This window comes from Enterobacter sp. SENG-6 (genome assembly GCF_001605945.1).
Lineage (GTDB): Bacteria > Pseudomonadota > Gammaproteobacteria > Enterobacterales > Enterobacteriaceae > Enterobacter > Enterobacter cloacae.
In genome coordinates, this window is the sequence record NZ_LOMM01000009.1 from 1 (window position 1) to 57,309 (window position 57,309).

The following is a 57,309-nucleotide window of genomic DNA, read 5'->3' on the forward strand; positions in this document are numbered from 1 at the left end:
CTTCTTCATGGGGATGTCCTCATGTGGCTTATGAAGACATTACTAACATCGGGGTGTACTAATCAACGGGGAGCAGGTCACAACGCCTGCGGTGTCGGCCTGAACCCCTGCGTCAGAGAGCGTGGCCGGAACCTCAAACAGGCCAAAGACGTTAATCGGCTTGCCGTCTGCAGTGGAAATGAGATACCCGCTAATCAGAATGGCGAACAGCAGGATATAGAGCGTAACGTGCGCGGCAACCGCGCTGACACGCGTTAATTTACTGTGGGTTTTGGGCGCGGCGGGCGGCGGGGAAATGTGACGCCAGATCACGCGAATAACCAACGTCATCATCAGCAGGATGCCGATGCTTTTATGCAGTTCTGGTGCCTGGTGATACCAGCCGTCGTAATAACTGAGCGTCACCATCCACAGACCCAGTCCGAACATTGCATAAACGGTAAGAGCAACTATCCAGTGTAAACACATGGATATTATTCCGTAGCGCTGAGAGGAGTTACGCAATTGCATCAGAATGACCATTCGAAGAAAAACAGAATAGTAAAAATGAACGGGAATAAATGATATTGCAACTGAAATAATTGAATATAGATTTTTATTTTATTTATTTCAGCGGTTTTGAAAATGATCCGCAAATGTAATTCAATCGCTTCGTCCAAGGCGGAATAAGCAGCAAGCAAAAGATTAAGCTAACCTAAAGTAATGTCAGTAATTGTCAGCTTCACTTTTCAGTAAAATACAATGTAAATAATATCGATGAGTGCCAGCAGCACCCATAATAAAATATAGAGCATAAAATGCTCACGAATGTTATTGATAAGAAAGCCAACGATCCTGCGCATAATGTCCCGTTTTCTGTCTGGAAAACGGGTTCCGGACGTCCGAAACCCGCGGTGGATTATCTGCTAAAACGCGAAAGTGAGAAGGGAGTGAGATCAAACTGCGGTGCGATCCCCTGGGCAAACTGCGCAGCAATCTCGCCCAGCACGGAGGCGAACTTGAAGCCATGACCGCTGAGGCCGGTGATGAGTAGCGTGTTGTCATGCCCCGGCAGGGTGTCAATGATGAAGTCTTCGTCCGGCGTGTTGTCGTAGGTGCAGGCAGCACCATACAGTAAACCGCCTACGCCCGGCAGGATATTGCGCAGGAAGGTAAACGCTTCGGATCCATCCTGTGGGTATGCACCGAACGGTTTACGCTCTTCAGGGGAGGAGATCGCCTGCCCGCCATTGTGTTTTCCGATTTTGAGCGCGTCTTTCTCAGACGGGAAGCCGTAAAACTGATCACCGTTCGGTAACTCCCCGGTAAATGCCGGGAATTTATTCTGTGCACTGTAACGGCCATCCGACTGGAACCAGGAGAAGACCTTGCGCACCGGCTGAACAGGCAGATCGGGCAGCAGACGGGTGACCCAGGTGCCTGCGCTAATCAGCAGACGGGACGCTGAATATTCTCCGTCCGCAGTGGTGACCGTAACGCCGTCAGCGTGATGAGTGAGGGATTCCACCGGACAGTTGAAGAGCTGAGCGCAGCCCGCTTTTTCCGCAAGATCGATCCAGGTTTTGATGGCCGTTTCACTGTGTAAGACCCCGGAGTTGGCTTCAAACAGGCCGATATAATCGTCCGGGACGGCAATCTCTGGCCAACGGGCCATGATGCCTGCCGCGTCCAGCTTCTCCACATCAAGATTAAACGCTTTCGCACTCTGCTCAACGTTGGCCAGAAAATCAGAGCGGGCAGGGCCCAGGTTGATGATGCCCGTGCGTTCGAAAATGCGTTCTTCCGTCAGCTTCGCCAGTTCATCCCATAGCGTCTGGGCGCGAAGCACCAGCGGAACATAGCGCTCGCCTTCACCATAGGCGTGGCGAATAAGCCGGGTGTCGCCATGATGGCTGCCCTCTGCATGGGGAGGACGATGGGCATCGATCATCAGGACCTTCAGACCCGCTTGCGTTGCGTAATAACCGGCGGCAGACCCCACGGATCCGCTACCAATAATGATTAAGTCGTATCTCATATCCATCTCTCGAACTCACGCTTTGTTAGCAGAGTAATTAACTATGCGGGCTGACACAAGGGAGAAATAAATAAGGCACCCGGAGGGTGCCTGTTGAGCGAAGAATAGGTATAAACCTAGTGCCGTTTATACTCATTTTCCTGATAGTCGCCAGATTCTATTTTGGCAATACCTGCCTCTAAAATAGAAATAAACTGACGGGCGACGTCTGTTGTAAGCCACAGCGTCTGTCCAACTTCCGCTTCTTCACGGTTGAGTTGATTCGGGGTCTGGTAGTGCAAACGCAGCATCAGCGCATCGTAGCTATCTACGGTACTGATATCCCAGCCAACAAGCGGATGGGTCTGGATGACTTCGCTATTCTTTTCCATTATAACCCCCTTAATGCGTGTTAGAAGACAACGGCTCCGAGGTTCAATGCATGTTTTTCTGAAAGCATCTTCAGTATACAAGTAATAAGGGTTCGCAAGGGAAAAATAAACAGTTGGCAACACATTTTTCTGCTTTTTAGGATTGTTCGAACAATAAAACACCACCTTGTTCACGATTTTTAAATTTGTTGCCGAATTAATTTGAACGAACCGGATTTCAGACGAAAAAAAGCCGGGGCGACCCGGCAAAAAAGAACAATGAGGGAGCAAGATTAATCTGTAATGAACCAGTCGTCGGCGCTTTCCCAGGTTTCCTGCAGGATTTCGCTGATACGGTCTTTATCTTCTTTCGCGCCGCCAATGACGGAGAGGTTGTTTGCCGCCGCATAACGAACCGTTACGGCACCAGCGTTGTCAGGGAAAGTACTGTTAATACGGCGGGATAATTCACCGGCCAGCGCATCAAGCGCGCCAGCAGGCAGAACGGTTGTTTTGGCTATGGTGACTTCAATACGCATAAATGCCCCCTGTGTAATATACTGTTTATTTATACAGTTATATTATGGGTTTGACAACAAGGGGCACTGTTTTTTTAGCGTTTTACCGTCCAGTTGACGGTTTCACCGGCAAGGAATGGGATGAGCGTGTCATCCGTCAGCGGAATGGCCTCGTCCACGCGGCTCTCTTTACGCTCCAGTTCAATGAACGTTTCGTTGACCGGCAGCCCGTAGAAGCGTGGTCCATTGAGCGAGCAGAACGCTTCGAAATGCTGCAGGGCATTCATCTCTTCAAACACGGTGGCGTAGCTGGCGAGTGCGGTAGGGGCATTAAAGCAGCCTGCGCAACCGCAGCTGGCCTCTTTGCGGTGGCGTGCATGAGGCGCGGAGTCCGTGCCGAGGAAGGCGCGGGAGAAACCGCTGGCAACGAGTTCACGCAGCGCCTGCTGATGAACGTTACGCTTCAGAATCGGCAGGCAATAGAGATGCGGACGAACACCGCCAACCAGCATGTGGTTGCGGTTAAACATCAGGTGCTGTGGCGTGATGGTGGCGGCAATCAGCTCATTGCCATCGCGGACATACTCTGCGGCATCTTTGGTGGTGATGTGTTCAAACACCACTTTAAGCGCAGGAAGACGCTGGCGTAGCGGCTCCATTACGGTTTCGATAAAGCGGGCTTCACGGTCGAAGATATCAATGTCGGCGTGGGTCACTTCACCGTGTACCAGCAGCGGCATGCCCAGTTTTTGCATGCGTTCCAGAACCGGCATGATGGCGTCAATACTGGTGACACCGTGGCTGGAGTTGGTGGTAGCGTTAGCCGGGTAGAGTTTCGCCGCGGTGAACACGCCTTCGTTAAAGCCGCGTTCCACTTCATTCGGATCAAGGGTGTCGGTCAGATAGCAGGTCATCAGCGGGGTGAAATCATGTCCTGCCGGCACGGCATCAAGAATTCGCTGGCGATAAGCCATAGCGGCATCAACGGTGGTGACTGGTGGAACCAGGTTAGGCATGACAATCGCGCGGCCATAAATTTCGCTGGTATACGGCACGACGGTTTTCAGCATATCGCCATCACGCAGATGGATATGCCAGTCGTCAGGGCGGCGGATTTTAAGAACCTGGGGTTGTGCAGTCATGGAAGCTCCGGCTTGTCAGGAATCAGTCATTAGGATGGCTGTTTTTGCCGGACACAAATCATAAGCGGAAACGTTTTCGTTTGCACACTTTTCCGTAAAAAAAAGGGCGCTTTTGCGCCCCTTCAGGTTAATCGGTGAATGGAATAACGATCTCTCCCGGTTTCACCTCGATGCCTTTGGCATATTTTTTCGCCAGCGCCTCACCCTTGCTCTTGTCTTCACTTAAGAAATAGGCCGGCTGCTGGTTAAAGTAGTTGCGCAGGGACTGGTTCAGGTAAGGCATCAGAGTCTGCATCACCGGTTTCATCTTGTCCGGCGTGACGTCCGCGTCTACCACTTCCATCTCCTGCAGGAAAATGGCCCCTTTCTCTTTGTTAAAGACCGGCAGCGCCTTGAGCTTCAGCTTAATGTTGGCTTTCTGGTTACCGAAGAGAGAGGTCATATCGAGATTGGCATCCCCGGCGAGAGTGACTTTATTCGGCTCTTCGCGCCCAATCTGGCTGGTGAGATTGCTGAGGACGATATGCGCATCGGCAAGCCCCGGCACACCAATGTCTTTTGAAAAGTTATTATGTTTTTCCAGCGCCTGATTAATTTCCTGCTCACTGACGGTGTATTGCGTAAGCTGGTTACAACCTACCAGCAGGCCGCTGACAATGAATGCGGCGGCAATGACAATTTTTTTCATAGTGTTCCTCAACGAAAAATCGGCGCTACTGTCCTGTTACGCCAGTATGTCAGGGCGAAATAGCGGAAACCAGCAGAAAAAACTGATAATGGCGGCGGGAAAGGCCCCGCCGCAGGGAATATTATGCCCCTGGTTCGAGCATGCCGCTCGCGCTGCGCTTCTGGCTGAATTGCCACCACAGTGCAAGGAGCGTCATAAAGCCGACCACGCCGAGCATGACCCAGGGCAGTTCCGGCTGGCTTAGGGCTTTTCCGGCATCGAACAGCCAGCCGCCGCCGGCGTAACCCAATGCACCGCCAAAGGCCAGCCCCAGGCGGCTGAACCCCATATAGCTGCCGCGAGCGCGCGCGTCGGCAAGCGAGGCGCTCAGCGTTTCACGAGCCGGTTCGGCAATAATGGAGCCGATATAGAAGGTGCAAATCAGCGTAAACAGTTGCTGGAGCGAGTTCACAAGCCCGATGGGCATCATGCTGAGCGTCATCAATAACAGCCCGGCCATCAGGCGATGCTCCAGGCGAAAACGCCGTTCGCTCCAGCGGGCGATCGGGTAGAGCAGGGTCAGAGAGAGGCAGGCTTCTATGGCGTACATCCATTTTACGGCGGCCGGGGTGCCCGCAATGTCGTTTACCATGATCGGCAGCATCAGCATGACCTGAACGGCCAGCATGTAATACCCCGTCAGGGTCAGCACGTACGTAACAAAGCGTTTGTCTCGCAGCACGCGGCCAAGACCTTCGCGTACCGGGGCTTTGACCGTCGACAGCTTCCATGCCGGCAGAAACAGGGCATTAAAGAGCGCACACAGAATAAAGAGCAGCGCACCCGCCGCGCAAACCAGACGAAAGTCGTACTGCAACAGCCAGCTTCCCAGCAGTGCGCCAATCACCGCCCCGGCGCTGTCCTGCATCATCAGAATTGAGAAGAAGCGTCCCCGGTGCTGCGGACGAATGAGTTTAACCACCAGCGCGGTGCGCGGCGGGTCAAACAGGGTGCCGCCGATACCGGAGAGGAAGCAGGAAAACCACAGCAGCCACGGCTCCTGGGCAATTGCCATGGTGGCGAAGCCTGCCGCGCGTAGCAGCATGCCCGTCACGATCATCGGTTTGGCACCAAAGCGGTCGGCGATGGCGCCACCAAACACGCCCAGACCCTGCTGGACAAACTGGCGTAACCCGAGCGCGATACCGACCATCAGTGCCGCCCAGCCCATTTGATCGACAAAGCGGATCGAGATGAGGGGAAACACAACAAAAAAGCCGAGCACGACCAGCATGTTATCGACTAGCAGGAAATATTTACCCAGGCTCCTGGCCTGTGATACGCGGGACATTTTCCCTCCAGGGAAAACAGGATGGTGAGCACGCTAACATTCTGCGGTGTCGCCACGTTTTTTCCCACCCCCGCGCGTGACAATATTTTTTTATCAAAAGAGCGCTTTGATAGAGAGTTCTCATCGAAAAATGTGAAAAGAGGTCAAAATGGTATGTCACTGTTTTCACAGACGGCACAGGCGCAGGTATAGTAAAGCTAATGGGTAAGCAGAAGTGACGGGAAGGAGTGGTATCGATGTTTGGCTATCGCAGTAATGTGCCAAAAGTGCGTCTGACAACGGACAGGCTGGTTGTTCGTCTGGTGCACGAGCGTGATGCCTGGCGTCTGGCGGATTATTACGCCGAGAATCGCCAGTTTTTAAAACCCTGGGAACCCGTTCGGGATGAGAGCCACTGCTACCCTTCCGGCTGGCAGGCGCGCCTCAGCATGATTGCAGAATTCCACAAGCAGGGAAGCGCGTTCTATTTCGCGCTGCTGGATCCGGAGGAAAAAGAGATCATCGGTATTGCCAACTTTTCCAACGTGGTGCGCGGATCGTTTCACGCCTGCTACCTCGGCTACTCCATCGGCCAGAAATGGCAAGGGCAGGGGCTGATGTATGAGGCGCTAACGGTGGCGATCCGTTATATGCAGCGCACGCAACATATCCATCGCATTATGGCGAACTACATGCCACACAATCAGCGCAGCGGTAATTTGCTCGCGCGGTTGGGGTTTGAGAAAGAGGGGTACGCCAAAGATTATCTGCTGATAGACGGAGAGTGGCGCGACCACGTACTGACAGCATTAACCACCCGGGACTGGACGGCAGGCCGCTAAGGAGAAGAGATGAAATATCAGTTAAGCGCAACAGAAGCGCGTGTGATTGGCTGCCTGCTGGAAAAACAGGTCACCACGCCGGAACAGTATCCGCTCTCCGTCAATGCCGTGACGATGGCGTGTAACCAGAAAACCAACCGTGAGCCGGTGATGAATCTCGGCGAACATGAGGTGCAGGATATTCTCGATGAACTGGTTAAACGCCATTACCTGCGCACGGTCAGCGGTTTCGGTAACCGCGTGACCAAGTACGAGCAGCGGTTTTGCAATTCTGAGTTCGGCGATCTGAAGTTGAGTGCCGCCGAGGTGGCGGTGATCACCACGCTGTTACTGCGCGGCGCGCAAACACCCGGTGAACTGCGCACCCGGGCCTCCCGCATGCATGAGTTCGCCGATATGCAGGAGGTTGAGCAGACCCTGGACGGGCTTGCCACCCGCGAGGATGGCCCTTACGTGGTACGTCTGGCGCGCGAGCCGGGGAAACGTGAAAGCCGCTATATGCACCTGTTCAGCGGTGAGGTTGATACGTCAACGGTGTTAGCAGATTCGGCTGCCCCCGCCGCGCATGACAGCCTCGCAGCACGCGTAGAGGCGCTGGAGGAAGAGGTGGCCGGGCTGAAACAACGCCTGGATGCATTGCTGGCACATTTAGGAGACTGACGGTGAAAAAATTACGCGTTGGCGTGGTAGGGCTGGGCGGTATTGCGCAAAAGGCCTGGCTGCCTGTTCTGGGGGCCGCGACGGACTGGACGCTGCAAGGGGCGTGGTCACCTACCCGCGAGAAGGCCGAGCGGATCTGCGAAACCTGGCGCATGCCGTATGCGGCATCGCTTCAGGATCTGGCGCGCGACTGCGATGCGGTCTTTGTGCACACCTCTACCGCCACCCATTATCAGGTGGTCAGCGAATTACTGAATGCCGGGGTCCACGTTTGTGTGGATAAACCCCTGGCGGAAAACATTCAGGATGCCGAACGGCTGATTGAACTCGCTGCACGCAAAAAACTGACGCTGATGGTGGGTTTCAACCGCCGTTTTGCGCCGCTTTACCAGCAGTTGAAGGCCCGGTCTGGTGGGCTCGCGTCCCTGCGAATGGACAAGCATCGTACCGACAGCGTCGGACCGAACGATCTGCGCTTTACCCTTCTGGATGATTACCTGCACGTAGTAGATACGGCGCTCTGGCTAACCAACGGGCAAGCCCAGCTTAAAAGCGGCACCCTGTTGACCAACGATCAGGGCCAGATGGTTTACGCTGAGCACCATTTTGCTCTTGAGCATCTGCAGGTCACCACCAGCATGCATCGCCGGGCCGGCAGTCAGCGGGAGTCTGTGCAGGCGGTCACTGAGGGGGCTCTGTATGACATTACCGACATGCGCGAATGGCGCGAAGAGAAAGGCAGCGGCGTGGTCACGCTACCGGCGCCTGGCTGGCAAAGCACCCTTGAGCAGCGCGGCTTTGACGGATGCGCCCGCCACTTTATCGCCTGTGTGCAAAATCAGACGGTTCCGGAAACATCCGGTGAGCAGGCCATCATGGCACAACGCATTGTTGAGCGGCTCTGGCGAGAGGCCATGAGCGAATAATTCTCTGTAACATCTGCCGATAGTAATTCCCTTAAATCCGGGTAGACTAAGCGCCGTTTGTTGGTTTCAATGGGTGGCGCTTTCGCTTACCCGTCCTGGAAATCCGTAGGGTTGTGGGAATTCTCATTAATGAACTTATTAAAATCGCTGGCGGCAGTCAGCTCGATGACCATGTTTTCCCGCGTGCTGGGTTTTGCGCGCGATGCGATTGTGGCAAGAGTATTTGGTGCAGGGATGGCAACGGACGCCTTTTTCGTCGCGTTCAAATTGCCGAATTTATTGCGTCGCATTTTTGCCGAGGGGGCATTTTCCCAGGCATTCGTTCCTATCCTGGCGGAATATAAAAGCAAGCAGGGTGAAGACGCCACGCGCGTGTTTGTCGCTTACGTTTCAGGCCTCCTGACGCTGGCCCTGGCGATCGTAACGGTACTCGGGATGCTGGCTGCGCCCTGGGTGATTATGGTGACGGCACCCGGCTTTGCGGACTCGGCAGATAAATTTGCCCTGACCACTCAACTGCTGCGTATTACCTTTCCTTATATCCTGCTGATCTCTCTGGCCTCGCTGGTGGGGGCAATCCTCAATACCTGGAACCGTTTTTCCGTTCCGGCCTTTGCGCCAACCTTCCTTAACATCAGCATGATTGGCTTTGCGCTGTTCGCCGCACCCCATTTCAACCCGCCGGTGCTGGCGCTGGCCTGGGCGGTGACGGCGGGCGGCGTGTTGCAACTGGCGTATCAGCTGCCGCATCTGAAGAAAATCGGCATGCTGGTTCTGCCGCGAATTAATTTCCGTGACGCCGGTGCGATGCGCGTGATTAAGCAGATGGGGCCTGCCATTCTCGGGGTTTCGGTTAGCCAGATCTCGCTTATCATCAACACTATCTTCGCCTCTTTCCTCAAATCCGGTTCCGTTTCGTGGATGTACTACGCGGACCGTTTGATGGAGTTTCCCTCCGGGGTGTTGGGGGTGGCGCTGGGGACTATTCTCCTGCCGTCGCTGTCGAAAAGTTTTGCCAGCGGAAACCATGACGAATATTGCCGTCTGATGGACTGGGGGCTGCGTCTCTGCTTCCTGCTGGCGCTGCCGAGTGCGGTAGCGCTGGGGATCCTCGCGCAGCCGCTGACCGTTTCCCTGTTCCAGTACGGCAAATTCACCGCTTTTGACGCGTCAATGACGCAGCAGGCGCTGATTGCCTACTCGGTGGGGCTGATGGGGCTGATCGTCGTTAAAGTGCTGGCACCAGGGTTCTACTCGCGCCAGGACATCAAAACGCCGGTGAAAATTGCCATTGTGACGCTGATTATGACTCAGCTGATGAACCTGGCCTTTATTGGCCCGCTGAAGCACGCCGGTCTGGCCTTGTCTATTGGTCTTGCGGCCTGTCTCAACGCCGGGCTGTTGTACTGGCAGTTGCGTAAGCAGGATATCTTCACGCCGCAGCCGGGCTGGAAAAGCTTCTTTGTGCGTCTGATCGTCGCGGTGCTGGTTATGGCAGCGGCGTTGCTTGGCATGCTGCATGTCATGCCGGAATGGTCGCAGGGCACCATGCTTTACCGTCTGATGCGGCTGATGGCCGTTGTGGGTGTTGGGGTTGTGGCCTACTTTGCGACGCTCGCGGTGCTGGGCTTCAAAGTGAAAGAGTTTGCCCGCCGTACCGCATAAACGCCAAAAGGGGAGTTCACCTGAGGGTGCTCCCCGCTGCCTGATTTGTCGCCTGGGCTTCAAATCGAAATCTTTTTCCCGCCCGTGACACGTGCCGTTGATGTTTGACCATCCGCACCGTACAGCCCGGGCTCTTTATGCGGCTTTAACACCTCAAGCGCTTGCTGATTACGCTCAATCTGGCCTTCCAGCAGCCAGCCGTTGTGCTGATTGAGATGGCGCAGATGCTGGGTTTTTTCTGTAATGGTCTGCCAGCGTTCTACAATATCGTCATTCGCACTGCGCTTAGGATCTTGCTCAGCGCGACGCTGTTGTTCCAGATAATCCAGCGTCGCCAGAAGCGAACTTTTATCTTCCGTAATACGCTGCAACGCGCTGCCGTTGATCTGACCGGAAGAGAGGTGCTGTTGCTCCGCGTCCATGACCGTTTTCAGGTCGTTCAGGACAACCGTCATTTGATCCAGTATTTCTGACAGTCGACTCATACGGTTAGTTACTCTGTAAGAAACTCTGTGCTTCCTGAATCAGGGCGTCAGCAATTTTGCTGGTATCCATCTTCAGCTCACCATTACGAATAGCCGTTTTCAGCGCTTCCACGCGTTCCATATTGATATCGCTGCTGCCTGGCTGCATCAGTTTTGCCTGAGCATCGCTCAGGGTGACGCTGGTGCTGTTGGACGTTGACGGTTTTTCCACACGCGTTTTCTGCGGCGTGGCGTCATTCGTTTCGCGAGGCTGTACAGCGCTTACCGGCTTCAGGGCTGATGTACGATCAATGCTCATAGTGTTGTCCTCATCGAGGGTTCGCGGCGTTGGCGCCTGACATCATCATTAGTTGATTATTTATCGGCAGTCGCAGCGATTTCTTTAAAAAGATTATAGGTTAATCAGAATATTCCCATCAGAATCGACGGTTCCGCTAACCACCTGGCCTGAGGACATCCTGACGCGGGCATTTTGTGCCACCGCGGCATTGTTTAATGCCTTCCCTTCACTGTTTATCTGAAAACCATCGCCGTTGGCCACCACCATCACCTGCTGACCCGCTTTAACCCGCCATGCCTGACGCAGCATGGAGAGCTGTATCGGCTGGCCTGGCGCGACATCACGCAGGCTGACGGCATCCTGTGCCTGGTTAATGTCAAGCATGGTGCGCGGCGGAAGCTGATCCAGACGACCGCGTTTCAGAGTCACGCTGCTGGCGTGCAACATGCTGCCGCGAGCAATGGGAACGGCGGCCACAACATAATTGCCCGTCGCCTGTACCGCAACCTGTAAATAGCGTTTTTCACCCGGACAGCGCGCCAGCACGTTCACGTTCCCCCACAGTTTTGTGGTGCCCGTTACGCTGAACGACGGCTGCTCACAGGAGGGATAGAGATTAGGTGGCGTGCGCACGGTGACGTTGACTTCATCGCTAAAGCCCGCCAGTTGCTGAGCAAAGAAAGCCGTCAGTTGATCCTGTACTTCAGCCTGTACCAGGGGGCTGAAAAGCAGGGCCGTAGCCACCAGGCCGCGTTTTAACGTTTGCATCGCACATTCCACCGTTACCCGAATTGAGAGGATTCTACCTGCAGTGGTTTTGCATCAACGGAATAAATAGCGACGCATTTTGCGCTTATTCCGTCGATAGGGGTGACGGGGTGAGATTTAAGCTGTGAACTGAAATTTTGCCATCAGCGGAGGAGACATGCTCGATAAACTCGACGCCGCGTTACGTTTTCAGCAGGAAGCGCTCAATTTACGCGCCCAGCGGCAGGAGATTTTAGCCGCCAATATTGCCAACGCCGATACGCCAGGGTATCAGGCGCGCGATATTGATTTTTCCAGTGAGCTTAAAAAAGTGATGGAGCGTGGACGTGCAGAAGGGAGCGGTGTCGCGCTCGCTCTGACCTCCTCACGCCATATTCCTGCTCAGGCGATGACGGCGCCCACGACCGATTTACTTTATCGCATTCCCGACCAGCCTTCACTCGACGGTAACACCGTGGATATGGACCGGGAGCGTACGCAGTTTGCCGATAACAGCCTGAAATACCAGATGGGCCTGACCGTACTCGGCGGACAGATCAAAGGCATGATGAACGTCCTGCAGGGGGGCAACGGATAAATGGCCTTGCTGAATATTTTCGATATCGCCGGCTCGGCGTTAACCGCGCAGTCCAAGCGCCTGAACGTGGCTGCCAGTAACCTGGCGAACGCCGACAGCGTGACCGGACCTGACGGACAGCCTTATCGTGCAAAGCAGGTGGTGTTCCAGGTGGATGCTGCACCAGGCGCGGCGACGGGCGGGGTGAAAGTCTCTGACGTGGTGGAAAGCCAGGCACCGGACAAGCTGGTGTATGAGCCCGGCAACCCGCTGGCGGATGCGAACGGCTACGTGAAAATGCCAAACGTGGATGTGGTGGGGGAGATGGTGAACTCCATGTCCGCCTCACGTAGCTACCAGGCAAACGTCGAAGTGCTTAATACCGTGAAGAGCATGATGCTCAAAACCCTCACTCTCGGCCAGTAAAGGAGACATGCATGTCCATCGCCGTTAATGTGAATGATCCAACGAACTCGGGCGTCAGTGGCGCCAAAAGTTCGACGGGTTCCAGCTCCCTGACGGGAAGTAACGCCTCCGATCTGCAAAGCAGCTTTCTGACGCTGCTGGTGGCACAGCTGAAGAACCAGGATCCCACCAACCCCATGCAGAACAACGAACTGACCACGCAGCTTGCGCAGATCAGTACCGTCAGCGGCATTGAGAAACTCAATACCACCCTCGGCTCTGTTTCCGGGCAAATTGATAACAGCCAGTCCCTGCAGGCTGCGAGCCTGATTGGTCACGGGGTGATGATCCCGGGCACCACGATCCTGGCGGGCACCAGCACCACCGAAGGCAATACGACCACCACCACCACGCCGTTTGGCGTTGAGCTGCAGCAGGCGGCCGACAAAGTCACCGCGACGATCACCGACGCTACCGGCGCCGTGGTTCGCACGATTGATATCGGCGAACTGAAGGCGGGCGTTCATACCTTTACCTGGGATGGCAGCCTGGCCGACGGCACCAAAGCGCCAAACGGTTCTTACAAAGTGGCAATCAGTGCCAGCAATGGCTCTACCCAGCTGGTGGCTCAGCCGCTGCAGTTTGCGCTGGTCCAGGGCGTCATTAAAGGTAGCGATGGCAACAAACTGGATTTGGGTACTTCTGGTACCACCACACTCGACGAAGTTCGGCAGATTATCTAAGCCTTAACACTTATCAGGAGTAAGTCATGGCCTTTTCTCAAGCGGTCAGCGGCCTGAATGCTGCGGCCACCAACCTGGACGTCATTGGCAACAACATCGCCAACTCCGCGACCTATGGTTTTAAATCCGGTTCTGCTTCATTTGCAGATATGTTTGCCGGTTCCAAAGTGGGTCTGGGCGTAAAAGTTGCAGGCATTACCCAGGACTTTACCGACGGCACCACCACCAATACCGGTCGTGGCCTGGACGTTGCCATCAGCCAGAACGGTTTCTTCCGTATGGTCGATGCTAACGGCTCGGTGTTCTACAGCCGTAACGGCCAGTTCAAGCTGGACGAAAACCGTAACCTGGTGAACATGCAGGGGATGCAATTAACCGGTTATCCGGTTGCCGGGACGCCATCAACGGTTCAGACCGGTGCGAACCCACAGCCTATTAATATCCCGACCACGCTGATGGCCGCGAAGGCCACCACCACGGCTTCCCAGCAGATTAACCTCAACTCCACCGATACCGCACCGACCACCGCCTTTGATCCGGCCAACCCGGATACTTATAACAAAAAAGGTACGGTCACCGTCTTTGACAGCCAGGGTAATGCGCACAACATGAACCTGTTTTACGTTAAAGATGCGACCCCGGCTAACTCCTGGAAAGTGTATGCCCAGGACGGTAGCGTGGCAGGCAGCACGGCCTCTCTCGCCACGACGCTGACCTTCAACAACAACGGTACGCTGATCGGCGGTGGCAACATCAACCTGACTACCGCGACCATTCCTGGTGCCACACCTGCGACTTTCGCCATGAGTTTTGCGAACTCCATGCAGCAGAACACCGGTGCGAACAACATCGTTGGAACCAGCCAGAATGGTTTTAAACCGGGCGACCTGGTGAGCTACCAGATCAACGACGACGGCACCGTGGTCGGTAACTACTCCAACGAACAGACCCAGGTTCTGGGCCAGATCGTGCTGGCAAACTTCGCCAACAACGAAGGTCTGAAGTCTGAAGGTGACAACGTCTGGTCTGCCACGCAGTCCTCCGGCGTCGCGCTGCTGGGTACCGCGGGTTCCGGTAACTTCGGTACGCTGACCAACGGTGCGCTGGAAGCCTCTAACGTCGACCTGAGTAAAGAGCTGGTGAACATGATTGTCGCGCAACGTAACTATCAGTCGAACGCGCAGACCATCAAGACCCAGGATCAGATCCTCAACACGCTGGTTAACCTGCGTTAAGCGGCTAACAGGAAAGCGCAATGGATCACGCAATATATACCGCGATGGGCGCGGCAAGTCAGACGCTCAATCAGCAGGCCGTTACCGCCAGCAACCTGGCGAACGCCTCTACGCCGGGGTTCCGCGCACAGCTCAATGCGCTGCGTGCGGTGCCGGTAGAAGGGTTGTCCCTGCCGACGCGTACGCTGGTGACCGCCTCCACGCCGGGTGCAGACATGACGCCAGGGCAGATGGATTACACCGCCCGTCCGCTGGACGTTGCTCTGCAGCAGGACGGCTGGCTGGCCGTGCAAACGGCAGACGGCGGCGAAGGCTATACCCGCAACGGTAATATCCAGGTCAGTGCCACGGGCCAGTTGACGATTCAGGGGCACCCGGTAATGGGTGAAGCGGGTCCGTTGACGGTGCCGGAAGGCTCAGAGCTGACCATCGCCGCAGACGGTACCATCTCCGCCTTGAACCCGGGCGACCCGGCCAATACCGTTGCGCCCGTCGGGCGTCTGAAGCTGGTCAAAGCGGATGGCAAAGAGGTGCAGCGTGGTGATGACGGTATGTTCCGTCTGACCCAGGCGGCTCAGGCCACCCGTGGCGCCACGCTTCAGGCCGACCCGACCATTCGCGTGATGTCCGGTGTTCTGGAAGGCAGCAACGTCAAGCCGGTCGAGGCCATGACCGACATGATCGCCAGCGCCCGTCGTTTTGAAATGCAGATGAAGATTATCAGCAGCGTTGATGAAAACGCGGGCAAAGCTAACCAACTTCTGGCTATGAGTTAACAGGACTCCCTATGATCAGTTCTTTATGGATCGCGAAAACTGGCCTGGACGCGCAGCAAACCAATATGGATGTGATTGCCAACAACCTGGCAAACGTCAGCACCAATGGTTTCAAGCGTCAGCGTGCCGTTTTCGAAGATTTGCTTTACCAAACCATTCGTCAGCCGGGTGCACAGTCCTCTGAGCAAACCACGCTGCCGTCAGGTTTGCAGATCGGTACCGGTGTTCGTCCGGTCGCCACCGAGCGTCTGCACAGCCAGGGCAACCTGTCTCAGACCAACAACAGCAAAGACGTCGCCATTAAAGGCCAGGGTTTCTTCCAGGTGCAGTTGCCTGACGGGACCTCTGCCTATACCCGTGACGGCTCGTTCCAGGTCGATCAGAACGGCCAGCTGGTCACGGCTGGTGGTTTCCAGGTTCAGCCTGCTATCACGATCCCGGCGAATGCCCTGAGCATCACCATCGGGCGTGACGGCGTGGTGAGCGTCACCCAGCAGGGACAGGCCGCGCCTGTTCAGGTGGGGCAGCTCAACCTGACCACCTTCATGAACGATACCGGTCTGGAAAGCATTGGCGAGAACCTCTACACCGAAACGCAATCCTCCGGTACGCCGAATGAGAGCACCCCGGGCCTGAACGGGGCAGGGCTGCTGTATCAGGGTTATGTGGAAACCTCGAACGTGAACGTGGCGGAAGAGCTGGTGAATATGATCCAGGTCCAGCGCGCGTATGAAATTAACAGTAAAGCAGTGTCGACGACCGACCAGATGCTGCAGAAACTGACGCAACTCTAAGGTGCAGCCCGGTGCGGTGAACGCCGCACCGGCTCCCTGTTTTCGAAGATGAAGGCAATGCAAAAAAACGCGGCGTTTCGTTATCCGATTCTGACTGTTCTGGCCGTCACCCTTAGCGGATGTGCCTGGATCCCGTCTAAACCATTGGTCCAGGGTGCGACGACCGCCCAACCCGTTCCTGGCCCTGCGCCAGTGGTAAACGGCTCCATTTTCCAGACCGCGCAGCCGATCAACTATGGTTATCAGCCGCTGTTTGAAGACCGTCGCCCGCGTAACGTCGGCGATACCCTGACCATTGTGCTGCAGGAGAACGTCAGCGCGAGCAAGAGCTCGTCGGCGAATGCCAGCCGCGATGGCAAAACCAATTTTGGCTTCGATACCGTACCGCGCTATCTGCAGGGACTCTTCGGCAATGCACGTGCGGATGTTGAGGCGTCTGGCGGCAATACCTTTAACGGTAAAGGTGGCGCGAACGCCAGCAATACCTTCAGCGGCACGCTGACGGTAACGGTTGACCAGGTGCTGGTTAACGGCAATTTACATGTGGTGGGTGAAAAACAGATCGCCATTAACCAGGGCACTGAGTTCATTCGCTTCTCCGGTGTGGTTAACCCTCGCACCATCAGCGGCACCAACACCGTTCCGTCCACCCAGGTGGCGGATGCGCGCATTGAGTACGTCGGTAACGGCTATATCAACGAAGCGCAAAATATGGGCTGGCTGCAGCGCTTCTTCCTTAATTTATCGCCGATGTAAGCGAGGTGACCCATGTTTAAATCGATCTTCGCCGTGGCGCTGATGCTGGTGGCAACATTTGCCCAGGCTGACCGCATTCGCGATCTCACCAGCGTTCAGGGCGTGCGTGAAAACTCCCTCATTGGCTATGGTCTGGTGGTTGGCCTGGATGGCACGGGTGACCAGACCACCCAGACGCCATTCACCACCCAGAGCTTGAACAACATGCTGTCCCAGCTCGGTATCACCGTACCGGCGGGCACCAACATGCAGTTGAAAAACGTGGCGGCGGTCATGGTAACCGCTTCCTACCCGGCGTTTGCGCGTCAGGGGCAGACCATCGATGTGGTGGTTTCCTCCATGGGTAACGCCAAAAGCCTGCGCGGCGGTACGCTGCTGATGACTCCGCTGAAAGGGGTGGATAGCCAGGTTTATGCCCTGGCGCAGGGTAACATTCTGGTGGGCGGCGCGGGGGCCTCTGCAGGCGGCAGCAGCGTGCAGGTCAACCAGCTGAACGGCGGGCGTATCACTAACGGTGCAATCATTGAGCGTGAACTGCCGACCCAGTTCGGCGCGGGGAATACCATCAACCTGCAGTTGAACAACGAAGATTTCACCATGGCGCAGCAGATCGCCGACACCATCAACCGCAGCCGCGGCTATGGCAGTGCGACGGCGCTGGACGCCCGTACCGTGCAGATCCGCACCTCAACGGGCGGCAGCAACCAGGTGCGCATGCTGGCGGATATCCAGAACATGGAAGTGAATGTCCCTGTTCAGGATGCCAAAGTGATCATCAACTCCCGTACCGGTTCGGTGGTGATGAACCGTGAAGTGTCGCTGGACAGCTGCGCCGTGGCGCAGGGTAACCTCTCGGTAACGGTCAACCGCTCCGCCAACGTCAGCCAGCCGGATACCCCGTTTGGTGGTGGGCAGACGGTGGTAACGCCGCAAACCCAGATCGATTTGCGTCAGAGCGGGGGCTCGCTGCAGAGCGTACGCTCCAGTGCTAACCTCAACAGCGTGGTGCGTGCCCTGAATGCCCTGGGGGCAACGCCGATGGATCTGATGTCTATTCTGCAATCCATGCAAAGTGCGGGCTGTCTGCGCGCCAAACTGGAAATCATCTGATGCTGACCGATAGCAAACTGTTGACCAGCGCGGCCTGGGATGCCCAGTCGCTTAACGAACTGAAAACCCAGGCAGGCAAAGACCCGGCGGCGAATATCCGCCCGGTCGCCCGCCAGGTGGAGGGGATGTTTGTACAGATGATGCTGAAGAGCATGCGTGAAACTCTGCCTAAAGACGGCATGTTCAGCAGTGATTCAACGCGCCTGTATACCAGCATGTATGACCAACAGATTGCGCAGCAGATGACCGCCGGTAAAGGGCTCGGTCTGGCTGACATGATAGTCAAACAGACCGAAGCCGCGCAGGGGATCCAGCCGAAGGATGAGCCGCAGCAGGTGCCGATGAAGTTCGACCTGCAAACGGTGACCAGCTATCAGAACCAGGCGCTGACGCAAATGGTGCGTAAAGCGATACCGAAGGCGACGGTGAGCAGCGATGAGCCGCTCTCCGGCGACAGCAAAGACTTCCTGGCACAGCTTTCGCTGCCGGCCCGTCTTGCCAGTGAACAGAGTGGGGTACCACATCATCTGATTCTGGCGCAGGCCGCGCTGGAATCAGGCTGGGGTCAGCGCCAGATCCGTAAGGAAAACGGCGAGCCGAGCTTCAACATCTTTGGCGTGAAGGCGAATGCCAGCTGGAAGGGGCCGACAACGGAGATCACCACCACCGAATATGAAAACGGTGCGGCGGTGAAGATCAAAGCAAAATTCCGCGTTTACAGCTCTTATCTGGAAGCGTTGTCCGATTATGTAGGCCTGTTGAGCCGCAACCCGCGTTATGCCGCCGTTACGCAGGCGGCTACGCCTGAGCAGGGCGCGCAGGCCTTGCAAAATGCGGGCTATGCCACCGACCCGAACTATGCGCGTAAGCTCACCAGCATGATTCAGCAGCTTAAATCGATGGGCGAGAAAGTCAGCAAAGCCTATAGCACAGATATCGAAAATCTGTTCTGAAACTTCTCAAGTCCCGGTGGAGGCTGCCGATAACTTTCATCAGGACTCGTGTCTGAACGAATAAAAGGAACCTCCATGTCCAGTTTGATTAACAGCGCCATGAGTGGCCTCAGTGCTGCTCAGGCGGCACTCAATACCGTCAGTAATAATATTTCAAGCTATAACGTGGCAGGTTACACCCGCCAGACGACCGTGCTGGGTGCGTCTAACAGCACGCTGACCGGCGGTGGCTGGGTGGGCAACGGGGTGTATGTGTCTGGTGTACAGCGTGAATATGATGCTTTCATCACCAACCAACTGCGCGCCGCGCAAACGCAGAGTAGCGGTCTGACGACGCGCTATCAGCAGATGTCAAAAATTGACGATGTGCTCTCTGATTCCACCAACTCACTTTCGACGACGCTTCAGGATTTCTTCAAAAGCCTGCAAACGCTGGTGAGTAACGCGGAAGACCCGGCCGCCAGACAGACGGTGCTGGGAAAAGCGGATGGTCTGGTCAATCAGTTTAAAACGAACGACCAGTATCTTCGCGATCAGGATTCTCAGGTTAATACCGCCATCGCTTCAAGCGTTGAGCAGATCAACAACTACGCAAAACAGATTGCGAATCTGAACGATCAGATTTCCCGTCTTACCGGCGTAGGGGCAGGTTCATCGCCAAATGACCTGCTGGATCAGCGCGATCAGCTGGTGAGTGAGCTGAACCAAATTGTGGGTGTTGAAGTGGCTGTTCAGGATGGTGGCACCTATAACGTCTCCTTTGGCAACGGTTACAGCCTGGTGCAGGGGAGCAAAGCAAACCAGTTAGCTGCGGTGAAATCCAGCGCCGATCCGACCCGGACGACTATCGCCTACAGCGATGAGGTGTCCGGCAACGTCGAAATTCCCGAGAAAATGGTCACCACCGGTTCGCTGGGGGGCTTGTTTACGTTCCGCTCAGAAGATCTGGATAAAGCGCGTAACAACCTCAACCAGCTGGCACTGGCCTTTGCGGACGCGATGAATAAGCAGCATGAAGCCGGGTTTGATGCCAATGGCGATGCTGGTGGCAAGCTGTTCGACTTTGGTTCGCCAGCCGTGGTAACCAACAGCCGCAATACCGGTACGGCCGCAATGACGGCCACTGTGGCAGACAGCACCAAAGTGCAGGCCACCGATTATAAGCTGCAGTTTAACGGCACCGACTGGACGATCACCCGTTCGGATAAAACCAGCTTCACCATGGCCCCGGACGCAAGTGGCAATCTCTCCTTTGATGGCCTGAGCGTCAACGTGACCGGTAGCGCGAACGCCAAAGACAGTTTCATCGTCAAGCCTGTTTCTGATGTCATCGTCAATATGGAGCTCAAGTTCAAAGATGAGTCCAAACTGGCTATGGCATCCGCAAGCAACGGCGGCGAGAGCGACAACCGCAATGGCCAAAAACTGCTCGATCTGCAAAACAGTAAGGTTGTTGGCGGCAATAAGACTTTCAACGATGCCTATGCTTCCCTCGTCAGTACGGTCGGTAGCTCAACCGCCGCGCTGAAAACCAGCAGCGAAACGAAAGCGAATGTGGCGACGCAACTGACTAAGCAGCAGCAGTCCATCTCTGGGGTAAACCTCGACGAAGAGTATGGCAACCTGCAGCGCTATCAGCAGTATTACCTTGCCAATGCGCAGGTTTTACAAACTGCCAGCACGCTTTTTGATGCAATTATCAATATTCGCTAAGGCTGAGGTGAAAAATGCGTATTAGCACCCAGATGATGTACGACCAGAACATGCGGGGAATCACCGATTCCCAGAGCAAGTGGCTGAGCTACGGTGAGCAAATGTCCACTGGTAAGCGTGTTAACCGTCCGTCGGACGATCCTATTGCGGCGTCGCAGGCGGTTGTGCTGTCACAATCTCAATCCCAGAATAGCCAGTTTGCCCTGGCGAGAACGTTCGCCACGCAAAAAGTCTCTCTGGAAGATAACGTGCTGAGCCAGATTAACGCGGCAATTACCAGTGCGAAAGAGAAACTCGTTAACGCAGGAAATGGCACGTTAAGTGATGACGATCGTCTGTCACTGGCGAGTGACTTGCAGGGTATCCGCGATCAGCTGATGAACCTGGCAAACTCAGCGGATGGTAATGGCCGGTATATTTTTGCTGGCTATAAGACCGAAGCGCCACCGTTTGATTCCGTTACCGGTGATTACAACGGCGGAACACAGGCCATCTCTCAGCAGGTTGATACCGCCCGTAATATGGTGATTAGCCACACTGGTCAGCAGATCTTCGAAAGTATTACCAGCAACGCCAAAGAACTGCCTGGCGGCGGTTATGGCGAGACGAATATGTTCAAGATCCTCGACTCGGCGATTTCCGCGCTCAAGGTTCCTGTTGATAACGACTCTGCGGCGGCGGAAGTGCAGAACAAAGCGATTTCTGATGCACAGATCGGCATCACCAATACCCAGAACAATGTCCTTACCGTCGTGGCGGATGTGGGTACCAAGATGAACGAACTGGAAAAACTCGATAACCTGGGCGATGACCGTGCGCTGGGGCAGACTCAGCAGATGAGCGATTTGGTCGATGTTGACTGGAACAGTGCCATTTCTTCTTACATTATGCAGCAGGCTGCCTTGCAGGCGTCCTATAAAGCGTTTAGCGATATGCAGGGTATGTCGCTGTTCCAGTTGAACAAATAACATCTTTACCTCTTAGAACATGTCTTGAAACTGGGCATGTTTTGACTGCCCAATCCGTCTGGATTGGGCATTTTTTTTAGGCGATGTCTGCCTGCACGGCGCTGACGCGAGCACTCTCAATCAGGCGAATGACCAGCGCAATGACGCCGCATACCGTCGCAAGCGCGACCACCCCAGTCCATCCTGCCAGCGTATAGATATTACTGCCCAGCGCAGAGCCCAGTGCCATGCCGATAAAGATTACCGTAAAGAGCAGGGCGTTCAGGCGTCCACGGGCCTGCGGCTCAAGGCTATACACCAGATTCTGATGCGCCACCAGGCTTGACTGCAGACCCAGATCGAACCCGACGGCGGAGAGGGCAATCAGGATGAGTTGTCCATGAAGGCCCAGCGCGGGCATCAGGAACATCAGGGCAAATGAGACGGTCACGAGAAGCGCACCGAGCTGCGTGACTTTCCCGGCGCCCAGCTTATCGGCCAGACCTCCCGCCAGCGGGGCGGCTAACGCACCTGCAGCACCTGCAATACCAAATCCCCCCGCGACCGCACTTCCTAAGTGATAACGTTCCAGCAGCATCACTGCCAGCGTGGACCAGAAGGCGCTAAAGGCAATCGACAGAAAACCCTGAGCCAGCGCCGCGCGGCGCAGAGCCGGATAACGACGCCACAGGTGTTCCATAGAACGCAGCAGCGCCGGATAGCTCAGGGTGGAGTGGATGGCAAACCGCGGGAGTACGGCCCACATAACAACGCCGATAAACGCAATGCTCGCGGCAGCCAGCTGGTACATGATGCGCCAGCCAAAAGCCTCACCTACCACGCCGCTGACGGTTCGGGAGAGCAGAATACCCAGCAACAGGCCGGTCATCACCGTACCGACGGTTTTCCCCTGTTTGCCTTCCGGTGCAAGGATTGCCGCGGCAGGGACGATATCCTGCGCCATGGTGGCGGCCATGCCGATAAGCAGACTTGCCAGCAGCAGGGAGTGGATCTGTCCGGTCAGGCTACAGCCAAGCAGAAATAGCGCCAGGGCTGCACTTTTTATCAGGATCAGTGTTCTGCGGTCGTGGCGGTCGCCGAGCGGCAGCAGGAACAGGATCCCCAGAGCATATCCCGCCTGGGTAAGCGTCGGGACCATGCCCATTCCTTCGATACTCAGGTGCAGGTCAGCGCCCATCAGCGGCAGCAGAGGCTGGGCATAATAGATGGATGCCACACTGAAGCCCGCACCGAGCGCCAGCATTAAGATGACCCAGCGGCTTACGGCATGGGCGGCGGATGTTGTGTTCATAAGATGTTCCTCATTCATCGTGTGTGGCTATTTTTTATCAGCACGCCTTGCAGCGGTAGCGGGCCCGGTGGTAAAACGCTTATACGTTTAGCGTATAGGCAAAAAGATGATTAAAAGAGTTGAGCGTATAGACAGGGTGGAGCTAATGCGGACGTTTGTTCGTATTGTTGAGGCCGGGTCCCTCTCTGCGGCGGCACGGCAGCTGGCAACCACCCAGGCCACGGTGAGCCGACGGTTGCAGTCGCTTGAGACGATGCTCGGTGTGCGCCTGATATTGCGCACTACTCACACGACGCGTCTGACGGATGACGGCGAGCGCTGCTATCAGCACGCCCGTCGGGTGATTGACAGCTGGCTGGCACTGGAAGATGAGGTAGGGCAGACAGAAGACGAACCGCTAGGCGTCCTGCGGGTACGCGCCCCGCACGCGTTTGGTCAGGATCAGCTCCTGAAACCGTTAACCGAATTTCTACAGCGTTATCCGCAGCTTTCTATTGAGTGGATGCTCAACGACCGGTCGGCTGACTTTCTCGGCGACAACCTTGACTGTGCGATTCGGGTGGGCATCGAGGTTGACCCGGCGACCGTGTCCGTGCTGCTGGCTGAGGTGCCGCGCTCAGTGGTGGCTTCTCCGGCATTGCTGGCCCGTTTTCCGGCGGTTAACACCCCGGAAGATTTGCAGCAGCTTCCCTGGATAGCCATCAGCTCTTTCTACCAGCGCCATGTGGAGCTTTTTCACGATGCCTCGCCAGCCACCGCGCGCGTGGCGATTACTCCCCGCCTCAGTACCGACAGTCTGTATGTCGCACGCAATACGGCTCTCACCGGGCTTGGCGTGGCGGTGGTATCAAGCTGGACGGTTCAGGAGGATATTCGGGAAGGGCGGCTGGTGCATTTACTGCCCGAGTGGCAGCCGGCGGCGTTACCGGTGCATCTGGTTTACCCCTGGTCCCGTTACTATCCGGCGCGCTTGCGGCGTTTTCTGGAGTTGATGCGGCAGATCATGCCGGAGGTCACTGGAATGAGAAAGCCGCTACCGCAGCCATAAAAAAGCCGACCCGAAGGTCGGCTTGCACACTTAGCGTGCGTTATTCAACTGACTGCGGACGGGTTGCTGGTGCAGTAGCCTTGTGCGTAGCACTGTGACCACCGGCAGCACCTTTACCTTCGAAGTTGAACTCCGGGCGAACCCAGTCGCTGTGACGCGGTGCTTCAGGCACATACTCAGGCGCAGGGGCGCGAGTCATCGGTGCTGTGGCAACGTGCGCAGGCGCGACGGCAACCTTCACCGGCTCGGGTTTCACTTCCGGCGCTTTCGCTTCTTCAACAACAGGTTCAACCTGAATCTCAACGTCCTGCACAACCTCTTCGGTCGTGGTTTCAACGATGGTTTCAGCGGTTTCTTCCACTGCGGCTACAGGTTCAGCCTCTTCAGCGACTTCTTCAGCCACCACGGCATCTTCTTCGGCAATAAGCTGCGGCGCGGCATCAACCGGCGCAGCAATCACTTCTGGATGGGTGGTTTCGACGTCCACAGCGTGAGGTGCTTCAGTTTCAACAACCTGTGGTTCAACCACGGTTGCCGCTTCCGTTACAACCTCTTCTGCCGCTGCTGCTGGTGCAATCACCTCTTCGGTCACTGCCTGTTCTTCAACAGCCTGTTCCGGGCGAGCAACAGGGTAGCGGATCCAGACTTTACCGGATGCCATTTCAGGTGACGCGCACGCCACGGTCATTGGCATTGGGGACTGCGTTGGGTAACGCTCGTCACGGTAGCGACGACGACGCTGACCGCTCACGCGCAGATGACGCGGAGAACGGCGCGAGCGACGTGGCATACCCGCGTTGTCACGGTTTTCACCGTTTTCATCCTGCTCTACCTGATTTTCCACGACGGCCGGGAGATCAACTTTCGCAACCTGCGTGCCCGTTGTGGTTTCTGTCACTTCGGCTGCGACAGCTGCGGTTTCTTCTGCCTGAACAGCACCGACGCGCACTTTCTGAGTCAGCTGGCGCTGCTTACGACGTGGCATTACCTGAGTACGTTCTTCCTGCTCGGTCTCCTGCTGCTCAGCAGGCTCTTCGCGATTCAGGTTTTTGACGTCCTGCTGCGCCTGGCGTTTTTCGTCGTTACGGCGACGGTTACGCTCACGGCGAGGCTGCTGCTCGTCGCGCTGTTTGCTCTTCTCGGACTCATCGCCCGCCTGCTGGCGAATTTCACGATCTTCAACGTTCTGCTGTTGTTTCTCGCGACGGTTGCGACGGTTGTCTTCGCGTTGCTCACGGCCTTCATTGTTGTCCGAACGGTTGTCACGACGCTCGTTACGGTCGCTGCGGTCATTACGATCGCGGCGGTTGTTCTGACGCTTACGACGGTCCTGCTGACGCTCAGGTTTAGCCGCTTTAGGTTCTTCTTTCGGCTGCTCTGGCTGAACTTCTTCACCTGCGAACATTTTCTTCAGCGCGCCAAAGAAACGGCTCAGCAGACCCGGTTGTGCTGGCTCGGCTTTTGCCGCCACTGCCGGTTTTTGTGCCGCAGGTTTAGCCGCTGGTTTTTCCAGGGCACTTTCTGGCGGAGCTTCCGGCATGATGAAGGTCGCTAACGCAGGCTGCTCTGGCAGTTTACGCTCGGCTGGCTCTTCATCAGATGGCAGCGCCATCTCTTCTTCATGCAGCTTCGGCAGCAGGTAGCTGAGCGTGCTGGTCTCTTCGCCTTTACGGACACGCAGCACGTGATAGTGCGGCGTTTCCATCTGGTCGTTTGGCACGATGATGCAGCGAACGCCGCCCTGGCGCGCTTCAATGGCACTCACCGCGGCACGTTTTTCGTTCAGCAGGTAGGAGGCAATTGGCACCGGAACAATGGCGTGAACCTCTTTGGTGTTCTCTTTCAGCGCTTCTTCTTCAATCAGACGCAGAATAGAGAGAGACAGAGATTCGTTATCACGAACGGTCCCGGTACCGGAGCAGCGCGGGCAAACGTGATGGCTGGATTCGCCCAGAGACGGGCTCAGGCGCTGGCGGGACATCTCCAGCAGGCCGAAGCGTGAAATATGGCTAATCTGGATACGCGCACGATCCTGGCGCACCGCTTCGCGCAGACGGTTTTCAACCGCACGCTGGTGACGAACAGGGGTCATGTCGATAAAGTCGATAACAATCAGACCACCCAGGTCGCGCAGGCGGAGCTGGCGGGCGATTTCATCAGCGGCTTCAAGGTTGGTGTTGAAGGCGGTCTCTTCGATATCGCCGCCGCGCGTCGCACGTGCGGAGTTGATGTCGATAGCGGTCAGCGCTTCTGTGGTATCGATAACGATAGAACCGCCGGATGGCAGACGGACTTCACGCTGGAAGGCGGACTCAATCTGGGATTCAATCTGATAGTGGCTGAACAGCGGGATTTCGCCGGTGTACAGTTTGATTTTGCTGGTGAAGTCCGGACGACCCAGTGCGGCGATGTGCTGGCGAGCCAGCTCAAGCACTTTCGGGTTGTCGATGAGAATTTCACCGATATCCTGACGCAGATAGTCGCGGAAGGCACGTACAATAACGTTACTTTCCTGGTGGATCAGGAACGGCGCAGGGCGGCTTTCTGCTGCTTTCTGGATAGCTTCCCAGTGCTTCAGACGGAAGCTTAAGTCCCACTGCAGCGCTTCGGCAGATTTGCCCACACCGGCGGTACGCACGATAAGACCCATGCCATCCGGCAGTTCAAGACTGGCCAGCGCTTCTTTCAGTTCGGTACGGTCATCGCCTTCGATACGGCGAGAGATACCACCCGCACGCGGGTTGTTTGGCATCAGTACCAGATAACTTCCCGCCAGGCTGATAAAGGTTGTCAGTGCGGCACCTTTGTTGCCGCGCTCTTCTTTATCAATCTGAACAATCACTTCCTGACCTTCACGCAGAACATCTTTGATATTCGGACGGCCATGAGCGTTGTAGTTAGCAGGGAAATATTCGCGGGCGATTTCTTTCAGAGGGAGGAAACCATGACGCTCAGCACCGTAATCGACAAATGCAGCCTCAAGGCTTGGTTCAATGCGGGTGATTTTACCTTTGTAAATGTTCGCTTTTTTCTGTTCGTGTCCAGGACTTTCGATATCCAGATCGTACAGGCGCTGCCCATCCACAAGGGCGACACGCAACTCTTCTTGCTGAGTTGCGTTGATTAACATTCTTTTCATCGTAACTTACTCGTTATTCTTACATTGACGACAAAGCTGCGGGCAAGGTGGCGCTTTCCGGGGTATGAACCGATGGCCTCGTGTCTATTCACGTCGCCAACCTCACGGTTGTCGCTCGCTTAAGAGGCGCAGAGTGTCGGTTGCCTGTGTTTCATACGGAAACACAGCGCAATTATCAGGGGAATTGCCTGGGTAGAACTCTCCAGAGAACAATCCTTATACCGGGAAGTACTGCAACCCGCAGCCCGCTAACTGCCTGAAAGATCAATACGTCTTACGCCATTGCTGCGTGGATGATCGGTCAGACAAAATTGGTCATTCCGTCGACATCCTTACAAAACCCGGATTTAACGCGGAAAACGGCTTCATTATTCCACTGCTCGCCGGGTTATAGCAAGATGACTTTTACCAATTATCACCCGGTTACTCACAGTTTCTTCACTTCAGGATGGTGATTGGTTTAATAACCACCAAATCGATTGCGCGAAACCGGGGCAGGCCGGATAAAAGTAAATATAAGCATAGAAAAATGAGTGGCGCTAATGCCTGACGATATTTAGAATCGCCAACCATGAAAACAGAGACTCCAGCCGTAAAAATGGTTGCTATCGCCGATGATGAAGCGGGGCAACGTATCGATAACTTTTTGCGCACCCAACTGAAAGGGGTACCAAAAAGCATGATTTACCGCATCCTGCGTAAGGGCGAGGTGCGGGTTAACAAAAAACGCGTGAAGCCTGAGTATAAGCTCGAAGCCGGTGACGAAGTGCGTATCCCGCCGGTGCGTGTTGCCGAACGTGAAGAAGAGGTCGTGTCGCCTAAGCTGCAGAAGGTGGCCGCCCTGAGTGATGTGATCCTGTATGAAGATGACCATATCCTGGTGCTGAATAAACCGTCGGGTACGGCGGTACACGGCGGCAGCGGTCTCAGCTTCGGCGTGATTGAAGGGCTGCGCGCGCTGCGCCCGGAAGCCCGTTTCCTCGAACTGGTTCACCGTCTCGATCGTGACACCTCTGGCGTGCTGCTGGTCGCCAAAAAACGTTCAGCCCTGCGCTCGTTGCACGAGCAGCTGCGCGAAAAAGGGATGCAGAAAGATTATCTGGCGCTGGTGCGCGGTCAGTGGCAGTCCCACGTGAAAGTGGTGCAGGCCCCGCTGTTGAAAAATATTTTGCAAAGCGGTGAGCGAATCGTTCGCGTCAGCCAGGAAGGTAAACCGTCTGAGACGCGCTTTAAAGTAGAAGAGCGCTATGAGTTTGCCACCCTGGTGCGCTGTAGCCCGGTGACGGGCCGAACCCACCAGATTCGCGTGCATACCCAGTTTGCTGGCCATCCGATTGCGTTTGACGATCGCTATGGCGACAGGGAATTTGATAAGCAACTGGCGGGGACGGGGCTGTCGCGTCTGTTCCTCCATGCGGCAGCGCTGAAGTTTACCCATCCGAATACCGGCGAGACTATACGTATTGAAGCGCCGCTGGATGAGCAGTTGAAACGCTGCCTGAAAGTTCTGCGCGGCTAAGGTAAAAGTTAAACGGCAACGGAATTGCCGTTTTTTATGTTTGCCCCCTCTCCCTGTGGGAGAGGGCCGGGGTGAGGGCATCAGGTTGCAACGGTCACGCCGTCAGCGGATTACACGCTTCGCGTCTTAACATCTGGCACAGCGCAATCAGCGGTAAGCCCACCAGCGTGTTCGGATCACGCCCCTCCAGCTTTTCGAAGAGCGCAATCCCAAGACCTTCACTTTTAAAACTGCCGGCGCAGTTCAGCGGCCGTTCACGACGCACATAATCAGTGATTTCTTGCTCGCTCAGGTGTCGGAAGTGAACATCAAACGGTTCGCATTCGGTCTGCAGGTGGCCCACGGCGGAGTTGTAGAGCGCGAGGCCGGTATAAAAGGTAACAATATTGCCGCGCGCCTGCATAAGCTGTTTACAGGCATTCTCTTCGGTGTGTGGCTTACCGGTGATGACACCATCCAGCACGCAAACCTGATCGGAGCCTATAATCAAATGCGAAGGGTATTGTGCGGCAAGCGATTGTGCTTTCTCTTTCGCCAGACGCGTCACTAGATGACGCGGCGACTCGCCAGGTTGTGGCGTCTCGTCAACGTCCGGCGCGGCACACACAAACGGGATCCCGAGCTTTTCCAGCAACATTCGGCGGTAGGGAGAAGTGGAAGCGAGAACGAGATTTGGCATATTTTTATCACCAGATATAGCGTATCGATGCCAGCCATTTTAAACTACAGGCCGCAATGTGTGCGAATAATTGGCAAAAGGCAGCCCTGGTTGCCTTTTTCTTTGACTATATGACGTTACAAAGTTAATATGCGCGCCCTATGCAAAAGGTAAAATTACCCCTGACTCTTGATCCGGTTCGTACGGCTCAAAAACGCCTCGATTACGAAGGTATCTATACTTCCGATCAGGCTGAGCGTATTGCCGAATCCGTAGTCAGTGTGGACAGTGATGTGGAATGCTCCATGTCGTTCGCTATCGATAACCAGCGCCTTGCCGTTTTAACCGGTGATGCAAAGGTGACGGTAACGCTCGAATGTCAGCGTTGCGGGAAACCGTTCACACAGCACGTTCACACAACGTATTGTTTCAGTCCGGTTCGTTCTGACGAACAGGCTGAGGCACTCCCGGAAGCGTATGAGCCGATTGAGGTTAACGAATTCGGTGAAATCGATCTTCTGGCTCTGGTTGAAGATGAAATCATCCTCACCTTGCCAGTGGTTCCGGTGCATGATTCTGAACACTGTGAAGTGTCCGAGGCGGACATGGTCTTTGGGGAACTGCCTGATGAAGCGCAAAAACCAAACCCATTTGCCGTATTAGCCAGCTTAAAGCGTAAGTAATTGAGGAGTAAGGTCCATGGCCGTACAACAGAATAAACCAACCCGTTCCAAACGTGGCATGCGTCGTTCCCATGACGCGCTGACTGCAGTTACCAGCCTGTCTGTAGATAAGACTTCTGGTGAGAAACACCTGCGTCACCACATCACTGCTGACGGTTTCTACCGCGGCCGCAAGGTTATCACTAAGTAATCACGCGTTTGCGTGATTAGGCTTAGTGAGGAACTCCCCGTGCAAACGGGGAATTTACCGAACCAGGCTGCGACGATACCTTGACACGTCTAACCCTGGCGTTAGATGTCATGGGAGGAGATTTTGGGCCTTCCGTGACGGTGCCTGCAGCATTGCAGGCACTGAATTCTAATTCGCAACTCACACTTCTTTTAGTCGGCAATCCCGACACAATCACGCCATTACTTGCAAAAGCTGACTTCGAACAACGTTCACGTCTGCAGATTATTCCTGCGCAGTCAGTTATTGCCAGTGATGCCCGGCCATCGCAGGCGATTCGCAATAGCCGTGGCAGCTCTATGCGAATGGCGCTGGAGCTGGTAAAAGAAGGACGTGCGCAGGCCTGCGTCAGCGCGGGAAATACCGGCGCGCTGATGGGGCTGTCGAAATTACTGCTCAAGCCTATTGAGGGCATTGAGCGTCCGGCGCTGGTGACGGTACTCCCGCATCAGCAAAAGGGCAAAACGGTGGTGCTCGATCTGGGCGCTAACGTCGATTGTGATAGTACAATGCTGGCTCAGTTTGCCGTGATGGGGTCGGTGCTGGCAGAAGAAGTGGTCGGGATCAAGACTCCCCGTGTTGCGTTACTGAACATAGGTGAAGAAGAGACCAAAGGCCTGGACAGCATTCGTGAGGCTGCCGAATTGCTTAAACAGGTTCCCTCCATCAACTATATTGGTTATCTCGAAGCCAATGAGTTGCTGACGGGGAAAACGGATGTTCTGGTGTGTGATGGCTTCACTGGAAACGTGACGTTAAAAACCATGGAAGGGGTTGTGCGAATGTTCCTTTCTCTCCTCAAATCGCAGGGAGAAGGTAAAAAAAGCGCCTGGTGGCTGATTTTATTAAAGCGTTGGTTACAAAAAAGCCTGACGCGGCGATTCAGTCACCTCAACCCCGACCAGTATAATGGCGCCTGTCTGTTAGGATTGCGCGGCATTGTGATCAAGAGTCACGGTGCCGCCAATCAGCGAGCATTTACTGTCGCCATTGAACAGGCAGTGCAGGCGGTGCAGCGACAAGTCCCTCAGCGGATTGCCGCTCGCCTGGAATCTGTATTAGCTAAAAGTGACTGAGCGTACATGTATACGAAGATTATTGGTACCGGCAGCTATCTGCCAACACAAGTGCGAACCAACGCCGATCTGGAAAAAATGGTAGATACGTCTGACGAGTGGATTGTCACGCGCACAGGTATCCGTGAACGTCGTATCGCCGCGCCAGACGAAACCGTGTCCACCATGGGTTACGAAGCCGCACAGCGTGCTATCGAGATGGCGGGCATCGATAAAGATCAGATTGGTTTGATCGTGGTTGCCACAACATCGGCCACGCATGCTTTCCCAAGCGCAGCGTGCCAGGTGCAGAATATGCTCGGTATTAAAGGCTGCCCGGCGTTTGACGTTGCCGCAGCCTGCGCAGGTTTCACCTATGCATTGAGCGTTGCCGATCAGTATGTAAAATCCGGCGCGGTGAAGTATGCGCTGGTGATCGGTGCTGACGTGCTGGCGCGTACCTGCGATCCAACCGATCGCGGAACGATCATTATTTTTGGTGATGGTGCGGGTGCCGTACTGCTGGGTCAGTCTGAAGAGCCGGGCATCATCTCCACGCATCTGCATGCTGACGGTAGCTATGGCGAACTGTTAACGCTGCCTAATGCCGACCGTGTGAATCCGGATAGCTCTATCTATCTGACCATGGCAGGTAACGAAGTGTTTAAGGTCGCGGTGACGGAACTGGCCCACATTGTTGATGAAACGCTGGAGGCGAATGGCCTTGAGCGCACCGCACTCGACTGGCTGGTGCCGCATCAGGCGAACCTGCGTATTATCAGTGCAACTGCGAAAAAGCTGGGCATGTCGATGGATAACGTTGTGGTGACGCTCGATCGCCACGGCAATACCTCTGCGGCGTCAGTACCGTGCGCCTTTGATGAAGCGGTACGTGACGGACGAATCAAACGGGGCCAGTTGGTCTTGCTTGAAGCCTTCGGTGGCGGGTTCACCTGGGGTTCCGCGCTGGTTCGTTTCTAGGATAAGGATTAAAAGATGACGCAATTTGCTTTTGTGTTTCCGGGGCAGGGCTCTCAAACCGTTGGGATGTTGTCTGAAATGGCAGCAAACTATCCGGTAATCGAAGAGACTTTCCGTGAAGCTTCCGATGCGCTGGGTTATGATTTATGGGCGCTGACCCAACAAGGTCCGGCCGAAGAGCTGAACAAAACCTGGCAGACTCAGCCAGCACTGCTTACTGCTTCCGTTGCGCTGTGGCGCGTCTGGCAGCAGAAGGGCGGCAAAGCGCCAGCCCTGCTCGCGGGCCATAGCCTGGGTGAATACTCTGCACTGGTCTGTGCCGGTGTGATCGCCTTTGCTGACGCGGTACGCCTGGTAGAACTGCGTGGTAAATTCATGCAGGAAGCGGTGCCAGAAGGCACGGGCGGCATGTCTGCTATTATCGGTCTCGACGATGCTTCCATCGCAAAAGCGTGTGAAGAATCAGCAGAAGGTCAGGTGGTTTCACCGGTTAACTTCAACTCGCCAGGCCAGGTGGTTATCGCCGGTCATAAAGAAGCGGTTGAACGTGCAGGTGCAGCCTGTAAAGCCGCGGGGGCGAAACGTGCGCTGCCGCTGCCAGTGAGTGTTCCGTCCCACTGTGCGCTGATGAAACCTGCTGCTGACAAGCTGGCGGTTGAACTGGAAAAAATTACCTTTAACGCACCGACGATTTCCGTTGTGAACAACGTCGATGTGAAATGTGAAACCACGCCGGAGGCTATCCGTGATGCGCTGGTTCGCCAGCTTTATAGCCCGGTACAGTGGACCAAAACCGTTGAGTTTATGGCCTCTCAGGGCGTTGAGCACCTGTACGAAGTCGGCCCAGGGAAAGTCCTGACTGGTTTGACAAAACGTATTGTTGACACCCTGACTGCCTCGGCGATTAACGAGCCGGAAGCCATTGAAGCGGCACTCTCGCAATAAAAGAGGAATACCATGAGTTTTGAAGGAAAAATTGCCCTGGTCACTGGCGCAAGCCGCGGTATCGGGCGTGCAATTGCTGAAACACTGGCCGCGCGCGGCGCGAAAGTGATTGGTACAGCAACCAGCGAGAATGGCGCGAAGGCCATCAGCGACTATCTGGGTGCGAACGGTAAAGGTCTGGTACTGAATGTGACCGAACCAGCATCTATCGAATCTGTTCTGGAAAATATTCGCGCAGAGTTTGGCGAAGTGGATATTCTGGTCAATAATGCCGGGATCACTCGCGATAACCTGTTGATGCGAATGAAAGACGACGAGTGGAACGATATTATCGAAACCAACCTGTCATCTGTATTCCGTCTGTCAAAAGCGGTAATGCGCGCTATGATGAAAAAGCGTCATGGTCGTATTATCACTGTCGGTTCTGTGGTTGGTACCATGGGAAATGCTGGTCAGGCTAACTACGCTGCGGCGAAAGCAGGTCTGATTGGTTTCAGTAAGTCGCTGGCGCGTGAAGTCGCGTCCCGCGGGATTACTGTAAACGTTGTTGCTCCGGGCTTTATTGAAACGGACATGACGCGTGCGCTGACTGATGAGCAGCGTGCGGGTACGCTGGCAGCTGTTCCTGCGGGCCGCTTAGGCGACCCTAAAGAAATTGCCAGCGCGGTTGCATTTTTAGCCTCTGACGAAGCGGGTTACATCACTGGTGAAACCCTCCACGTCAACGGCGGGATGTATATGGTTTAATCACGATCGAAAATATTTGCGTTATTGGGGGGATTGGCCTCAAAATAACGTAAAATCGTGGTAAGACCTGCCGGGATTTAGTTGCAAATTTTTCAACATTTTATACACTACGAAAACCATCGCGAAAGCGAGTTTTGATAGGAAATTTAAGAGTATGAGCACTATCGAAGAACGCGTTAAGAAAATTATCGGCGAACAGCTGGGCGTTAAGCAGGAAGAAGTTGTGAACTCCGCTTCCTTCGTTGAAGACCTGGGCGCAGATTCTCTTGACACCGTTGAGCTGGTAATGGCTCTGGAAGAAGAGTTTGATACTGAGATTCCGGACGAAGAAGCTGAGAAGATCACCACCGTTCAGGCTGCCATTGATTACATCAACGGCCACCAGGCGTAAGTGAACATCTCCAGGCGGTCATTCGACCGCCTGAGTTTTATCTTTTTTAGTCCCACGAATCTCTTTTTTTATCCCTCCCTGGAGGACAAACGTGTCTAAGCGTCGTGTAGTTGTGACCGGACTTGGCATGTTGTCTCCTGTCGGCAATACCGTAGAGTCCACCTGGAAAGCTCTCCTTGCCGGTCAGAGCGGCATCAGCCTAATCGACCATTTCGATACTAGCGCCTATGCAACGAAATTTGCTGGCTTAGTAAAGGATTTTAACTGTGAAGAGATCATCTCGCGCAAAGAACAGCGCAAGATGGATGCCTTCATTCAATATGGAATTGTCGCTGGCGTTCAGGCCATGCAGGATTCTGGCCTTGAAATTACGGAAGAGAACGCAACCCGTATCGGTGCCGCTATTGGCTCCGGGATTGGCGGTCTTGGTCTGATCGAGGAAAACCATTCATCTCTCATGAATGGCGGACCGCGTAAAATCAGCCCGTTCTTCGTTCCGTCCACGATTGTTAATATGGTGGCGGGTCACCTGACCATCATGTTCGGTCTGCGTGGGCCAAGCATTTCTATCGCGACCGCATGTACCTCTGGCGTGCATAACATCGGCCAGGCCGCGCGTATGATTGCGTACGGCGATGCAGATGCTATGGTGGCGGGCGGTGCTGAAAAAGCCAGTACCCCGCTTGGCGTGGGTGGCTTTGGTGCTGCGCGCGCGCTGTCTACCCGCAACGATAATCCTCAGGCGGCAAGCCGTCCTTGGGACAAAGACCGTGACGGTTTCGTGCTGGGCGATGGTGCAGGTATGCTCGTTCTGGAAGAGTACGAACATGCGAAAAAACGTGGCGCGAAAATTTATGCTGAAGTCGTTGGCTTTGGTATGAGCAGCGATGCCTATCACATGACGTCACCGCCAGAAAATGGTGCGGGCGCCGCGCTGGCCATGGAAAACGCGATTCGCGATGCGGGTATTACCCCAGCGCAAATCGGCTACGTTAACGCACACGGTACCTCTACCCCTGCGGGCGATAAAGCAGAAGCTCAGGCTGTTAAGTCTATCTTCGGTGAATCTGCCAGCCGTGTACTGGTCAGTTCCACAAAATCCATGACCGGTCACCTGTTGGGTGCGGCGGGGGCTGTAGAGTCTATTTACTCTATTCTTGCGCTGCGCGACCAGGCTGTTCCGCCAACCATCAACCTGGATAACCCGGATGAAGGTTGCGATCTGGACTTCGTTCCTCACGAAGCGCGCCAGGTGAGTGGAATGGAGTACACCCTGTGTAACTCCTTCGGCTTTGGCGGTACTAACGGTTCTCTGATCTTCAAAAAGATCTGAGTCTGCGTACCCTATGGCTGTGAAAAAAGGTCCGCTTGTCGGGCCTTTTTTATTCAGGCTAATCTTCTTGTCGGCTGCACGACATCCTGCCAGACTAAACGCCCACGCATAAGGAGCCACCATGTTTTTAATCAATGGCCTTGAGCAAGAATCTCTGCCTGCAAGCGACAGGGCGACTCAGTTTGGTGATGGCTGCTTTACCACGGCGCGCATTGCGGATGGCGACGTGTGTCTGCTGGATGCGCATATACGTCGTCTGCAAACGGCCTGCAAAACGTTACTGATCCCCTTTACGCAATGGGACACGTTGCGCCAGGAAATGTGCCAGCTTGCGTCCGGAAAGCCCAGTGGGGTACTCAAGGTCATTATCAGCCGCGGCAGCGGTGGACGGGGTTATAGCGGTGTCAGTTGCCAACATCCCACCCGGATGCTGTCGGTTTCTGCGTATCCTGCCCAGTATCCGCGCTGGCGTGAAGAGGGCGTTACCCTGACGCTCAGCCCGGTACGTCTGGGAAGAAACCCCATGCTTGCCGGGATAAAACATCTCAATCGTCTTGAGCAGGTGCTAATCCGTACTCATCTTGAGCAGACGACAGCCGATGAAGCGCTGGTTCTTGACAGCGAAGGGTTCATTACGGAATGCTGTGCGGCTAATTTATTCTGGCGGCAGGGCAACACTGTTTTCACGCCTTCGCTGGAACAGGCGGGAGTCAACGGTATTATGCGTCAGTTTTGTTTGCAGCAGCTGGCACGCTCTGACTTTCACGTTGTCGAAGTTAACGCACGCGAAGAGGCGTTGCAGGCAGCAGATGAAATCGTTATTTGCAACGCGCTGATGCCGGTTATACCTGTCCGCGCTTATGGTCAAATTTGCTTGCCATCGCGCGAGCTGTTCTCTTTTTTAGCCCCGATATGTGAGCAAACCAGATAGTCATGAAGAAAATGTTGCGCTTTGTCCTCCTCCTAATCGTTGCGCTGGGTATCGCTGGCGGCGCGGGAATGTGGAAAGTTCGCCAGCTGGCGGACAGTAAGATCCTGATTAAGGACGAAACGATCTTTACCCTGAAAGCGGGAACCGGGCGACTGGCGCTCGGTGAACAGCTTTATGGCGATAAAATCATTAATCGTCCACGCGTGTTCCAGTGGTTATTGCGTGTGGAACCTGAGCTGTCTCATTTTAAAGCTGGCACCTATCGTTTCACGCCCGGGATGACCGTCAGAGAGATGCTGCAGTTGTTGGAAAGCGGCAAAGAAGCGCAGTTCCCGCTGCGGTTTGTTGAAGGGATGCGCCTTAGCGATTACCTCAAACAGCTGCGTGATGCGCCGTATATTAAACATACGCTGAAAGATGACAGTTACCAGACGGTTGCCGCGGTACTTGAATTTGAACATCCCGAGTGGGTTGAAGGCTGGTTCTGGCCGGACACCTGGATGTATACAGCCGGAACAACCGATGTGGCGATCCTGAAGCGTGCGCACAAAAAAATGGTCGCGGCGGTGGAATCTGCGTGGGAAGGGCGCGCCGATGGCCTGCCGTATAAAGATCAAAACCAGTTTGTCACCATGGCCTCAATTATTGAGAAAGAGACCGCGGTGGCTTCAGAGCGCGACCAGGTGGCGTCGGTCTTTATCAACCGACTGCGCATTGGCATGCGTCTGCAAACTGACCCTACCGTGATTTACGGAATGGGTGAGAGCTACAGCGGCAAGATTTCACGAAAAGATCTGGAGACGCCGACGGCGTATAATACCTACGTTATTAGCGGCCTGCCGCCAGGCCCGATTGCCACGCCGAGCGAAGCCTCGCTTAAGGCGGCCGCGCATCCGGCAAAAACACCGTATCTCTACTTTGTGGCTGATGGAAAAGGGGGGCATACCTTTAACACCAACCTTGCCAGCCATAATCGCTCCGTTCAGAATTATCTGAAGGCACTTAAGGAAAAAAATGCGCAGTAAATACATTGTCATTGAGGGACTCGAAGGAGCCGGTAAAACCACAGCCCGCAACGTGGTAATCGAAACGCTGAAAACGCTCGGCGTTGCGGACATGGTGTTTACCCGTGAACCCGGCGGTACGCAGCTGGCTGAAAAGCTGCGCAGCCTGGTGCTGGATATCAAATCCGTGGGCGATGAAGTTATCACTGACAAAGCCGAAGTGCTGATGTTCTATGCCGCTCGCGTGCAGTTGGTAGAGACGGTCATCAAACCGGCTCTGGCCGCTGGCAAGTGGGTCATTGGCGACCGTCACGATCTGTCGACTCAGGCGTATCAGGGCGGGGGACGCGGAATTGACCAGACAATGCTGGCAACGTTGCGTGATGCAGTATTAGGGGATTTCCGCCCCGATCTGACGCTGTATCTGGATGTAACGCCGGAAGTGGGCCTGAAGCGCGCGCGCGCGCGCGGCGAGCTGGATCGCATTGAGCAAGAGTCGCTCGACTTCTTTAATCGCACCCGCGCGCGTTATCTTGAACTCGCCAGTCAGGACAGTTCCATTCGCACCATTGATGCGACGCAGTCCCTGGAAGAGGTGACCCGTTCCATTGAGGAAACTGTCAAACACTGGCTACAGGAGCAACAGGCATGAAATGGTACCCATGGTTGCGCCCGCACTTTGAACAGCTGATCGCCAGCTATCAGGCCGGACGGGGGCATCATGCGTTACTGATTCAGGCATTGCCGGGCATGGGTGAAGATGCATTGATCTACGCCATCACCCGTTTTCTGATGTGCCAGCAGCCAGAAGGTCACAAAAGCTGCGGTAAATGCCGCGGCTGCCAGCTGATGCAGGCGGGCACACATCCTGACTATTACACGCTGGAGCCGGAGAAGGGCAAAAGTGCGCTCGGTATCGATGCCGTGCGTGAAGTCAGTGAAAAATTATACGAGCACGCACGACTGGGTGGCGCAAAAGTCGTCTGGCTGAAAGACGCGGCGTTGCTTACCGAGGCGGCGGCAAACGCGCTGCTTAAAACGCTGGAGGAGCCACCGGAAAAAACGTGGTTCTTCCTGTCATGCCGCGATCCGGGTCGATTACTGGCGACGTTACGCAGTCGGTGTCGGCTTCATCACCTTGCGACTCCCCAGGAATCGTGGGCGCTGAGCTGGCTGGAGCGTGAGGTGACAACGTCACAGGATAGCGCGTTGTCCGCATTGCGCCTCAGCAGCGGCGCACCTGCCGCGGCGCTGGCTCTGCTGCAGGCGGACGTCTGGTCGCAACGAGAAGCGCTTTGCCGCGCCGTTGCCTCTGCGCTGGAGAGCGGTGACTGGTTGAGCGTACTGCCTGCACTTAACAGCGATCAGGCTGCCGAGCGTCTGCACTGGCTGGCTGCCTTACTTCTGGATGCCCTCAAGATCCAGCAGGGGGCCACGCTGCTGACCAATCCCGATGTCTGGCCACTGGTAAACACGCTGGCGAATCGTCTGCCAGGCGCCACGTTGCGTGCGATCCTGCACGATACTTGCCAGAGCCGCGAACAACTTTTAACGGTAACCGGTCTTAATCGCGAGCTTGTACTGACCGACCAGTTACTGCGTATCGAACATTACCTGCAACCAGGCGTTACTCCGCCTGTTTCCCATCTCTGAGAGAGACATTATGTTTTTAGTCGACTCACACTGCCATCTCGATGGCCTGGATTATCAATCCCTGCATAAAGACGTGGACGACGTGCTGGCTAAAGCCGCCGCCCGCGATGTGAAATTTTGCCTTGCGGTGGCTACCACGCTGCCGGGCTATCGCACCATGCGTGAGCTGGTGGGCGTTCGCCCTAATGTTGTCTTTTCCTGTGGCGTGCATCCGCTCAATCAGGATGAAGCATACGACGTCGAGGAGTTACGTCGTCTGGCGGCCGAAGAGGGCGTGGTAGCGATGGGGGAAACCGGGCTGGACTATTACTACACGCCGGAGACCATGGCGCGTCAGCAGGAGTCCTTCCGCCATCACATTCGCATTGGCCGTGAGCTTAACAAACCGGTTATCGTTCATACCCGCGATGCCCGCGCCGATACCCTGGCGATCCTCAGGGAAGAAAACGTGACGGATTGCGGTGGCGTACTACACTGTTTCACAGAAGACAGAGAAACGGCGGGAAAACTGCTTGATTTAGGGTTTTATATCTCGTTTTCCGGGATCGTGACGTTCCGTAACGCTGAGCAGCTTCGCGATGCTGCGCGTTATGTTCCGCTCGATCGTATTCTGGTGGAAACAGACTCTCCTTATCTGGCTCCGGTACCGCATCGCGGTAAAGAAAACCAGCCAGCAATGACGAGAGACGTGGCTGAATACATGGCCGTTCTGAAGGGTGTCAGTATCGAAGAGCTGGCCCGCGTCACGACGGAAAACTTCTCTACACTGTTCCATATTGACCCCGCCCGCCTGCAATCTGTTTGATACACCTGTTTTTTTTAGGCTCGTAATTAATAGTTAAAACGAGTAAAGTTCACCGCCTCATTTGGGGCGGTGATGGTGTTTTTAGACACATCCAGAAATGCTTTTTGTAAATAACTGAAAGTTTTTCGACCGTCTTAAGCTGAAACGTGATAGCCGTCAAACAAACTCAGAGGGAATTATTTTACTCTGTGTAATAAATAAAGGGCGCTTAGATGTCCTGTCCACGGCACGGTACTCCCCCCGGGCCAATGCGTGAAAGCGTAAAAAAAGCACAAATACTCAGGAGCACTCTCAATTATGTTTAAGAATGCATTTGCTAACCTGCAAAAGGTCGGTAAATCGCTGATGCTGCCAGTATCCGTACTGCCTATCGCAGGTATCCTGCTGGGTGTCGGTTCTGCAAACTTCAGCTGGCTGCCAGCCGTAGTGTCCCACGTAATGGCCGAAGCAGGCGGTTCTGTCTTTGCTAACATGCCGCTGATCTTCGCTATCGGTGTTGCTCTGGGCTTCACCAATAACGACGGCGTTTCTGCGCTGGCTTCTGTGGTTGCCTACGGCATCATGGTGAAAACCATGGCTGTGGTTGCACCGCTGGTTCTGCATTTACCTGCTGAAGAGATCGCAGCGAAACACCTGGCGGATACCGGTGTTCTGGGCGGTATCATCTCCGGTGCGATTGCAGCGTACATGTTTAACCGCTTCTATCGCATCAAGCTGCCTGAGTATCTGGGCTTCTTCGCGGGCAAGCGTTTCGTTCCGATCATCTCTGGTCTGGCAGCGATTTTCACGGGTGTGATCCTGTCCTTCATCTGGCCACCAATCGGTACGGCAATCCAGACCTTCTCTCAGTGGGCTGCTTATCAGAACCCGGTTGTGGCGTTCGGTATCTACGGCTTCATTGAGCGTTGCCTGGTGCCATTTGGTCTGCACCACATCTGGAACGTTCCATTCCAGATGCAGATTGGTGAATTCACCAACGCAGCGGGTCAGGTATTCCACGGTGATATCCCACGTTACATGGCGGGTGACCCAACTGCAGGTAAACTGTCTGGTGGCTTCCTGTTCAAAATGTATGGTCTGCCAGCCGCGGCAATTGCAATCTGGCACTCTGCTAAACCAGAGAACCGTGCAAAAGTGGGCGGTATCATGATCTCCGCAGCGCTGACCTCGTTCCTGACCGGTATCACCGAGCCGATCGAGTTCTCCTTCATGTTCGTTGCGCCGATCCTGTACGTTATCCACGCGATTCTGGCGGGTCTGGCGTTCCCAATCTGTATCCTGCTGGGTATGCGTGACGGTACGTCCTTCTCACACGGCCTGATCGACTTCATCGTTCTGTCCGGTAACAGCAGCAAACTGTGGCTGTTCCCAATCGTGGGTGCGTGCTACGCCGTTGTTTACTACACCATCTTCCGCGTGCTGATCAAAGCACTGGACCTGAAAACGCCAGGTCGTGAAGATGCAACAGAAGACAGCAAAGCAGGCGCGACCAGCGAAATGGCTCCGGCACTGGTTGCAGCATTCGGCGGTAAAGAGAACATCACTAACCTGGACGCGTGTATCACTCGTCTGCGTGTGAGCGTTGCCGATGTTGCGAAAGTAGACCAGCCGGGTCTGAAAAAACTGGGCGCAGCGGGTGTGGTTGTTGCAGGTTCTGGTGTTCAGGCTATCTTCGGTACCAAATCCGATAACCTGAAAACCGAAATGGATGAATACATCCGCAACAGCTAAGCTGTGACCTGGGGAGACTAAGGCAGCCGAATGGCTGCCTTTTTTATGCCTGCAGTTTTGTTATGCCGGGTAGCGGCTGAACATTCAGAAGTCGTAGCTCGCGCTTACAGAGACGTTCAGCGGCGCGCCATATACCACATAAGAGCCGACGTAGTCGTAATACTCTTTGTCGAACAGGTTGTTGACGTTAGCCTGGACAGCAAAATCTTTAGTCACCTGATACCGGCTAAACAGGTTAACCAGCGCGTAGCTGCCTTGTTCTGCACGTGATCGACCTGCCGGGCCGCCATCTACATCGTTCCATACTTTATTCTGCCAGTTCACCCCGCCGCCTACTGCCAGTGCAGGTAGCATGGGCAGTTGATAACGGGTAAAGAGCTTCATTGTGGTACGAGGCTGATCGGAACTTACCGCGTTGCCGCGCTTGTCTTCAGCAATGTAGCGGGTTGCGCCGAAGGTCAGCTGCCAGTTATCGGTCAGGGCGCCGTTTAGCTCGAACTCGATCCCTTTACTGACGACCCCATCCAGAGATTCATAAATTGACTCGCCGCTGGGCATGTAGGTGTAGGTATTATTCGCCACATTATCCTGCTCAATGCGGAAGAGGGCGAGCGAGGTGGTCAGGCGCGTACTAAACCAGTCTGCTTTCACCCCGGCTTCATAGCTTTTCCCCGTTGTCGGGTCCAGGTAGCGGCCGCTGGCGTCACGTTTGTCCTGAGGCTGGAAGATGGAGGTATAGCTGACGTAGGTTGACCAGTCTTCATTGATATCGTAAACAAGGCCCGCATATGGCGTTACATCATCCTTACTGCTTTCCAGGCGGGTGTCCGGGGAGCCCGCCGGGTTATAGCGAATGTTGTAATGGGTATAACGCGCACCGAGGATCAGAGATAGCGGATCGGCAAGCGAGAAGCGGGCTGAGGTATAGGCTGAAGACTGGCGGATATCATCCTGACTGTAAAGCTTCCAGGGGGTCCACTGCGGATCGGCGATATTCCCGTTCCAGTTTTTGAAGTTACCCACGTCAACCATGCCGTACAGCGCGTCCGGCATGGTGTTGTCATAGTGGTTACGCTGGCGGCTGAAGCTACCGCCAAACATCATCTCATGCTGGCGACCGAAAAGATCGAAACCGCCGCGCAGGAAGGCATCCACCGCATCCTGCTTACGTTCACCGCGGTTCCAGCCGCCATATCCGACCATACCCGCACCGGTCTCTTTATCCGGGTAGCCGGACATATACATCAGTTTGCTGTCGAAGTTGGTGTCGGCATGCATGCCGTTGATGTGGGCTTCCCAGCCGTTGTCGAAGCGTTGGGTGAGGTTGGCGAAAATACGGGTGTTGTCTTTATCTGAATAAGCCCAGTCTGGTGCAACGGTCTGGCTGCGATTGTAATGGGTTTTGCTGCCATCGCTGTACCAGGTTGGCAGGCCGCCCCAGGTTGGGTTATCGGTATCGCTTTCCTGATATTCATAGCCTACAGACAGGGTGGTGCTGTCAGTCACGTCCGCATCGACCACGCCATAGAGGAACTTTTTGCGGTAGTGGTAGTTATCAACAAAACTGTCGTTGTCCTGATAACCCGTAATAAGACGACCGCGCACGTTACCCGACTCTACCAGCGGAGCCTGCAGATCCAGCACGTAGCGTTGTTTGTCCCAGCTACCGTAACTGGCGGAGACATTGCCTTTAAATTCATTGCTGTCTGCATGCTTACGTACCATGTTGACGTAGGCGGCGGGATTTCCCGTGCCGGACATCAGGCCGGTTGCGCCGCGTACCACTTCAATACGATCGTAAATGGCGGTATCGGCGGCGGTGTCGCCAAAGTTCCATACTTCGCTGATGGAGGTTGGCAGATCATCATACGCATAGTTACTGACAAAGAAGCCGCGCGAGTAAAATACCGTCCGGTCGCTGTCCTGTACCTGCGCGGTGACGCCGGTGGTGTTAGTTAACACCTGGCCGAGGGATTGCAGATTCTGATCTGCCATACGCTGCTGGCTAATGACGCTGACGGACTGCGGAATATCGCGGGGAACCAGTAACAGTTTCGTCCCCGTGGTGGTGGTCTTAACGCTGTAGTCCGTATCCTGACTGCTGGACGGGTCCTGTGCGTTATCAAAACCGCCCTCGACAACCACGGTATCTTCGGTCGCTGAGGCGGCGAAACTGACGGCTGGCATCAATGCCATAGCAATACAGGCAGCCAGCAACGAAGGCGTGGCGGCTGGCTGCGGTTGCCCATCCCTGGTGTGATAAATGAAAGACATCATCAAACCCTTACTGAATGGTGAAAGGTGAGTGCGACAGTCCCGTGAGAACGGGCTGACGTCGTTTTCTATGTTAAAAATGCGCATGAAAATGCAAATGCGAAATATACGCATTGTGATTAGCACTGTAAACAGATGTGTCAAAAGGAAATGAAATTATGTTTCAGGTGGTGAAGCGTCGAGAGCGGTTACTCTTCAGTCAGCTGAAACGCTTTCAGGAAAGAAATCCGGGGAGGAGGTTGAAAGGACAGGAGAAAGTCGCTCATACTCTTCCATTGTGCCACACACTCATGCAGAGATTGTGTTAATAGCGGACGCACCACGCCAGATTAAACTACAAAGGAACAGGTCATGGCTGAAGAAACCATTTTCAGTAAAATTATCCGCCGCGAAATCCCTTCGGATATCGTTTATCAGGATGAGCTGGTGACGGCTTTCAGAGATATTTCTCCTCAGGCTCCGACTCATATCCTTATCATTCCAAATATTCTGATTCCCACCGTCAATGACGTAAAAGCCGAGCATGAAGTGGCGTTAGGCCGTATGCTGACGGTAGCCGCGAAAATCGCCGAGCAGGAGGGGATTGCTGAAGACGGTTACCGTTTGATCATGAACTGTAATCGCCATGGTGGTCAGGAAGTTTATCATATTCATATGCATCTTCTGGGTGGGCGTCCTCTGGGACCGATGCTGTCACATAAAGGTCTTTGACATGTTAAAAAGGCGTATTGCAGCGCTGGCAATGACATTGGTAATGGTGGGATGCAGCACGCGCCCGGCCATTCCTGTCAGTGATGAACAGACGCTGGTGATGGAGTCCTCGGTACTTGCCGCGGGCATCACCGCAGAACAACCTACGTTGACCATCAGTGAAATTAAATCTTCTGCGTCCTCTACGCTCTTTAACGAAAGACACGAACCGGTGACGGTGCACTACCGTTTCTTCTGGTATGACGTACGGGGTCTTGAAATGCACCCGCTGGAAGCGCCGCGCAGCGTGACCATTCCGGCAGGATCGTCGGTAACGCTCTATGGTAGCGCCAACTATCTGGGTGCGCATAAGGTGAGACTTTATCTTTATCTGTAAGAGGTGAACCTTGATTAAAAATATGAGCCGTTATGCGCTCGTGACAGCTTTTGCACTGTTCCTTGCAGGATGTGTGACGCGAACCGAACAGCCTGCGCCGGTGGACGAGGCAAAACCGGGTACGGAGCAGCCGACACAGCCAACGCAACCGCAGCCAACCGTGCCGTCTGTACCGACGATCCCGTCGCAGCCTGGCCCGATTGAACATCCGGACCAGACCTCCCAGCCAACGCCGCGCGTGCGTCATTATGACTGGAACGGTGCGATGCAACCGATGGTGGGCAAAATGCTGCAGGCGCAGGGCGTGACGGCAGGCAGCGTACTGCTGGTGGATAGCGTAAATAACCGGACTAACGGTTCACTTAATGCCGGGGAAGCGACAGAAACCCTGCGCAATGCACTGGCCAATAACGGCAAGTTTACGCTGGTTTCCGCACAGCAGCTGGCAGTAGCCAAACAGCAGCTTGGTCTGTCGCCACAGGACAGCCTCGGTACGCGCAGTAAGGCGATGGGGATTGCCCGTAACGTTGGTGCGCAGTACGTGCTGTACTCTAATGCCACCGGTAACGTGAATACGCCAGCCCTGCAGATGCAGCTGATGCTGGTTCAGACAGGCGAGATTATCTGGTCAGGTAAAGGTGCGGTTACGCAACTCTGACTGCACGCGTGAAGCGATCCTCACGCGTTATTTTCCGCAGTATCGTCTTATCGCGCCGCAGGCCCACTCCGGGCTTGGCGGCGCGAGTTGCATTCTGGAACAGGGCGAGCAGCGTCTGGTGTTGCGTCATCACCACGATCCCTTAGCCCCCGTTTCCCATTTTCGCCGTCAGTTTCGTGCCCTGAAGCGTCTACCGGCGGATCTCGTGCCAGCCCCGCGCTTTTTCAGACAGGGCTGGATGGCGGTAGAGTATCTGGCAGGGGAGACCCGGCATACGCTGCCCGACAGCGCAACGCTTGCGACGACGCTCTGTCAGTTGCACCATCAGCCGTGTCTGGGGTGGCGAGTCACGCTGCTCCCTTTGCTGGAACAGTACTGGCAGCGAGCCTCACCGGACAGACGTACTCCACGGTGGCTTGCGCAGCTTAAACGGTTACGCACTGCGGGAGAGCCTCAGCCGCTTCGGCTGTCGCCATTGCACATGGATGTTCATGCCGGAAATATTGTGCATACGTCCACCGGCATCAGGCTTATCGACTGGGAGTATGCCGGCGATGGGGATGTGGCACTGGAGCTGGCGGCCGTCTGGGTGGAAGATGATACAGCGCGCCAAAGACTGATCGGCGATTACGCCCGCATTGCGCATCTGGACGCGGGACAGCTGGCGCGTCAGGTCAGACGCTGGCGACCCTGGGTCGTCATGCTGATGGCGGGCTGGTTTGAAATGCGTTTTCAGCAGTCCGGCGAGAAACAATTTATGGCGCTGGCAGATGATGCCTGGCGCCAGTTACACATTAAAGGATAAGAGAGGTTGCTGTGGGTCCAGTCATGTTGGATGTAGAAGGGTTTGAACTGGATGCGGAGGAGCGTGAAATTCTGGCGCACCCGCTGGTGGGGGGGCTCATCCTGTTTACCCGCAACTATCACGATCCGGCGCAGTTGCGTGAGCTGGTTCGCCAGATCCGCGCGGCGTCGCGTAATCATCTGGTCGTGGCCGTCGATCAGGAAGGCGGGCGCGTGCAGCGTTTCCGTGAGGGCTTCACCCGTCTGCCCGCGGCCCAGTCTTTCGCGGCGCTGCTCGGCACCGAAGAGGGCGGAAATCTGGCTCAGGAGGCCGGCTGGCTGATGGCCAGCGAGATGATTGCCATGGATATCGACATCAGTTTTGCCCCGGTGCTGGACGTAGGGCATATCAGTGCGGCAATTGGCGAGCGCTCTTACCATAGCGATCCCCGTATTGCGCTGGAGATGGCCACCCGCTTTATCGACGGCATGCACGATGCAGGAATGAAAACCACCGGTAAACACTTCCCGGGGCACGGCGCCGTGACGGCGGATTCGCATAAAGAGACTCCGCGTGATCCGCGCCCGGAGGCGGAAATTCGTGCCAAAGATATGTCGGTGTTCCGCTCGCTGATTAGCGATAACAAGCTGGATGCCATTATGCCTGCGCATGTGATTTACAGTGACGTCGACCCGCGCCCGGCGAGCGGTTCTCCGCACTGGTTAAAAAACGTGCTGCGTCAGGAGCTCGGTTTCAACGGCGTGATCTTCTCCGACGATTTGTCGATGGAAGGGGCGGCGATCATGGGCAGCTACGCGGAGCGTGGGCAGGCGTCGCTCGACGCAGGTTGCGATATGATCCTCGTCTGCAATAATCGTAAAGGCGCAGTCAGCGTGCTGGATAACCTGTCGCCGATCAATGCAGAGCGTGTTACACATTTGTATCATAAAGGTTCATTTAGCCGTCAGGAGCTGATGGATTCGGCACGCTGGAAAGCGGTTAACGCCCGGCTTGAAGCACTGAATGAGCGCTGGCAGGCACATAAAGCCAGCCTGTAAATCCTCCCGGAAGGCGTAGCGTGGTGAGAAGACGATGATCATCTATTTACACGGTTTTGACTCAAACAGTCCTGGTAATCATGAGAAGGTACTGCAACTGCAGTTTATCGATCCGGATGTACGGCTGATCAGCTACAGCACGCGCCATCCGAAACATGACATGCAGCATCTGCTCAAAGAAGTGGACAAGATGCTGCAACTCAACATCGACGATCGCCCGCTGATTTGCGGCGTGGGGCTGGGTGGCTACTGGGCGGAGCGGATTGGGTTCCTGTGCGATATTCGCCAGGTGGTATTCAATCCTAACCTGTTCCCGAACGAGAACATGGAAGGCAAGATTGACCGTCCAGAAGAGTATGTCGATATTGCCACCAAGTGCGTCAGCAATTTCCGTGAAAAGAACCGCGACCGCTGTCTGGTGATCCTTTCGCGTAATGATGAGGCGCTTAACAGCCACCGTGCGGCTGAGCTGTTGCATCACTACTATGAAATTGTCTGGGACGAAGAACAGACCCACAAGTTCAAGAACATCTCCCCGCATCTGCAGCGCATCAAAGCCTTCAAAACACTGGGCTAAGATACTGCATAAGATCTCCCGGGCCCGGCCGCGAAAGCGTGCCGGGCTTTCTTTTTCAGCAGAATTGTCTACTTTTAAGCCACCAAAACTTGATGCACATCAATTTTGGTATGACCAATGCGCCTGACGTGGTATTCTCAATGCACCTGAATGGTTTCAGTGCTGTAACCTGTTGTTAATTAAGGGTTATTTTTATAACTTTTAATTAACAATTGGTTAATAATTTGAGGGGGTCACGTTGACTACGCCATTGAAAAAGATAGTGATTGTAGGCGGTGGTGCTGGCGGGCTGGAGCTGGCGACACAGTTGGGTAAGAAGCTGGGTCGCGGCAAAAAAGCCAAAATCACGCTGGTGGATCGTAACCACAGCCACCTGTGGAAACCGTTGCTGCACGAAGTGGCGACCGGTTCACTGGATGAGGGCGTTGACGCGCTGAGCTATCTGGCGCACGCACGTAACCACCATTTCCAGTTCCAGCTGGGTTCCGTGGTGGATATCAACCGTGAGAGCAAAACCATTACCCTGGCCGAGCTGCGTGACGAAAAAGGGGAGTTGCTGGTCCCGGAGCGCAAGCTTGCCTATGACACACTGGTCATGGCGCTGGGCAGTACCTCCAACGATTTCAACACCCCGGGTGTGAAAGAGCACTGCATTTTCCTGGATAACCCACACCAGGCGCGTCGTTTCCACCAGGAAATGCTGAACCTGTTCCTGAAGTACACCAATAATATGGGTGCGAATGGCAAGGTGAATATCGCCATTGTAGGCGGTGGCGCAACGGGCGTTGAACTCTCCGCTGAGCTGCACAATGCGGTAAAACAGCTGCACAGCTACGGGTACAAAGGGTTAACCAATGAAGCGCTGAACGTAACGCTGGTTGAGGCAGGTGAGCGTATTCTGCCTGCGCTGCCTCCACGTATTTCTGGCGCGGCGCATAACGAACTGACCAAACTGGGCGTACGTGTTCTCACCCAGACGATGGTGACCAGCGCAGACGAAGGTGGCCTGCACACCAAAGATGGCGAGTACATCAAAGCGGATCTGATGGTCTGGGCGGCGGGTATCAAAGCACCTGATTTCATGAAAGACATTGGCGGGCTGGAAACCAACCGTATCAATCAGCTGGTGACCGAGCCGACGCTGCAAACCACGCGCGATCCGGAGATTTTCGCGATTGGTGACTGTGCGTCATGCGCGCGTCCAGAAGGCGGTTTCGTGCCTCCTCGCGCCCAGGCAGCGCATCAGATGGCAAGCCTGGTGCTGCACAATATTCTGGCACAGCGCAAAGGCAAGCCAATGAAGGCCTACGTCTACAAAGACCACGGCTCTCTGGTTTCGCTGTCGAACTTCTCAACCGTAGGCAGCCTGATGGGGAACCTGATGCGCGGCTCGATGATGGTAGAAGGGCGCATCGCACGCTTTGTCTATATCTCCCTGTACCGTATGCACCAGATTGCGCTGCACGGCTACTTCAAAACCGGGTTGATGATGCTGGTAGGACGAATCAACCGCGTGATCCGTCCACGTCTGAAGCTGCACTAATTTTTCTCTCCCTCCGGGCCCTCCGGAGGGATTTTTTAGCATATCATGCTGCTCATCACAGATTGAGTGCTTAAGAGTTCTCCTAAACGCCCTGTCACTCTCGTGAAAGCTATTTTTTTGAGCCTTTGTCTTATTGGCGAAGCGTAGCCTGCATTGCAAAATTGTTACCAATAGCAACAAAGGAGGAAGTCCCGTGAATAAATCAATGTTGGCGGGTATAGGGATTGGCGTCGCTGCTGCGTTAGGTGTGGCTGCCGTTGCCAGTCTCAATGTACTGAATCGCGGCCCACAGTATGCGCAGGTGGTTTCTGCAACCCCCATTAAAGAAACAGTTAAAACGCCTCGTCAGGAGTGCCGTAACGTCTCCGTCACCCATCGCCGTCCGGTTCAGGATGAAAACCGTATTGCCGGCTCTGTGCTGGGCGCGGTAGCAGGCGGGGTGATTGGTCACCAGTTTGGTGGCGGCCGTGGTAAAGATGTGGCGACCGTGGTCGGTGCGCTGGGTGGCGGCTATGCCGGTAACCAGGTGCAGGGCGCAATGCAGGATAATGATACGTACACCACGACACAGCAGCGCTGCAAAACCGTCTATGACAAGTCGGAAAAAATGCTGGGTTATGACGTGACGTACAAAATTGGTGACCAGCAGGGCAAAATCCGTATGGACAGAGACCCTGGCACACAAATTCCGCTGGATGGAAATGGCCAGCTGGTACTGAATAACAAAGCGTAAAAAAGATGTTCTCTGAACTTAGCTCCTCAAGCGCTCAGGCTGAGGAGCTTTTTTTTAGCCCTGTATTTTAAGCAGTTCGGGCCACAGTCGCAGGGTGGTCTCGGTGATATGCTGCAGTTTTTCCAGCGTCGCCCCTTCTCGGGCGCTAATCGACATCCCCTGTAAAATACAGCTCAGGTATTGTGCTAATTCCTGAGGGCGGCAATGCGCCGGAATTTCACCACGCTGCTGGCGCTGGGCCAGGAAGGTGCTGAGCGTCTCCTCCTGCATGGCATGACGCGATTTCACCGTGTTGGCGATCTCTTTCGAGGAGGCCGCAAGCGTCGCGGAGGTGTTAATCATAAAACAGCCCGCGGGCGTCTCTTTGCTGGTGAAGCAGGTGGCGACGGCGGTGAAATAGTCATGCAGTGCCTGCTCAACCGTTTTCTCTTCACAAAATAGCTGTGCTTCGTATCGCGATGCGAAGCGAGAGATGTATCGGTCCAGTACCGCCCTGAACAACCCCTCTTTATTCGTGAATTCCGCATACAGCGTCGGCGCTTTGGCTCCGGTGGCTTCTACCAGATCGGAAAGCGAAGTCGCTTCATACCCATGTTGCCAGAAGAGAGTCATGGCCTTATCAAGCGCTGCATCCCTGTCGAACACTTTTGGTCGGCCACGGCTTTTCTTCGCACAACTCGTGACATCGGTTGTCATTTGCCGTTGGTCCTCTGTTGGTTTGTTGAATAACCATTATAAAAATAAACGCATTTCACCACCAGTGCTGTTTTCTGAAAAATAAATTAATCATATGGGTATGAAAAATAACGGAATTAAAATTAATTTAATGGTCGTTATAAAAACATGTTGACGTGTGAGCTGGATCACATCTATCATTTACCTATCGATCGTTAACTAAATAGCTAACGACCTCAAAATTCATCTGCCAAAGGTAAAAATCATGAAAAACGTAAAAACCCTCATCGCCGCTGCTGTTCTTAGCTCACTCTCTTTCGCAAGCTTTGCTGCTGTGGAAGTCCAGTCAACGCCTGCTGACCAGCATAAAGTAGGGACCATCTCTGCCAGCGCCGGGACTAACCTGGGTTCACTGGAAGACCAGCTGGCGCAAAAAGCGGATGAGATGGGTGCGAAATCGTTCCGCATTACCTCTGTAACCGGTCCTAACACCCTTCACGGTACCGCTGTTATTTACAAATAAGCCTGGCTAAACCCTCATTTATGCCACTGCTAAAAAAACGCCCTGCATGTGCAGGGCGTTTTTGCGTTTGGGTTTACATCGACTGCTGGGCGACACCATGATGTCGTGTGACGTCAGTCGGCATGCCCGAAAGTGCTTCCATTGCCCGCTCCATCACAATGCCATCCGTCCTTGCATCGGTTTTAAAACTCACCATCGCCGCATTCAGGTTGATTGGCAGCGTCTGCGGATCGTCATCAATGTTTTTCGATAAAGGCTGGTGAATTTCAACCAGTCGCACGCCGCCTGGCTCCTCAGAGACCTTGATCGGGGTATTAATGATGTTCACTTTGGTGCCCGGTGTGACCAGGTTGAAGAGCGTTTTGATATCGTCATCGCGCAGACGAATACAGCCGGAGCTGACGCGCATGCCAATACCAAAGTCCGCGTTCGTTCCATGTAACAGGTACACGCCGCCATAGGCCGCGAGGCGGATGGCATGGTGGCCCATTGGGTTATCCGGGCCGGCCGGTACAACGGCGGGCAGATCGATCCCCTGCGCTTTATAGCGGGCACGAATATTGGCCGTTGGCGTCCAGGTTGGGTTTGCACGCTTGTCTGATACGGTGGTGACCATCGTCGGGGTCAGCGTGTCACCGCCCAACTGGCCAATACCAATAGGGTATACGGTCACCTCATTTTTACCGGGCGGGTAATAGTAAAGACGCAGTTCGGCAAGGTTTATCACGATCCCCTCACGCGGCGCATCCGGCAAAATCGTCTGCAGCGGGATGGTTAACACACTGCCAGCGCGCGGGACATAAGGGTCAACGCCGGGGTTGGCCTGCAGTAAGGCCAGAAAGCCGACGTTATATTTTTTGGCAATCGCCTCAAGCGATCCACCATTGTTTTCAACCACATGAAAACGGTTTTCCCCAACCACCTTACTGCCTGCAGGCGGGAGTGGCCAGGTGTTTGCGCGAGCGGGAAATGCAACCGCGACCGTTGCGGCCAGCGCTAACACGGTTATCCAGCGAGTGAAACGCGAAGAAGTCATCATCACTATAATCCATATAAATGACAGGGTGATTGTTTTATAACGGTTAGTGATAATTATGGCGAAGGGGTCTGTCGGGAAGATCGGGTGAAGTGAAAAGAGTTTGTAAATTGTTACCCCCGGTAGCATGGCGCAACCGGGGGCAGAGCAGATTATGCGATCGCGTTCTCTTCCAGCTGGCGCATAAAGTTGCGTACCCAGTCCATACGGGTTTTACGCTCCGTCAGCTCCTGCGTAAATTTCAGACGCGTTGGCCCATCCAGGCGGAAATGCTGCGGCTGCTTTTGCAGTAAACCGATGAGCCACGTAGGGTTAACGTGGTTTTTCTCGGCAAACTCAATCACGCCGCCTTTCTCATTGCCCTCAAGCTTACGAATGCCCAGCTTCTGCGCCTGCTGACGCAGGCGCGCGATATCCAGCAAGTTGCGTGCGGCATCCGGGAGCAGGCCAAAGCGGTCAATAAGCTCGACTTTGATCTCTTCCAGCTCGTTCTCATTTTTCGCACTGGCGATACGTTTGTAGAACGACAGGCGGGTATTAACATCCGGAATGAAATCGTCCGGCAGCAGAGACGGCATGCGTAACTCAACTTCGGTTTGCTGGCTGGTGAGATCTTCCAGCGACGGTTCGCGTCCGGCCTTGAGGGCATCGACCGCGTTTTCCAGCAACTCCATGTAGAGCGAGAAACCGATGGTTTCCATCGAGCCACTTTGGTCTTCACCCAACAGCTCACCCGCACCGCGGATCTCCAGGTCGTGCGTCGCCAGTGCAAAGCCAGCGCCCAGATCTTCCAGCGAGGCGATCGCTTCCAGACGTTTTTGCGCATCGGTGGTCATCGCTTTTGGATGCGGCGTCAGCAGCCATGCATAGGCCTGATGGTGCGAACGCCCGACGCGGCCACGCAGCTGATGAAGCTGCGCCAGACCGAAATGATCCGCGCGTTCAATAATGATGGTGTTGGCCGTCGGGATATCGATCCCGGTCTCAATGATGGTCGTACACACCAGCACGTTAAAGCGCTGGTGGTGGAAGTCGTTCATCACCCGTTCCAGCTCGCGTTCGCGCATTTGCCCGTGACCGATGGCAATACGCGCTTCCGGCACCAGCTCTGCCAGGCGGTCTGCCGCTTTCTGGATATTTTCCACGTCGTTGTAGAGGTAATAGACCTGACCACCGCGCAGCACCTCACGCAGAATGGCCTCGCGCACCACCAGATTGTCGTATTCGCGCACAAAGGTTTTCACGGCCAGACGACGCGCCGGCGGCGTGGCGATAATTGACAGATCGCGCATGCCGCTCATCGCCATGTTCAGGGTTCGCGGGATCGGCGTTGCGGTCAGGGTCAGGATATCGACGTCGGCACGCATCGCTTTAATACGCTCTTTATGGCGTACCCCGAAACGGTGCTCTTCATCAACAATCAGCAGCCCCAGATCTTTCCACTTCACGTCGCTCTGCAGCAGTTTGTGGGTGCCGATCAGAATATCGATCTTACCCTCGCTGGCCTGCTCCAGGATTTGCGTTTGCTCTTTGGTACTGCGAAAACGTGACAGCATCTCAATGCGTACCGGCCAGTTGGCAAAGCGGTCGCGGAAGTTATCGAAGTGCTGCTGAGCGAGCAGGGTGGTGGGCACCAGTACCGCCACCTGCTTGTTATTCTCAACGGCGAGGAACGCCGCGCGCATGGCTACTTCGGTTTTCCCGAAGCCGACATCGCCACAGACCAGCCTGTCCATTGCCAGCGGCTGACACATGTCGCTTAACACGGCATTGATGGCGTGAGCCTGGTCCGGCGTGGTTTCAAACGGGAAGCTGTCGCAGAACAGCTGGTACTGCTCTTTATCATGCTTAAAGGCAAAGCCCTCTTTGGCCGCACGCTGGGCATAGATATCCAGCAGCTCGGCCGCCACATCACGCACTTTTTCCGCCGCTTTCTGCCGGGCGCGTGCCCAGGCGTCACCGCCCAGTTTATGCAATGGTGCATTCTCTTCTGCACCCCCGGCGTAGCGACTGATCAGATGCAGGGATGAGACCGGCACGTAGAGTTTGGCGTCGTTGGCGTAGGTCAGCATCAGGTATTCACCTTTGATGCCACCGGCCTCCAGCGTCGTCATCCCCTGATAACGACCCACGCCATGTTCAAGGTGCACAATCGGCTGGCCCGGATGGAGTTCCGCCAGGTTGCGGATCAGCGTATCCGGGTTAATGGTGCGACGGCTGTCCTGACGGCGGCGCGCAACACGTTCACCCAGCAGGTCGCTTTCACAGATTAATGCCACGTTGTTGAGGGTATCGATAAACCCGTGCTCGGCGGCACCGATCATCAGGTAACGCCCCGTCCCCGTGGCTTCGCTCAGGCGCAAAATGCGTTTCGGAGCAACTTTAATCCGCCCCAGCAGTTCGCCCAGCGCTTCACGGCGGCCTTCACTCTCAACGGAGAAGACAACCGGGCCGGTAAAGGCATCGAGGAACTTGCGCAGACTCTCCAGCGGGGATTTCTGCTGTGCCTGAACGGCTAAATCTGGCAGCTTCTGGAATGCAAGATTGGTGTTGGCAGCTTTATCGGCAAGCGTATCGGTTTTCAGCTGTACGCGCGGCCAGCGCTTGAGTTCGGCGTTGAGCTCGTCGGTGCGCAGCCACAGCGCTTCAGGCGGCAGCAGCGGACGCATTGGGTCTACGCCCCGGTTTTCAAAGCGCGCGCGGGTTTCGCTCTCAAAGCGGCTGGCGCTGGCGTCGATATCACCGGTGTTCACAATCAACGTGTTCGCCGGGAAGTAGCTGAACAGGGCGGGCAATGGCTCGTTAAAGAACAGCGGCTGCCAGTATTCGATCCCGGCAGGAAGCGTACCTTTGCTGACCTGCTGATAGATATGCTCAGCGTCGCGCTTAACGTCGAACTTGTCGCGCCACTGGCTTCGGAACAGCTCGATAGCGGTTTTGTCCGTCGGGAATTCATGGGCGGGTAATAAATTGATGGCTTCCACTTCTTCCAGCGTACGCTGCGTGTCGGCGTCGAATACGCGCAGGCTGTCGATCTCATCGTCGAAGAAGTCCAGTCGATACGGCTGGTCGCTGCCCATCGGGTACAGGTCGAGCAACGCACCGCGCGTGGCGTATTCCCCGTGCTCCATAACCTGATCGACATGACGGTATCCGGCGCTGTCCAGTTGCGCGCGCAGATCGTCCCGGGACAGGCGCTGACCTTTTTTCATCACCAGCGCATGGCCGTGCAAATAGCTGTGAGGACAGACGCGCTGCATCAGGGTGTTGACCGGAACGATCAGCACGCCGCGCTGCATGGTCGGTAACTGATAGAGGGTCGACAGGCGCGAGGAGATGATCTCCTGATGCGGGGAGAAGCTGTCATACGGCAGCGTTTCCCAGTCGGCCAGACTGAAGACCAGGTTATCGGTGAACTGGCGAATTTCATCATGCAGTCGCAGCGCATTTTGCATATCCGGGGCGACCAGCACCACCGGACCAGGATGTCGCTCAGCGATTTCTGCCACCAGCGTGGCGCAAGCAGCGCCAGTGAGTTCGCCCAGCTGGCGCTGGTCGCCCGCTTTGACAGGCAGGGAATAACGATAGTGTTCAGGCATGGCTATGTCAGAGTCTCTTGGGGATATACCAACAGTATTGGGGCATATCACTGATACGCAATGTCTTTATTATCCTCGATCGTTTTGCATAAGCAAATCTGAACTGCAACGCGGGAAGATTCGCCCCCGGACGGGGGCGAGGGCGGTATTATTGGGTTGCCGGAGACAGTGCGCTCGCGGAAGGGGGAGAGAAGAACAGATCGCCAAACAGTGCCGTCGATATTTTGCGTACGCCAAGTCCGGCGAGGGTGCAGATCAGCAGGCTGGCAAATGGGTAGACCAGGATCAAGGCAAGCTCGGCCCAGACCGGCCAGTAGGCAGCATTCATCTCACCAATCAGGAACAGGCTGAAGGCCTCTATCAGGATGCGGTGCGTGGTGTAGATAGCGATGGTGTTTGAGCCGATAACGTTAAGCAGGTTGCTGGGGTGAACGGCATAACGCTGCTCGAGGCTATAGAAAAGCTTCATGATCAGCACGATCGACAGCAGGGAAAGCAGCAGCGGAACGTTAGCAAACCACAGTACCACGGAGACCGCAGCAAAAGCGGCCAGCGCCAGCCAGGTACGACGCAGGTTCAGCCCCTTCATCCAGACCATCAGCTCTGCGCCATACCACGCGCCAAGGCTGTAGTAGATCATATTGCGTACCACGCTGTTCATTCCCCACCACGGCAGCGGCAGGAAATTGATTGCGATGCTGGCGAGTGCCAGCAGCCCCAGTACGGGCAGCTTCCAGCGGCTCAGCAGTTTACATAGCGTGAAATAGACCACCAGGGCGTACAGATACCACAGACTGGTGCTGGCAGTGAGCATCCCCCACGCAAACCCGGAAAGTGAATCGGCATACGCGGCGTTCGAGGAGGTGGCCAGGTCACGTTCAGGTGCCAGCCAGGCATTGAGGTGGCTCAGCGCCTGCCATTGCAATACGCCCCACAGCGCAAGGACCCAGACAATGCTCC

58 protein-coding genes and 1 pseudogene (1 of these 59 only partly in view) are annotated in these 57,309 nt (G+C 55.1%); 40 read left to right on the plus strand and 19 right to left on the minus strand.

Features of this window, described 5'->3' with window-relative positions; genetic code table 11:
- Positions 1-78: 78 nt before the first annotated feature.
- The 8 genes and pseudogenes from AX755_RS05395 to mdtH form a co-directional block, all read right to left on the minus strand.
- Positions 79-510 (minus strand): annotated as a pseudogene (locus AX755_RS05395) (cytochrome b); the annotation flags it as partial.
- 218 nt (positions 511-728) lie between these two features.
- Complete coding sequence (locus AX755_RS05405; RefSeq protein WP_020689623.1) at positions 729-842, minus strand: YceO family protein; 114 nt, start codon at positions 840-842, stop codon at positions 729-731.
- Positions 843-898: 56 nt separating this feature from the next.
- Complete coding sequence (gene solA, locus AX755_RS05410; protein ID WP_044158660.1) at positions 899-2,017, minus strand: N-methyl-L-tryptophan oxidase; 1,119 nt, start codon at positions 2,015-2,017, stop codon at positions 899-901.
- A gap of 116 nt (positions 2,018-2,133) precedes the next feature.
- The gene (bssS, locus tag AX755_RS05415) at positions 2,134-2,388 is read right to left on the minus strand and encodes a biofilm formation regulator BssS (RefSeq protein WP_008500827.1); all 255 of its coding nucleotides are present in this window, start codon (positions 2,386-2,388) and stop codon (positions 2,134-2,136) included.
- Between the two features lie 272 nt (positions 2,389-2,660).
- A complete protein-coding gene (gene dinI, locus AX755_RS05420) occupies positions 2,661-2,906 on the minus strand; it encodes a DNA damage-inducible protein I (RefSeq protein WP_013097151.1) in 246 nt (81 codons plus the stop codon).
- Positions 2,907-2,980: 74 nt separating this feature from the next.
- Entirely contained in the window at positions 2,981-4,027 is a 1,047-nt protein-coding gene (gene pyrC, locus AX755_RS05425; protein ID WP_020689622.1) for a dihydroorotase, read from the minus strand.
- A 127-nt stretch (positions 4,028-4,154) separates the two neighbouring features.
- Complete coding sequence (locus tag AX755_RS05430) at positions 4,155-4,715, minus strand: lipoprotein (protein WP_062856420.1); 561 nt, start codon at positions 4,713-4,715, stop codon at positions 4,155-4,157.
- A 121-nt stretch (positions 4,716-4,836) separates the two neighbouring features.
- Entirely contained in the window at positions 4,837-6,045 is a 1,209-nt protein-coding gene (gene mdtH / locus AX755_RS05435) for a multidrug efflux MFS transporter MdtH (RefSeq protein WP_023620180.1), read from the minus strand.
- A 236-nt stretch (positions 6,046-6,281) separates the two neighbouring features.
- On the opposite strand from mdtH, the gene rimJ reads away from it, so the two are divergent.
- The 4 genes from rimJ (at position 6,282) to murJ (ending at position 10,117) form a co-directional block, all read left to right on the plus strand.
- Positions 6,282-6,866, plus strand: a complete 585-nt coding sequence (gene rimJ / locus AX755_RS05440) for a ribosomal protein S5-alanine N-acetyltransferase (protein WP_013097146.1) — start codon at positions 6,282-6,284, stop codon at positions 6,864-6,866.
- A 9-nt stretch (positions 6,867-6,875) separates the two neighbouring features.
- Complete coding sequence (locus tag AX755_RS05445) at positions 6,876-7,526, plus strand: YceH family protein (RefSeq protein WP_013097145.1); 651 nt, start codon at positions 6,876-6,878, stop codon at positions 7,524-7,526.
- Between the two features lie 2 nt (positions 7,527-7,528).
- Complete coding sequence (locus AX755_RS05450; RefSeq protein ID WP_029881953.1) at positions 7,529-8,452, plus strand: Gfo/Idh/MocA family protein; 924 nt, start codon at positions 7,529-7,531, stop codon at positions 8,450-8,452.
- Positions 8,453-8,581: 129 nt separating this feature from the next.
- Entirely contained in the window at positions 8,582-10,117 is a 1,536-nt protein-coding gene (gene murJ, locus AX755_RS05455; RefSeq protein ID WP_023620179.1) for a murein biosynthesis integral membrane protein MurJ, read from the plus strand.
- Positions 10,118-10,176: 59 nt separating this feature from the next.
- On the opposite strand, the gene flgN is transcribed toward murJ, so the two are convergent.
- The 3 genes from flgN to flgA form a co-directional block, all read right to left on the minus strand.
- The gene (gene flgN / locus AX755_RS05460) at positions 10,177-10,602 is read right to left on the minus strand and encodes a flagella biosynthesis chaperone FlgN (RefSeq protein ID WP_028027944.1); all 426 of its coding nucleotides are present in this window, start codon (positions 10,600-10,602) and stop codon (positions 10,177-10,179) included.
- A gap of 4 nt (positions 10,603-10,606) precedes the next feature.
- On the minus strand, positions 10,607-10,900 hold the full coding sequence (gene flgM / locus AX755_RS05465) for a flagellar biosynthesis anti-sigma factor FlgM (RefSeq protein ID WP_013097141.1): 294 nt from the start codon (positions 10,898-10,900) through the stop codon (positions 10,607-10,609).
- A 93-nt stretch (positions 10,901-10,993) separates the two neighbouring features.
- Complete coding sequence (flgA, locus tag AX755_RS05470) at positions 10,994-11,650, minus strand: flagellar basal body P-ring formation chaperone FlgA (RefSeq protein WP_013097140.1); 657 nt, start codon at positions 11,648-11,650, stop codon at positions 10,994-10,996.
- Between the two features lie 157 nt (positions 11,651-11,807).
- Between flgA and flgB the strand changes: the two genes are divergently transcribed.
- The 11 genes from flgB to flgL all read left to right on the plus strand — a co-directional run bounded on the left by flgB (position 11,808) and on the right by flgL (position 21,659).
- Positions 11,808-12,227, plus strand: a complete 420-nt coding sequence (gene flgB, locus AX755_RS05475) for a flagellar basal body rod protein FlgB (protein ID WP_013097139.1) — start codon at positions 11,808-11,810, stop codon at positions 12,225-12,227.
- A complete protein-coding gene (gene flgC, locus AX755_RS05480) occupies positions 12,228-12,632 on the plus strand; it encodes a flagellar basal body rod protein FlgC (RefSeq protein WP_013097138.1) in 405 nt (134 codons plus the stop codon).
- Positions 12,633-12,643: 11 nt separating this feature from the next.
- Positions 12,644-13,354, plus strand: coding sequence for a flagellar hook assembly protein FlgD (gene flgD / locus AX755_RS05485; protein ID WP_013097137.1), 711 nt, complete (start codon positions 12,644-12,646; stop codon positions 13,352-13,354).
- Positions 13,355-13,380: 26 nt separating this feature from the next.
- The gene (flgE, locus tag AX755_RS05490; RefSeq protein ID WP_013097136.1) at positions 13,381-14,589 is read left to right on the plus strand and encodes a flagellar hook protein FlgE; all 1,209 of its coding nucleotides are present in this window, start codon (positions 13,381-13,383) and stop codon (positions 14,587-14,589) included.
- A 20-nt stretch (positions 14,590-14,609) separates the two neighbouring features.
- Positions 14,610-15,365 (plus strand): flagellar basal body rod protein FlgF, encoded by a 756-nt coding sequence (locus AX755_RS05495; RefSeq protein ID WP_013097135.1) that lies wholly within the window; start codon positions 14,610-14,612, stop codon positions 15,363-15,365.
- Between the two features lie 11 nt (positions 15,366-15,376).
- Positions 15,377-16,159, plus strand: a complete 783-nt coding sequence (gene flgG, locus AX755_RS05500) for a flagellar basal-body rod protein FlgG (RefSeq protein WP_008500810.1) — start codon at positions 15,377-15,379, stop codon at positions 16,157-16,159.
- A gap of 57 nt (positions 16,160-16,216) precedes the next feature.
- Entirely contained in the window at positions 16,217-16,915 is a 699-nt protein-coding gene (flgH, locus tag AX755_RS05505; protein WP_003857987.1) for a flagellar basal body L-ring protein FlgH, read from the plus strand.
- A 12-nt stretch (positions 16,916-16,927) separates the two neighbouring features.
- Positions 16,928-18,025 (plus strand): flagellar basal body P-ring protein FlgI, encoded by a 1,098-nt coding sequence (locus AX755_RS05510; protein ID WP_013097134.1) that lies wholly within the window; start codon positions 16,928-16,930, stop codon positions 18,023-18,025.
- A complete protein-coding gene (flgJ, locus tag AX755_RS05515) occupies positions 18,025-18,978 on the plus strand; it encodes a flagellar assembly peptidoglycan hydrolase FlgJ (protein ID WP_020689612.1) in 954 nt (317 codons plus the stop codon). Before AX755_RS05510 ends, flgJ begins: the two co-directional genes overlap by 1 nt.
- 75 nt (positions 18,979-19,053) lie before the next feature.
- Positions 19,054-20,691, plus strand: coding sequence for a flagellar hook-associated protein FlgK (gene flgK / locus AX755_RS05520; RefSeq protein ID WP_013097132.1), 1,638 nt, complete (start codon positions 19,054-19,056; stop codon positions 20,689-20,691).
- 14 nt (positions 20,692-20,705) lie between these two features.
- The gene (gene flgL / locus AX755_RS05525) at positions 20,706-21,659 is read left to right on the plus strand and encodes a flagellar hook-associated protein FlgL (RefSeq protein ID WP_062856421.1); all 954 of its coding nucleotides are present in this window, start codon (positions 20,706-20,708) and stop codon (positions 21,657-21,659) included.
- 76 nt (positions 21,660-21,735) lie between these two features.
- On the opposite strand, the gene AX755_RS05530 is transcribed toward flgL, so the two are convergent.
- The gene (locus AX755_RS05530) at positions 21,736-22,950 is read right to left on the minus strand and encodes an MFS transporter (RefSeq protein ID WP_062856422.1); all 1,215 of its coding nucleotides are present in this window, start codon (positions 22,948-22,950) and stop codon (positions 21,736-21,738) included.
- Positions 22,951-23,095: 145 nt separating this feature from the next.
- Between AX755_RS05530 and AX755_RS05535 the strand changes: the two genes are divergently transcribed.
- A complete protein-coding gene (locus tag AX755_RS05535) occupies positions 23,096-23,998 on the plus strand; it encodes a LysR family transcriptional regulator (protein WP_062856423.1) in 903 nt (300 codons plus the stop codon).
- A 40-nt stretch (positions 23,999-24,038) separates the two neighbouring features.
- Here the strand turns inward: AX755_RS05535 and rne are convergent, their stop codons facing one another.
- A complete protein-coding gene (gene rne, locus AX755_RS05540) occupies positions 24,039-27,137 on the minus strand; it encodes a ribonuclease E (RefSeq protein ID WP_062856424.1) in 3,099 nt (1,032 codons plus the stop codon).
- 571 nt (positions 27,138-27,708) lie between these two features.
- Here rne and rluC point away from each other — a divergent pair.
- On the plus strand, positions 27,709-28,656 hold the full coding sequence (rluC, locus tag AX755_RS05545) for a 23S rRNA pseudouridine(955/2504/2580) synthase RluC (RefSeq protein ID WP_028028073.1): 948 nt from the start codon (positions 27,709-27,711) through the stop codon (positions 28,654-28,656).
- Positions 28,657-28,750: 94 nt separating this feature from the next.
- On the opposite strand, the gene AX755_RS05550 is transcribed toward rluC, so the two are convergent.
- The gene (locus AX755_RS05550) at positions 28,751-29,335 is read right to left on the minus strand and encodes a Maf family protein (protein ID WP_028028074.1); all 585 of its coding nucleotides are present in this window, start codon (positions 29,333-29,335) and stop codon (positions 28,751-28,753) included.
- 140 nt (positions 29,336-29,475) lie between these two features.
- Here AX755_RS05550 and yceD point away from each other — a divergent pair, with 140 nt between their 5' ends.
- From yceD to ptsG, 14 genes are all read left to right on the plus strand, one after another.
- On the plus strand, positions 29,476-29,997 hold the full coding sequence (yceD, locus tag AX755_RS05555) for a 23S rRNA accumulation protein YceD (protein ID WP_013097124.1): 522 nt from the start codon (positions 29,476-29,478) through the stop codon (positions 29,995-29,997).
- Between the two features lie 16 nt (positions 29,998-30,013).
- Positions 30,014-30,187, plus strand: a complete 174-nt coding sequence (gene rpmF, locus AX755_RS05560; RefSeq protein ID WP_003857964.1) for a 50S ribosomal protein L32 — start codon at positions 30,014-30,016, stop codon at positions 30,185-30,187.
- Between the two features lie 80 nt (positions 30,188-30,267).
- Positions 30,268-31,302 carry a phosphate acyltransferase PlsX gene (gene plsX / locus AX755_RS05565; protein WP_060578773.1) on the plus strand — a complete coding sequence of 345 codons (1,035 nt, stop codon included), beginning with the start codon at positions 30,268-30,270 and terminating at the stop codon, positions 31,300-31,302.
- Positions 31,303-31,308: 6 nt separating this feature from the next.
- Positions 31,309-32,262, plus strand: a complete 954-nt coding sequence (locus tag AX755_RS05570) for a beta-ketoacyl-ACP synthase III (RefSeq protein WP_013097122.1) — start codon at positions 31,309-31,311, stop codon at positions 32,260-32,262.
- Between the two features lie 15 nt (positions 32,263-32,277).
- A complete protein-coding gene (fabD, locus tag AX755_RS05575; protein WP_014831447.1) occupies positions 32,278-33,207 on the plus strand; it encodes an ACP S-malonyltransferase in 930 nt (309 codons plus the stop codon).
- Positions 33,208-33,219: 12 nt separating this feature from the next.
- Positions 33,220-33,954 (plus strand): 3-oxoacyl-ACP reductase FabG, encoded by a 735-nt coding sequence (fabG, locus tag AX755_RS05580; protein ID WP_013097120.1) that lies wholly within the window; start codon positions 33,220-33,222, stop codon positions 33,952-33,954.
- A 154-nt stretch (positions 33,955-34,108) separates the two neighbouring features.
- Positions 34,109-34,345, plus strand: coding sequence for an acyl carrier protein (gene acpP / locus AX755_RS05585; protein ID WP_003857954.1), 237 nt, complete (start codon positions 34,109-34,111; stop codon positions 34,343-34,345).
- A 91-nt stretch (positions 34,346-34,436) separates the two neighbouring features.
- The gene (gene fabF, locus AX755_RS05590) at positions 34,437-35,678 is read left to right on the plus strand and encodes a beta-ketoacyl-ACP synthase II (RefSeq protein ID WP_028028098.1); all 1,242 of its coding nucleotides are present in this window, start codon (positions 34,437-34,439) and stop codon (positions 35,676-35,678) included.
- A gap of 121 nt (positions 35,679-35,799) precedes the next feature.
- Positions 35,800-36,609 carry an aminodeoxychorismate lyase gene (gene pabC, locus AX755_RS05595; protein ID WP_062856425.1) on the plus strand — a complete coding sequence of 270 codons (810 nt, stop codon included), beginning with the start codon at positions 35,800-35,802 and terminating at the stop codon, positions 36,607-36,609.
- A 2-nt stretch (positions 36,610-36,611) separates the two neighbouring features.
- Complete coding sequence (gene yceG, locus AX755_RS05600) at positions 36,612-37,634, plus strand: cell division protein YceG (RefSeq protein WP_062856426.1); 1,023 nt, start codon at positions 36,612-36,614, stop codon at positions 37,632-37,634.
- Positions 37,624-38,265 (plus strand): dTMP kinase, encoded by a 642-nt coding sequence (gene tmk / locus AX755_RS05605; protein ID WP_013097116.1) that lies wholly within the window; start codon positions 37,624-37,626, stop codon positions 38,263-38,265. Before yceG ends, tmk begins: the two co-directional genes overlap by 11 nt.
- Positions 38,262-39,266, plus strand: a complete 1,005-nt coding sequence (gene holB / locus AX755_RS05610) for a DNA polymerase III subunit delta' (protein ID WP_023621897.1) — start codon at positions 38,262-38,264, stop codon at positions 39,264-39,266. Before tmk ends, holB begins: the two co-directional genes overlap by 4 nt.
- Positions 39,267-39,276: 10 nt before the next feature.
- Positions 39,277-40,071, plus strand: coding sequence for a metal-dependent hydrolase (locus AX755_RS05615; protein ID WP_020689599.1), 795 nt, complete (start codon positions 39,277-39,279; stop codon positions 40,069-40,071).
- A gap of 297 nt (positions 40,072-40,368) precedes the next feature.
- The gene (gene ptsG / locus AX755_RS05620) at positions 40,369-41,802 is read left to right on the plus strand and encodes a PTS glucose transporter subunit IIBC (RefSeq protein ID WP_013097113.1); all 1,434 of its coding nucleotides are present in this window, start codon (positions 40,369-40,371) and stop codon (positions 41,800-41,802) included.
- Between the two features lie 84 nt (positions 41,803-41,886).
- Here ptsG and fhuE read toward each other — a convergent pair whose 3' ends face one another.
- On the minus strand, positions 41,887-44,076 hold the full coding sequence (gene fhuE, locus AX755_RS05625; RefSeq protein ID WP_062856427.1) for a ferric-rhodotorulic acid/ferric-coprogen receptor FhuE: 2,190 nt from the start codon (positions 44,074-44,076) through the stop codon (positions 41,887-41,889).
- Positions 44,077-44,427: 351 nt separating this feature from the next.
- Between fhuE and hinT the strand changes: the two genes are divergently transcribed.
- From hinT to AX755_RS05665, 8 genes are all read left to right on the plus strand, one after another.
- Entirely contained in the window at positions 44,428-44,787 is a 360-nt protein-coding gene (hinT, locus tag AX755_RS05630; RefSeq protein ID WP_013097111.1) for a purine nucleoside phosphoramidase, read from the plus strand.
- 1 nt (position 44,788) lies between these two features.
- The gene (locus AX755_RS05635) at positions 44,789-45,163 is read left to right on the plus strand and encodes a YcfL family protein (RefSeq protein WP_062856428.1); all 375 of its coding nucleotides are present in this window, start codon (positions 44,789-44,791) and stop codon (positions 45,161-45,163) included.
- Between the two features lie 13 nt (positions 45,164-45,176).
- Positions 45,177-45,821, plus strand: a complete 645-nt coding sequence (lpoB, locus tag AX755_RS05640; protein WP_104668931.1) for a penicillin-binding protein activator LpoB — start codon at positions 45,177-45,179, stop codon at positions 45,819-45,821.
- Positions 45,802-46,626, plus strand: coding sequence for a thiamine kinase (gene thiK / locus AX755_RS05645; protein WP_062856429.1), 825 nt, complete (start codon positions 45,802-45,804; stop codon positions 46,624-46,626). Before lpoB ends, thiK begins: the two co-directional genes overlap by 20 nt.
- An 11-nt stretch (positions 46,627-46,637) precedes the next feature.
- Positions 46,638-47,663: a beta-N-acetylhexosaminidase gene (nagZ, locus tag AX755_RS05650; RefSeq protein WP_038979819.1), complete on the plus strand. Its 1,026-nt coding sequence runs from the start codon at positions 46,638-46,640 to the stop codon at positions 47,661-47,663.
- Between the two features lie 34 nt (positions 47,664-47,697).
- Positions 47,698-48,240, plus strand: a complete 543-nt coding sequence (gene ycfP / locus AX755_RS05655) for an alpha/beta hydrolase YcfP (protein ID WP_013097106.1) — start codon at positions 47,698-47,700, stop codon at positions 48,238-48,240.
- A gap of 238 nt (positions 48,241-48,478) precedes the next feature.
- Positions 48,479-49,783: an NAD(P)/FAD-dependent oxidoreductase gene (locus AX755_RS05660; protein WP_013097105.1), complete on the plus strand. Its 1,305-nt coding sequence runs from the start codon at positions 48,479-48,481 to the stop codon at positions 49,781-49,783.
- Positions 49,784-49,976: 193 nt separating this feature from the next.
- Complete coding sequence (locus AX755_RS05665) at positions 49,977-50,516, plus strand: glycine zipper 2TM domain-containing protein (protein WP_013097104.1); 540 nt, start codon at positions 49,977-49,979, stop codon at positions 50,514-50,516.
- Positions 50,517-50,570: 54 nt separating this feature from the next.
- Here AX755_RS05665 and AX755_RS05670 read toward each other — a convergent pair whose 3' ends face one another.
- A complete protein-coding gene (locus tag AX755_RS05670; RefSeq protein WP_062856430.1) occupies positions 50,571-51,212 on the minus strand; it encodes a TetR/AcrR family transcriptional regulator in 642 nt (213 codons plus the stop codon).
- Between the two features lie 244 nt (positions 51,213-51,456).
- Between AX755_RS05670 and bhsA the strand changes: the two genes are divergently transcribed.
- Complete coding sequence (gene bhsA / locus AX755_RS05675; protein WP_013097102.1) at positions 51,457-51,714, plus strand: multiple stress resistance protein BhsA; 258 nt, start codon at positions 51,457-51,459, stop codon at positions 51,712-51,714.
- A gap of 73 nt (positions 51,715-51,787) precedes the next feature.
- Here the strand turns inward: bhsA and ldtC are convergent, their stop codons facing one another.
- From ldtC to AX755_RS05690, 3 genes are all read right to left on the minus strand, one after another.
- Positions 51,788-52,753, minus strand: coding sequence for a L,D-transpeptidase LdtC (gene ldtC, locus AX755_RS05680; protein ID WP_062856431.1), 966 nt, complete (start codon positions 52,751-52,753; stop codon positions 51,788-51,790).
- 149 nt (positions 52,754-52,902) lie between these two features.
- On the minus strand, positions 52,903-56,349 hold the full coding sequence (gene mfd / locus AX755_RS05685) for a transcription-repair coupling factor (RefSeq protein WP_062856432.1): 3,447 nt from the start codon (positions 56,347-56,349) through the stop codon (positions 52,903-52,905).
- 148 nt (positions 56,350-56,497) lie between these two features.
- Positions 56,498-57,309 carry the 3' portion of an acyltransferase family protein gene (locus tag AX755_RS05690; protein WP_062856433.1) on the minus strand. It continues 262 nt past the right edge of the window, so 812 of the gene's 1,074 nt are visible here — the last part of the coding sequence; its start codon lies beyond the right edge, outside the window — the gene reads right to left on this strand; it ends in the stop codon at positions 56,498-56,500.

Bases quoted from the DNA above. Each gene is read 5' to 3' on its own strand.
- flgH (WP_003857987.1), top strand. From the start codon at position 16,217: ATGCAAAAAAACGCGGCGTTTCGTTATCCGATTCTGACTGTTCTGGCC.
- flgN (WP_028027944.1), bottom strand. From the start codon at position 10,602: ATGAGTCGACTGTCAGAAATACTGGATCAAATGACGGTTGTCCTGAAC.
- AX755_RS05570 (WP_013097122.1), top strand. From the start codon at position 31,309: ATGTATACGAAGATTATTGGTACCGGCAGCTATCTGCCAACACAAGTG.
- mfd (WP_062856432.1), bottom strand. From the start codon at position 56,349: ATGCCTGAACACTATCGTTATTCCCTGCCTGTCAAAGCGGGCGACCAG.
- flgC (WP_013097138.1), top strand. From the start codon at position 12,228: ATGGCCTTGCTGAATATTTTCGATATCGCCGGCTCGGCGTTAACCGCG.
- rluC (WP_028028073.1), top strand. From the start codon at position 27,709: ATGAAAACAGAGACTCCAGCCGTAAAAATGGTTGCTATCGCCGATGAT.
- AX755_RS05615 (WP_020689599.1), top strand. From the start codon at position 39,277: ATGTTTTTAGTCGACTCACACTGCCATCTCGATGGCCTGGATTATCAA.
- AX755_RS05510 (WP_013097134.1), top strand. From the start codon at position 16,928: ATGTTTAAATCGATCTTCGCCGTGGCGCTGATGCTGGTGGCAACATTT.
- pabC (WP_062856425.1), top strand. From the start codon at position 35,800: ATGTTTTTAATCAATGGCCTTGAGCAAGAATCTCTGCCTGCAAGCGAC.
- AX755_RS05635 (WP_062856428.1), top strand. From the start codon at position 44,789: ATGTTAAAAAGGCGTATTGCAGCGCTGGCAATGACATTGGTAATGGTG.
- acpP (WP_003857954.1), top strand. From the start codon at position 34,109: ATGAGCACTATCGAAGAACGCGTTAAGAAAATTATCGGCGAACAGCTG.
- AX755_RS05445 (WP_013097145.1), top strand. From the start codon at position 6,876: ATGAAATATCAGTTAAGCGCAACAGAAGCGCGTGTGATTGGCTGCCTG.
- flgA (WP_013097140.1), bottom strand. From the start codon at position 11,650: ATGCAAACGTTAAAACGCGGCCTGGTGGCTACGGCCCTGCTTTTCAGC.
- AX755_RS05405 (WP_020689623.1), bottom strand. From the start codon at position 842: ATGCGCAGGATCGTTGGCTTTCTTATCAATAACATTCGTGAGCATTTT.
- ycfP (WP_013097106.1), top strand. From the start codon at position 47,698: ATGATCATCTATTTACACGGTTTTGACTCAAACAGTCCTGGTAATCAT.
- yceD (WP_013097124.1), top strand. From the start codon at position 29,476: ATGCAAAAGGTAAAATTACCCCTGACTCTTGATCCGGTTCGTACGGCT.
- flgK (WP_013097132.1), top strand. From the start codon at position 19,054: ATGTCCAGTTTGATTAACAGCGCCATGAGTGGCCTCAGTGCTGCTCAG.
- AX755_RS05530 (WP_062856422.1), bottom strand. From the start codon at position 22,950: ATGAACACAACATCCGCCGCCCATGCCGTAAGCCGCTGGGTCATCTTA.
- bssS (WP_008500827.1), bottom strand. From the start codon at position 2,388: ATGGAAAAGAATAGCGAAGTCATCCAGACCCATCCGCTTGTTGGCTGG.
- solA (WP_044158660.1), bottom strand. From the start codon at position 2,017: ATGAGATACGACTTAATCATTATTGGTAGCGGATCCGTGGGGTCTGCC.
- tmk (WP_013097116.1), top strand. From the start codon at position 37,624: ATGCGCAGTAAATACATTGTCATTGAGGGACTCGAAGGAGCCGGTAAA.
- murJ (WP_023620179.1), top strand. From the start codon at position 8,582: ATGAACTTATTAAAATCGCTGGCGGCAGTCAGCTCGATGACCATGTTT.
- AX755_RS05535 (WP_062856423.1), top strand. From the start codon at position 23,096: ATGCGGACGTTTGTTCGTATTGTTGAGGCCGGGTCCCTCTCTGCGGCG.
- rpmF (WP_003857964.1), top strand. From the start codon at position 30,014: ATGGCCGTACAACAGAATAAACCAACCCGTTCCAAACGTGGCATGCGT.
- flgM (WP_013097141.1), bottom strand. From the start codon at position 10,900: ATGAGCATTGATCGTACATCAGCCCTGAAGCCGGTAAGCGCTGTACAG.
- holB (WP_023621897.1), top strand. From the start codon at position 38,262: ATGAAATGGTACCCATGGTTGCGCCCGCACTTTGAACAGCTGATCGCC.
- rne (WP_062856424.1), bottom strand. From the start codon at position 27,137: ATGAAAAGAATGTTAATCAACGCAACTCAGCAAGAAGAGTTGCGTGTC.
- fhuE (WP_062856427.1), bottom strand. From the start codon at position 44,076: ATGTCTTTCATTTATCACACCAGGGATGGGCAACCGCAGCCAGCCGCC.
- bhsA (WP_013097102.1), top strand. From the start codon at position 51,457: ATGAAAAACGTAAAAACCCTCATCGCCGCTGCTGTTCTTAGCTCACTC.
- fabG (WP_013097120.1), top strand. From the start codon at position 33,220: ATGAGTTTTGAAGGAAAAATTGCCCTGGTCACTGGCGCAAGCCGCGGT.
- flgJ (WP_020689612.1), top strand. From the start codon at position 18,025: ATGCTGACCGATAGCAAACTGTTGACCAGCGCGGCCTGGGATGCCCAG.
- AX755_RS05670 (WP_062856430.1), bottom strand. From the start codon at position 51,212: ATGACAACCGATGTCACGAGTTGTGCGAAGAAAAGCCGTGGCCGACCA.
- rimJ (WP_013097146.1), top strand. From the start codon at position 6,282: ATGTTTGGCTATCGCAGTAATGTGCCAAAAGTGCGTCTGACAACGGAC.
- ldtC (WP_062856431.1), bottom strand. From the start codon at position 52,753: ATGATGACTTCTTCGCGTTTCACTCGCTGGATAACCGTGTTAGCGCTG.
- flgD (WP_013097137.1), top strand. From the start codon at position 12,644: ATGTCCATCGCCGTTAATGTGAATGATCCAACGAACTCGGGCGTCAGT.
- yceG (WP_062856426.1), top strand. From the start codon at position 36,612: ATGAAGAAAATGTTGCGCTTTGTCCTCCTCCTAATCGTTGCGCTGGGT.
- AX755_RS05430 (WP_062856420.1), bottom strand. From the start codon at position 4,715: ATGAAAAAAATTGTCATTGCCGCCGCATTCATTGTCAGCGGCCTGCTG.
- hinT (WP_013097111.1), top strand. From the start codon at position 44,428: ATGGCTGAAGAAACCATTTTCAGTAAAATTATCCGCCGCGAAATCCCT.
- mdtH (WP_023620180.1), bottom strand. From the start codon at position 6,045: ATGTCCCGCGTATCACAGGCCAGGAGCCTGGGTAAATATTTCCTGCTA.
- AX755_RS05550 (WP_028028074.1), bottom strand. From the start codon at position 29,335: ATGCCAAATCTCGTTCTCGCTTCCACTTCTCCCTACCGCCGAATGTTG.
- fabD (WP_014831447.1), top strand. From the start codon at position 32,278: ATGACGCAATTTGCTTTTGTGTTTCCGGGGCAGGGCTCTCAAACCGTT.
- flgB (WP_013097139.1), top strand. From the start codon at position 11,808: ATGCTCGATAAACTCGACGCCGCGTTACGTTTTCAGCAGGAAGCGCTC.
- AX755_RS05495 (WP_013097135.1), top strand. From the start codon at position 14,610: ATGGATCACGCAATATATACCGCGATGGGCGCGGCAAGTCAGACGCTC.
- flgE (WP_013097136.1), top strand. From the start codon at position 13,381: ATGGCCTTTTCTCAAGCGGTCAGCGGCCTGAATGCTGCGGCCACCAAC.
- dinI (WP_013097151.1), bottom strand. From the start codon at position 2,906: ATGCGTATTGAAGTCACCATAGCCAAAACAACCGTTCTGCCTGCTGGC.
- flgG (WP_008500810.1), top strand. From the start codon at position 15,377: ATGATCAGTTCTTTATGGATCGCGAAAACTGGCCTGGACGCGCAGCAA.
- flgL (WP_062856421.1), top strand. From the start codon at position 20,706: ATGCGTATTAGCACCCAGATGATGTACGACCAGAACATGCGGGGAATC.
- ptsG (WP_013097113.1), top strand. From the start codon at position 40,369: ATGTTTAAGAATGCATTTGCTAACCTGCAAAAGGTCGGTAAATCGCTG.
- pyrC (WP_020689622.1), bottom strand. From the start codon at position 4,027: ATGACTGCACAACCCCAGGTTCTTAAAATCCGCCGCCCTGACGACTGG.